This is a genomic window from Enterococcus hermanniensis (assembly GCF_001885945.1).
GTDB lineage: Bacteria > Bacillota > Bacilli > Lactobacillales > Enterococcaceae > Enterococcus_A > Enterococcus_A hermanniensis.
The window spans coordinates 1-42,943 of sequence record NZ_JXKQ01000013.1; the positions used below are offsets into that span (position 1 = coordinate 1).

37 protein-coding genes, 1 tRNA gene, 1 other RNA gene and 1 pseudogene are annotated in these 42,943 nt (G+C 36.7%); 26 read left to right on the forward strand and 14 right to left on the reverse strand.

The features are described from left to right. Positions 1-3: 3 nt before the first annotated feature. Positions 4-371, reverse strand: a transfer-messenger RNA (tmRNA) gene (gene ssrA, locus RV04_RS11325). Positions 372-603: 232 nt separating this feature from the next. Here ssrA and RV04_RS11330 point away from each other — a divergent pair. After that, positions 604-1,326, forward strand: coding sequence for a response regulator transcription factor (locus RV04_RS11330; protein ID WP_071858583.1), 723 nt, complete (start codon positions 604-606; stop codon positions 1,324-1,326). After that, on the forward strand, positions 1,323-2,792 hold the full coding sequence (locus RV04_RS11335; RefSeq protein WP_071858584.1) for a sensor histidine kinase: 1,470 nt from the start codon (positions 1,323-1,325) through the stop codon (positions 2,790-2,792). The genes RV04_RS11330 and RV04_RS11335 overlap by 4 nt, the downstream gene beginning before the upstream one ends. A 31-nt stretch (positions 2,793-2,823) precedes the next feature. Here the strand turns inward: RV04_RS11335 and RV04_RS11340 are convergent, their stop codons facing one another. The 3 genes from RV04_RS11340 to RV04_RS11350 all read right to left on the reverse strand — a co-directional run bounded on the left by RV04_RS11340 (position 2,824) and on the right by RV04_RS11350 (position 7,283). Beyond that, positions 2,824-4,263: an NCS2 family permease gene (locus tag RV04_RS11340; protein ID WP_071858585.1), complete on the reverse strand. Its 1,440-nt coding sequence runs from the start codon at positions 4,261-4,263 to the stop codon at positions 2,824-2,826. Between the two features lie 134 nt (positions 4,264-4,397). Next, positions 4,398-5,054, reverse strand: coding sequence for a hypothetical protein (locus RV04_RS11345; RefSeq protein WP_071858586.1), 657 nt, complete (start codon positions 5,052-5,054; stop codon positions 4,398-4,400). 117 nt (positions 5,055-5,171) lie between these two features. Further along, a complete protein-coding gene (locus RV04_RS11350) occupies positions 5,172-7,283 on the reverse strand; it encodes an LTA synthase family protein (RefSeq protein ID WP_071858587.1) in 2,112 nt (703 codons plus the stop codon). Between the two features lie 174 nt (positions 7,284-7,457). Between RV04_RS11350 and RV04_RS11355 the strand changes: the two genes are divergently transcribed. Beyond that, positions 7,458-8,627 (forward strand): class I SAM-dependent rRNA methyltransferase, encoded by a 1,170-nt coding sequence (locus tag RV04_RS11355; protein WP_379953015.1) that lies wholly within the window; start codon positions 7,458-7,460, stop codon positions 8,625-8,627. Positions 8,628-8,646: 19 nt separating this feature from the next. Continuing rightward, positions 8,647-9,396 (forward strand): type I 3-dehydroquinate dehydratase, encoded by a 750-nt coding sequence (locus RV04_RS11360; protein ID WP_071858589.1) that lies wholly within the window; start codon positions 8,647-8,649, stop codon positions 9,394-9,396. Between the two features lie 46 nt (positions 9,397-9,442). On the opposite strand, the gene RV04_RS11365 is transcribed toward RV04_RS11360, so the two are convergent. Beyond that, a complete protein-coding gene (locus RV04_RS11365) occupies positions 9,443-10,480 on the reverse strand; it encodes a tagatose 1,6-diphosphate aldolase (protein ID WP_071858590.1) in 1,038 nt (345 codons plus the stop codon). Between the two features lie 131 nt (positions 10,481-10,611). On the opposite strand from RV04_RS11365, the gene ybaK reads away from it, so the two are divergent. Beyond that, the gene (gene ybaK / locus RV04_RS11370; protein WP_071858591.1) at positions 10,612-11,097 is read left to right on the forward strand and encodes a Cys-tRNA(Pro) deacylase; all 486 of its coding nucleotides are present in this window, start codon (positions 10,612-10,614) and stop codon (positions 11,095-11,097) included. Here ybaK and RV04_RS11375 read toward each other — a convergent pair. Further along, positions 11,094-12,350 carry a BaiN/RdsA family NAD(P)/FAD-dependent oxidoreductase gene (locus RV04_RS11375; RefSeq protein WP_071858592.1) on the reverse strand — a complete coding sequence of 419 codons (1,257 nt, stop codon included), beginning with the start codon at positions 12,348-12,350 and terminating at the stop codon, positions 11,094-11,096. The two genes, ybaK and RV04_RS11375, sit on opposite strands and share 4 nt — an antisense overlap. Positions 12,351-12,509: 159 nt before the next feature. Here RV04_RS11375 and gdhA point away from each other — a divergent pair, with 159 nt between their 5' ends. The 3 genes from gdhA to RV04_RS11390 all read left to right on the forward strand — a co-directional run bounded on the left by gdhA (position 12,510) and on the right by RV04_RS11390 (position 15,931). Further along, positions 12,510-13,853 carry an NADP-specific glutamate dehydrogenase gene (gdhA, locus tag RV04_RS11380; protein WP_071858593.1) on the forward strand — a complete coding sequence of 448 codons (1,344 nt, stop codon included), beginning with the start codon at positions 12,510-12,512 and terminating at the stop codon, positions 13,851-13,853. Positions 13,854-13,937: 84 nt separating this feature from the next. Beyond that, positions 13,938-15,284 (forward strand): glucose-6-phosphate isomerase, encoded by a 1,347-nt coding sequence (locus RV04_RS11385; protein ID WP_071858594.1) that lies wholly within the window; start codon positions 13,938-13,940, stop codon positions 15,282-15,284. Between the two features lie 428 nt (positions 15,285-15,712). Then, positions 15,713-15,931, forward strand: a complete 219-nt coding sequence (locus tag RV04_RS11390; protein WP_071858595.1) for a hypothetical protein — start codon at positions 15,713-15,715, stop codon at positions 15,929-15,931. A gap of 95 nt (positions 15,932-16,026) precedes the next feature. On the opposite strand, the gene RV04_RS11395 is transcribed toward RV04_RS11390, so the two are convergent. The 4 genes from RV04_RS11395 to RV04_RS11410 all read right to left on the reverse strand — a co-directional run bounded on the left by RV04_RS11395 (position 16,027) and on the right by RV04_RS11410 (position 19,578). Next, positions 16,027-17,595 (reverse strand): glycerophosphodiester phosphodiesterase family protein, encoded by a 1,569-nt coding sequence (locus RV04_RS11395; protein ID WP_071858596.1) that lies wholly within the window; start codon positions 17,593-17,595, stop codon positions 16,027-16,029. Between the two features lie 58 nt (positions 17,596-17,653). Continuing rightward, positions 17,654-18,253, reverse strand: coding sequence for a TVP38/TMEM64 family protein (locus tag RV04_RS11400; protein WP_071858597.1), 600 nt, complete (start codon positions 18,251-18,253; stop codon positions 17,654-17,656). Positions 18,254-18,366: 113 nt separating this feature from the next. Further along, positions 18,367-18,816, reverse strand: coding sequence for a threonine/serine exporter family protein (locus tag RV04_RS11405; protein WP_071858598.1), 450 nt, complete (start codon positions 18,814-18,816; stop codon positions 18,367-18,369). Positions 18,817-18,825: 9 nt separating this feature from the next. Continuing rightward, positions 18,826-19,578 carry a threonine/serine exporter family protein gene (locus RV04_RS11410; protein WP_071858599.1) on the reverse strand — a complete coding sequence of 251 codons (753 nt, stop codon included), beginning with the start codon at positions 19,576-19,578 and terminating at the stop codon, positions 18,826-18,828. Positions 19,579-19,971: 393 nt separating this feature from the next. Between RV04_RS11410 and RV04_RS11415 the strand changes: the two genes are divergently transcribed. The 6 genes and pseudogenes from RV04_RS11415 to RV04_RS13570 all read left to right on the forward strand — a co-directional run bounded on the left by RV04_RS11415 (position 19,972) and on the right by RV04_RS13570 (position 22,980). Then, positions 19,972-20,544 carry a TetR/AcrR family transcriptional regulator gene (locus RV04_RS11415; protein ID WP_071858600.1) on the forward strand — a complete coding sequence of 191 codons (573 nt, stop codon included), beginning with the start codon at positions 19,972-19,974 and terminating at the stop codon, positions 20,542-20,544. Between the two features lie 41 nt (positions 20,545-20,585). Next, positions 20,586-20,673: transfer RNA gene (locus RV04_RS11420), tRNA-Ser, on the forward strand. Between the two features lie 68 nt (positions 20,674-20,741). Beyond that, entirely contained in the window at positions 20,742-21,254 is a 513-nt protein-coding gene (locus RV04_RS11425) for a hypothetical protein (RefSeq protein WP_071858601.1), read from the forward strand. Positions 21,255-21,399: 145 nt separating this feature from the next. Further along, positions 21,400-21,675, forward strand: a complete 276-nt coding sequence (locus RV04_RS11430) for a hypothetical protein (protein WP_071858602.1) — start codon at positions 21,400-21,402, stop codon at positions 21,673-21,675. A gap of 1 nt (position 21,676) precedes the next feature. Next, positions 21,677-21,817: a phage holin gene (locus RV04_RS13690; protein ID WP_084405631.1), complete on the forward strand. Its 141-nt coding sequence runs from the start codon at positions 21,677-21,679 to the stop codon at positions 21,815-21,817. A gap of 117 nt (positions 21,818-21,934) precedes the next feature. Then, positions 21,935-22,980 (forward strand): annotated as a pseudogene (locus RV04_RS13570) (N-acetylmuramoyl-L-alanine amidase). A 14-nt stretch (positions 22,981-22,994) separates the two neighbouring features. Here RV04_RS13570 and RV04_RS11445 read toward each other — a convergent pair. Further along, the gene (locus tag RV04_RS11445) at positions 22,995-24,365 is read right to left on the reverse strand and encodes a DUF6056 family protein (protein ID WP_084405634.1); all 1,371 of its coding nucleotides are present in this window, start codon (positions 24,363-24,365) and stop codon (positions 22,995-22,997) included. Next, on the reverse strand, positions 24,358-25,308 hold the full coding sequence (locus tag RV04_RS11450; protein WP_071858603.1) for a glycosyltransferase family 2 protein: 951 nt from the start codon (positions 25,306-25,308) through the stop codon (positions 24,358-24,360). The genes RV04_RS11445 and RV04_RS11450 overlap by 8 nt, the downstream gene beginning before the upstream one ends. Positions 25,309-25,794: 486 nt before the next feature. On the opposite strand from RV04_RS11450, the gene brnQ reads away from it, so the two are divergent. The 3 genes from brnQ to RV04_RS11465 all read left to right on the forward strand — a co-directional run bounded on the left by brnQ (position 25,795) and on the right by RV04_RS11465 (position 28,534). Beyond that, on the forward strand, positions 25,795-27,147 hold the full coding sequence (gene brnQ, locus RV04_RS11455; protein ID WP_071858604.1) for a branched-chain amino acid transport system II carrier protein: 1,353 nt from the start codon (positions 25,795-25,797) through the stop codon (positions 27,145-27,147). 90 nt (positions 27,148-27,237) lie between these two features. Continuing rightward, positions 27,238-27,663 (forward strand): GNAT family N-acetyltransferase, encoded by a 426-nt coding sequence (locus RV04_RS11460; protein WP_071858605.1) that lies wholly within the window; start codon positions 27,238-27,240, stop codon positions 27,661-27,663. 88 nt (positions 27,664-27,751) lie between these two features. Continuing rightward, positions 27,752-28,534: a hypothetical protein gene (locus RV04_RS11465; RefSeq protein WP_071858606.1), complete on the forward strand. Its 783-nt coding sequence runs from the start codon at positions 27,752-27,754 to the stop codon at positions 28,532-28,534. 42 nt (positions 28,535-28,576) lie between these two features. Here the strand turns inward: RV04_RS11465 and RV04_RS11470 are convergent, their stop codons facing one another. Then, positions 28,577-29,383: a Cof-type HAD-IIB family hydrolase gene (locus RV04_RS11470; protein WP_071858607.1), complete on the reverse strand. Its 807-nt coding sequence runs from the start codon at positions 29,381-29,383 to the stop codon at positions 28,577-28,579. Between the two features lie 263 nt (positions 29,384-29,646). Between RV04_RS11470 and RV04_RS11475 the strand changes: the two genes are divergently transcribed. Beyond that, positions 29,647-30,849, forward strand: coding sequence for a multidrug efflux MFS transporter (locus RV04_RS11475; protein WP_071858608.1), 1,203 nt, complete (start codon positions 29,647-29,649; stop codon positions 30,847-30,849). A 168-nt stretch (positions 30,850-31,017) separates the two neighbouring features. Here the strand turns inward: RV04_RS11475 and RV04_RS11480 are convergent, their stop codons facing one another. After that, entirely contained in the window at positions 31,018-31,197 is a 180-nt protein-coding gene (locus RV04_RS11480; protein ID WP_071858609.1) for a YjzD family protein, read from the reverse strand. A 168-nt stretch (positions 31,198-31,365) separates the two neighbouring features. On the opposite strand from RV04_RS11480, the gene dnaE reads away from it, so the two are divergent. From dnaE to RV04_RS11520, 8 genes are all read left to right on the forward strand, one after another. Then, positions 31,366-34,623 carry a DNA polymerase III subunit alpha gene (dnaE, locus tag RV04_RS11485; protein ID WP_071858610.1) on the forward strand — a complete coding sequence of 1,086 codons (3,258 nt, stop codon included), beginning with the start codon at positions 31,366-31,368 and terminating at the stop codon, positions 34,621-34,623. A 138-nt stretch (positions 34,624-34,761) separates the two neighbouring features. Beyond that, complete coding sequence (gene pfkA / locus RV04_RS11490; RefSeq protein WP_071858611.1) at positions 34,762-35,724, forward strand: 6-phosphofructokinase; 963 nt, start codon at positions 34,762-34,764, stop codon at positions 35,722-35,724. 60 nt (positions 35,725-35,784) lie between these two features. Beyond that, positions 35,785-37,569 (forward strand): pyruvate kinase, encoded by a 1,785-nt coding sequence (gene pyk / locus RV04_RS11495; RefSeq protein ID WP_071858612.1) that lies wholly within the window; start codon positions 35,785-35,787, stop codon positions 37,567-37,569. Between the two features lie 174 nt (positions 37,570-37,743). After that, positions 37,744-38,295, forward strand: a complete 552-nt coding sequence (locus RV04_RS11500) for a YceD family protein (RefSeq protein ID WP_071858613.1) — start codon at positions 37,744-37,746, stop codon at positions 38,293-38,295. A 58-nt stretch (positions 38,296-38,353) separates the two neighbouring features. Next, positions 38,354-38,533 carry a 50S ribosomal protein L32 gene (gene rpmF / locus RV04_RS11505; RefSeq protein WP_071858614.1) on the forward strand — a complete coding sequence of 60 codons (180 nt, stop codon included), beginning with the start codon at positions 38,354-38,356 and terminating at the stop codon, positions 38,531-38,533. Between the two features lie 293 nt (positions 38,534-38,826). After that, positions 38,827-40,248 (forward strand): NADP-dependent phosphogluconate dehydrogenase, encoded by a 1,422-nt coding sequence (gene gndA / locus RV04_RS11510; RefSeq protein ID WP_071858615.1) that lies wholly within the window; start codon positions 38,827-38,829, stop codon positions 40,246-40,248. Between the two features lie 107 nt (positions 40,249-40,355). Then, positions 40,356-41,042, forward strand: a complete 687-nt coding sequence (locus tag RV04_RS11515; RefSeq protein WP_010740068.1) for a response regulator transcription factor — start codon at positions 40,356-40,358, stop codon at positions 41,040-41,042. After that, positions 41,039-42,544: a HAMP domain-containing sensor histidine kinase gene (locus RV04_RS11520; protein WP_071858616.1), complete on the forward strand. Its 1,506-nt coding sequence runs from the start codon at positions 41,039-41,041 to the stop codon at positions 42,542-42,544. Before RV04_RS11515 ends, RV04_RS11520 begins: the two co-directional genes overlap by 4 nt. Positions 42,545-42,943 lie beyond the last annotated feature (399 nt).

Below are 42,943 nucleotides of genomic sequence, written 5' to 3' on the forward strand. Positions count from 1 at the left end.
TTTTAATGGAGCTGGCGGGAGTCGAACCCGCGTCCAAACATATCGACCACCTAAAAATCTACGCTCATAGTCATACTATTTAAGTTTCGCTTTGTTCTCTGCCGCATGACTGGCCGCGAACATTGCTAGTCTGATAAGCTCTTTTTCAACTTGCAGACGGAAAGTTGAAACGTATCCCACTTAGAATAGGACCCTTACTCGAGCACATGGGCGATACCGAGAGGATCTACGCTAACTGTTTTTAGGCAGCTAAAGCGTAAGAGTTATTGTTGTTTTTAGCAGTTATATTTAACTGTAACGTTTTCACGTAGACGTAACCTACGAAGCGCAATTCAAGCTCAAACTATGCCTGTCGAATCCGTAACAGCCCCTTATTTATTATTTTGTTGCAGAGAAAAGTATACCATTTAAAAAAGAAAAAAGCAAAGCTAGACATAGTTACTCGTCCAATAAACATGTAATCGTGAAGATTCTACCAGATTGTACTGCAAAAATTGAAGAAAAAACAAATTGTTAATGAAGATACAGGTAAGGTAATGGTTGATTAAAATAAAATAGAGTATACTTGGAAAAGAGCAGCAAATGATACCAGGGGGTTGAATAATGAATATTTTAATGATTGAAGACAATGAATCTGTTTCAGAAATGATGCAGATGTTTTTCCTGAATGAAGGTTGGGAAGCCGAATTTAAATATGATGGGAAAGAGGGGCTAGAGGCATTTAAAGCCGCTCCAGAAAAATGGGATATGATCACACTTGATCTAAATTTACCAAACATGGATGGCATGGAAGTTGGCCGAGAAATCCGTAAAATTTCTAAAACTGTACCGATTATTATGTTGACGGCTAGAGATTCAGAGAGCGATCAAGTAATCGGTCTAGAAATGGGTGCGGATGATTATGTAACAAAACCCTTTTCACCATTAACGTTGATTGCACGAATCAAGGCCTTGCATCGTCGTAGTGAATTAGCCAGTGATGTGCAACAAGATTCAGAAGATGCGGACGGAACTTTTGATGTTCATACTGATCATTTCAAAATGAACTTGAAAACACGTGAAGCGTATTTAAATGAAAAACCGATCGATGGTTTAACACCAAAAGAATTTGATTTGCTATATACGATGGCTAAAAAACCTCGTCAAGTATTTACGCGGGAGCAATTACTTGAATTGGTGTGGGATTACCAATATTTTGGTGATGAACGTACTGTTGATGCTCATATTAAGAAACTTCGTCAAAAGATTGAAAAAGTCGGACCACAAGTGATTCAAACAGTTTGGGGGGTCGGCTACAAATTTGACGACAATGAGGTTGGTCAATGAAATATCTTTATCAACAATTGTTAGCTTTTGGCGGATTGATTTTGTTGATACTTTTGACATTAGGAATCTCATTTACACAATTCACACGCAAGACTCTTGAAGATAATAATTATAAGAACTTGTTTGATTATGCGGAAGCAATGGAAAAAAATCAAAATGCTTTAAGTGGTAGTCCGCAATTCGAAGGAAGTTCGTATACAGATGTATTTCGTTTTTCAATTTTGGTGACCGAGCGTAGTTTGGACCAGCAGAGTGTTCGGTTTGTATTCATTGATAGCGATAAGCAAGTATCCTATCCTTCAACGGATGATGGACAACAAATCAGCAAACATCTAGTAACGAATAAACAATGGGCCGCATTGAAGGCTGGTCAACGACAAAAAGAAACAAAGGCAAAAAATATCCATGGAGAAGATCAAACAACTTCTTATGCAATGGTACCATTTGTGGCCAACAATGAATTCTATGGCGTTCTTTTAGTCAGTCAACCTGCGACTAATGTAGAAAATAGTGTCAATTCGATTGTAGCAGATTTGTTTAAAGCCTTTATTATTGCTTCGATTCTAGCCATTATCGTAAGCTATTTCTTTGCAACACAGCAGGTAAAACGGATCAATCGGATGCGTTCGGCAACGAAAGAAGTAGCGGCGGGTAATTTTGATGTGATTGTTCCCAACCGTAGTCGTGATGAATTTGATGATTTAGCAGATGATTTTAATCAAATGACGGTGTCATTGAAAGAATCGCAAGAAGAAATTGAGCGGCAAGAAGAGCGACGAAAACAATTCATGGCAAATGCTTCACACGAGATGCGGACGCCGCTAACAACAATTAATGGACTGTTAGAAGGGCTAGAATACAATGCGATCCCAGAAAATCAAAAGGCTAAGGCTATCAAATTGATGCAGAATGAAACGTCTCGCTTGATTCGCTTAGTTAATGAAAACCTGGATTATGAAAAAATCCGAACGAATCAAATCAGTATCATCGTTCAAAAATTTAATGCGACAGAAGCATTAACGACGCTAGTTTCTCAACTACAGGCGAAAGCTAAGGCCTCGAATAATCAATTGATTTTAACAACGGAAGAAGCAGTTGATGTGTATGCGGATTATGATCGCTTTGTTCAAGTCATGGTTAACTTGATTCAAAATGCGATCCAATTTACCCAAAATGGGACGATTTCTATTGGAATCTCGACAATTGATCAAGGGACACAAGTCACTATTTCAGATACAGGGATTGGAATGAGTGAGGAACAAGTCAAAAATATTTGGGATCGTTACTATAAAGTAGATCCTTCGCGTAAAAATACAAAATATGGCGAATCTGGTTTAGGACTTTCAATTGTTCAAGAACTAATTCGACTTCATAAAGGAACCATCAATGTAACGAGTGAACTTGAACAGGGAACAACTTTTACGGTTGTTTTTCCTAACAAACCTGAAAAAATAGAAAAAGCGTAAAACCATTTTGGTTTTACGCTTTTTCGTTTGTTTATAAAATTGCAAGAATAATAAAATTGAGAATAAATAGAAGATCAACGATCCATAAAATTGGTGAGATCTCTTTGGTTTTTCCTTTGATTACTTTGACGATTGTGTAGAAAATAAAGCCAGCAGCAATTCCATAAGAGATACTGTAGCAAAGCCCCATAAAGATACTGGCGAAAAATGTAGGAACAGCTTCTTCTAAATCTAACCAATTGATATCTGCGAATGAAGCCAACATCATCACTCCGACTAAGATAAGTGCTGGAGCAGTTGCTTGAGCAGGGACGATTGAGATCAAAGGTGAAAAGAAGCTACTTAGTGCAAATAAAAGCGCGACAACAACAGAAGTTAAACCAGTACGGCCACCAGCACCAATACCAGCAGCTGATTCAACATAAGTAGTTGTATTTGATGTACCAAAGATCGCTCCAATCGATGTAGCGATAGCATCTGCAAACAAGGCCTTATCCATTTTTGTCTTGAACCCGCGTGAGTCATTATCTAATGCTTTTTCGTCCTCTTTTGAGAAGATCCCCGTGCGACGACCTGTTCCGATAAATGTTCCGATAGTGTCAAAAGTATCTGATAAGCTAAAAGCTAGAATCGTCATTAAAACTTGTGGAAGTTTGGATGAATCAGAAAACAGCGAACCCATTCCTTGGGCACCAAAAGCCGCACCAAAAGTAGTTCCTAATTCATTGATTGAGCTGCCTAATGAATTAGCATGCCAGTCTATCGCGCCCAATTGAACAACACCCATAGGAATACCTAATACTGTTGTAACGAGAATTCCAATTAAGATCGCTCCGCGAACGTTTTTGACGACTAAGATCGTTGTTAAAACCAATCCGATAATAGCTAATAAGATGGGTGCATTATTGAAATTGGCCAAAGCAGGAACGATACCGCTGTTGATCGAAACGCTAGTTGCTTTTCCGCCTTCAACAACACTACTAGTGATAGCTGAAGAGTCAGCGCTGAAAGAAAGTAGCCCTGCGTTTTTGATCCCGACGTAGGCAACGAAGATCCCGATCCCACCGCCAATCGCATGTTGCATGCTTTCTGGAATTGCATGAATAATTAATTTACGAATTTTTGTAACTGTGATTAAGATATTTATGATGCCGCAAATGAAGACCATAGCAAGTGCTTCTTGCCATGAATAACCTAAACCAAAAACAACTGTATAAGTGAAAAAAGCATTTAGTCCCATACCAGGAGCTTGTGCATAAGGGACATTAGCGAATAATCCCATGACTAAGGTTCCGATGACCGAGGCGATGATCGTTGCTAAAAAGACCGCTTGAAAAGGCATCCCTGATGCAGACAAAATCGTTGGATTGACGAACAAAATATAACTCATAGCAAAGAATGTTGTGATTCCTGCCATTACTTCAGTTGAAACAGTTGTGCCTTGTTCTTTTAATTTAAAGAATTTCTCCATTTTTTATAAACGCTCCTTAAGAATAAGTTCATTATATCGGTAAAAACCGAATACTTATTGATTGTATATAATAAATAATCGACTTTCAAGTGCAAAAAGGACAAAAACAAAAATAAAAAGCACATTGTTCGTGTTTAGCGAACTTTGTGCTTTTTGGTTAGTAAATTTATTGCTTTGAATCCCAAGGTCAAAAGTACTAAGTTTAAGAGAATGTATAGAATCGATTTAATAAGTGATTTGAAAAACATATCTAATAACGTTGCAGACGAAAAGTCAAAAGTAAGAGAGGAGCGAGTGGAGTAGACGATTCCATTATTTCCATTACTGATTACAGTCTTAGGGAGGTTGCTGATTTGATCTAGTCCTTTATGATAAAGATTTTGCAATATTGCTTCATAAGTTGGTTCAAAAAGAGCAAACAATAAAATTAAAAAAATCGTAGCCAGTAGTAAACTTAAAAAACATTCTAATCCTGTTTCATAAATCATTCTGTTCGTCGTAAATTCTTGGTTTTTCCAACGTCTGAAACGGAAGACGAAAAAGAGGAGCAGTGATAAAATTAAAAAGATACTGCAAGCAATCAACCCATTTGAAAAATACTGTTGTAATTGATCGATTTCAGCACTTGAAAATAGTTTGATTGGAGTAGAGGTATTCAAATGACCCATCGCTACTTTCAAAACACCCAAGGTAGTCAAAGAAAAAAGTGCGAGCAAACAAATTCCTAAAGAAATTGAGAATCGGACACGGTGCTGTTTGATTGTTGACATAGTAGTTGATAAAAATCCCATAAATTCCACCTCTTATAAACAGTATAAAAGCTTAGTTTGAAAGAAATATGAATTCTATAGGAATAAATATAAGAAAAAAAGCTCTTTTCTCGAATATGAGAAAAGAGCTTTTGATAGTTATTGTTGCGTTTTTTCTTGGTATTGTTTGTACGTTTCAGTCTTGTACAATCCTTGTGTCGTTTTCTTACCATTTTGATCATATAAGCTGGTTGATTTATCTCCCAGTTTATTTTCAGCTTGTTGCAATTTCTTAAGGCCATCTTTGTAATCAAATTGCGTTGCATCAACGGGTTCCAAACCACTTGCAGAATAGAATCTCAGTAAATCACCATTGTTGATATTGTCAGAAGTACTCAATTGCGTGGAGACCGCTTGTTTCCAAGTATCTGCTTGTTTTTGTAGTTCTTCACTTGGATCAGTTACTGGTAGCCCAGTCGAATTATCATATAAGTTGCTACTGTAGTACGTATAATTTGGTGTAACATAGTCACCATCTCGGAATGCAACAACTTGATCGTGATCTTCCGATAATAAATCTTGACCTAATTGGATATACTTACTAGTATCAACACCCAGTAAATGTAAGAGCGTTGGTAAAGCATCGACTTCACCACCATAAGTATGGTTGATGCCACCTTTGTCTTGGCCAGGGATGTGAACCATATAAGGAACACGTTGCATTTGAGCGTTGTCATAATTTGACCACGTATCTTTTGATTTACCTAGCAAAGTAGCAAGTTCAGGATTTCTAGAATTTGAAATTCCATAATGGTCACCGTACATTACGATGATGGAATTGTCATACAAACCAGAAGCTTTTAAGTAATTGAAGAATTCTTCCACCGCTTTATCTAAATAATTAGCAGTAGCAAAGTATCCATTGATTGTTTCATCGCTAGTAGTTGCGCGCGGGAAACCAGCTTCATCATTTTTGAATTCACTATATGGATAGTGGTTTGAAACAGCAATAAATTTTGAATAGAATGGTTGCTGTAAACGTTCTAAATATTGAACAGATTGCTGGAAGAACGGTTTGTCGTGCAACCCATATTGGAATGAATTTTCATCATTGACATCATAATAAGAAGAATCAAAGAAGTAATCATACCCAAGATTTTTATAGGTTTCTGTCCGATTCCAGAAATTTCCAGAGTTTCCGTGGAAGGCAGCACTTGTATACCCGCCCGTTTGTTTCAAGATATCTGGTGCAGCTTGGAACGTGTTTTTGCCACCTAATTGTGAGAACAACGATCCTTGATTCAAACCAAACAATGAATTTTCCATTAACGTTTCTGCATCCGAAGTTTTACCTGCTTTTACTTGATGGAAAAAGTTATCGAATGAAAAGGTACTATTGCTATGGAAGATGCTGTTCAAGAACGGAGTTACTTCGTGTTCCTGCCCATTTTCATCCTTTAATTTGTAGTCGATTACGAATTGTTGCAAGCTTTCTAAATGTATCGTGATCACATTGCGACCTTTTGCAATGCCATAATAATCACTGTTTGGCGCAGCGTAATGCTCTTTGACGTAAGACTCTACTTCTTTTAAGTCGTTGGGACTAGCTTCAGCACGAACCTGATTGGTTTTATACGTTTGGATTCCGTCATAGACAGTAAAAGCATTGACCCCAAGATATTTAATCAAGTAGTCGCGTGAAAAGGTACGAGTCAATAGTTCGGGACGATCTGCTTCTGCTAAAAATAGGTTTCCTGAGAAAACTAAGACAGAAAGAGCTGTCATGGCAAATGCCATCCGAGCACGAACAGGACGTTCTTCTTCTTTAATTCCTTTACGCCATAATAAAATTGGTAAGATCACTAAATCAATCACATATAAAAGATCGTAAGGACGGAATAGACGAATGGCACTTTCACCTAAACCACTAGCAACTTTACCAGCCCCTAAGAAAGTATTGACTGTGATAAAGTCCGTAAATTCTCGGTAGTAAACGACGTTTGAGAAAAGCAGGATACTGGCTAATCCATAAATGACTAGCATCGTTCGATAAGATGCTTTTGTGCGACGTACATACAAAGCAATCGACAGTAAAAACATTGTCGATGCGATCGGGTTGATGAATAGGATGAAATACTGTGTCAGGCTTTCGATGCCCAAATTAAATTCAAAGAGATAAGCAAATATGCTCTTTGCCCACAGTAAGAATGTCAGTAAGGCATAAAAGCCAAGCCGCTTATTCAAAAATCCAGGAGCTTTTAGTTTTTTCAATTGTAACTTCCTTTCTGCCGTAAAAAATACGGATGTTCACTTAATAACAGTTTAACTGGTTAAAGCAACCCCGTCAATTCTTATTAAAAGTTGCTGTTTCTGCCTTAAAGAAAACTTTATAAGCGAAAACTGAGATAATTTTTTGCTATAATAAAAAAGAAAGCAGGGATGAATGTGAAGATAGAATTAAATAACTACGGAGTCAAACGAATAAGGCAAGGAAATCCTTTGATTCAAGTAGAAGACTTAAAGAAAAAAATAGCTATTGTTCCGATGGAATGGGTAACTTTCATTGATAGTAAAAAACAGTATGTAGCGACCGGTTATTTAGGCAAACAAAATAAAGGATTTGGATGGGTGATCGATCAATCGAAACGTGCCATCGATGATGAATTTTTGGTTGAAAAATTTGCTCAAGCTATTCAAAAACGCCAACCTTTTTTTGCTGATGAATCAACGACGGCTTTTCGTCTATTTAATGGGGAAGGCGATGGACTGGGTGGAGTGACTGTAGATTATTATGCAGACTATTTAGTGATTTCATGGTATAACGAAACGATCTATCATTTAAAAGACAGCATCGTCAATAGTTTGCTAGCGGCCTTTCCCAATGCTAAAGGGACAGTCGAAAAAATTCGTTTTAAAAGTGACCAAAAAGAAAGCAAATGGTTGGCTGGAGAAAAGCCGCAAGAACCATTATTGGTGCTAGAAAATGGTGTTTCGTATGCTGTATACTTAGATGAAGGCTATATGACTGGGATCTTCTTAGATCAAAAAGAAGTTCGTGGAAGATTGACTGAGGGATTGGCAGCGGGCCAGTCAGTCTTGAACATGTTTAGCTACACCGGAGCATTTTCTGTAGCTGCAGCATATGGCGGTGCTGTAGAAACAACAAGTGTGGATTTAGCGCAGCGCAGTTTACCAAAAACACAAGAACAATTCCAAGTGAATGGTTTGCCTTTAGATCAGCAAAAAATCGTTGTTATGGATACTTTTGAATACTTCCGTTATGCTAAAAGAAAAGGTTTTAAGTACGACTTGATTATTTTAGATCCACCAAGTTTTGCTCGGAATAAGAAAAAAACGTTCTCTGTTGCAAAAGATTATGGTCGTTTGATCGAAGACAGTGTTGAAATTTTAACCAATGAGGGAATGATCATCGCGTCAACGAATGCCGCCAATCTTCCAGTAAAAAAATTCCAACAATCGATTGAAGCCGCATTAGAAAGTAAACACGTTCGTTATCGTTTAGTTGAAACCTATCGCTTACCGGCAGATTTTCCAGCTAGTGATTTTGAAGAAAGCAATTATTTGAAAGTATTGTTTTATGAGATAAAAAAATAAAGGAAATGAGTGGCTGTATATGATGGATATTCAAGTGAGAGAGACACGCTTCGATGCAGGAAAACCTAAAGTTTGTGTCCCGCTAACGGGCAGAACTTTTGATGAGATCATCGAACAGGCAACCGAAGCAAAAAAATATGCCGAAGTAATCGAATGGCGTGCGGATTATTATGACGATATTTTTGATGATGATAAGTTAAATACTACTTTGTTGGCATTGCGTGATGAAATCAGGAATATTCCTTTGATTTTTAATTTACGGACAAAAGAATCTGGCGGACAGCTCGAGCTTAATTTAAATCAATATCGACACATAAATGAGTTTGCTGTTTCAACTCGAGCAATCGATCTCGCGGATGTCGAAGTATCAGTCATTGACCAGTTATCTGTAACATTTATCAAATGGTTACAAGCTTTGGATGTGCGGGTCATTTTAAGCTATTACAATTTTGATGAAACACCAGAAGATGCCATCATTTTATTCCGATTAAATCTAATCGAACATTTAGGTGCAGATATGGCTAAGATTGTCTTGCATCCAGAAAACGAAGCCGATGTCTTACGGCAAATGGGGATTGTGATGAAGGCTCAGACATTTGTTACATTACCAGTTATCTCAGTTTCTTTAGGAAGAGTCGGGAAGCTCTCACAAGTTTGTGGATCGTTAGATGGTTCGTGTATGGCATACGGCTGCCTAAAGGACAATGTCTACCCGGATGCACAGATTGAAGCTGAAAAATTAAATTTAATTATTAATGAATTAAGATAAAAAAGATGGAACAAAAGTAGTTAAACTTTTGTTCCATCTTTTCTTTTTATTTCATCACATCAATGTCAAATACATCAATATTATCTAGACCGCCATAAATATCGTACCAAGGTTTTGCATATTGATCTAAAATAGTATTTAGTTCTTCAATATTTTCACGACCTTGTGTATCTAACCAGTCAATCAATCCCGCTTTGCCTTGATCGGCATATACTTGAACACCATCTCGCCAAGTAGCACGACCACCAAGAATCCCGCAATAATTAGCACCGTGTTCACCGGCAAATTTTAACTCATCACGGAAAATGTCCGCTGGAACACCGGCACTTAGATAGATAAATGGTCGAGTAGCTTCTTCACTGGCAGCTTTAAAATAAGCAGCGGCTTCTTCTGCTGTATAAACGGCAGGATCATTTGCTTTGTTATAGCCTTCTACATAATTAAATAAGACAGGAACTTCAACTTTTAATACATCGATATGATATTTATCTTTCGTAAACTCTTTGATTGTATCGATGACTTTTTGTGGTTTTATTGCAGCAAATTCTGGAGAATGATCATCTGTGATTTCATTGTCGTATACAATTGGTTCCACAAAAACCGGAATATCTGCAGCTTGTGCTTCGGTTCCTAAGCGTTCTAAGAAAGCATGCTTGATATCCAAAATTTCTTTTGGATCATTAGGATTATAATAGACCAATACTTTTGCTGCATCGGCATCTTTAGCAATCAAACGATCGAGTGATTCATTTGGCAGTAGTTCAGGTAGCCGACCAGGTGTATTAGCATCGTAGCCTGTTTTTTCATAAGATAAAATCAATCCGCAATTTGGATCTTTTGCGGCAATTCCTTTGAAACCATATTGTTCATCTAACAAGATGGCACTTACGCGTTTAGTTAATTCTTGAGAAACTAATTCTTTGAATTCATAGACTTGATCCATTGAAAATCGGTCTTCGCCAACAGCTGTTTGCATCATTTTTTTCATAGAGCCTCTTTGATCGATCGCCAAAGCTGCAATGACCCCGTGGTCATTTGACAATTTTTGCATTTTTTCGAACTTTCCTCTTGAGATTCTTTTCATGATGGTGACTTCCTTTCTTTACTGATTTTAGTGTAGGCTTTTTGATTTAAAAGACCAAGCAAAACGATCATTTGTTTCACAGGCTTTTTTTTGCTAGACTTTAGAAAATAGTAAAGAAGTGAGGGAGCAGCTTGGCAAAGAAAAAAATTCAAAAGACCAATGCGATTCGATTAGTGGAACAAAAAAAGATTCCTTATGTAGAACATGAGTATGCTTGGAGTGAAGAGGATTTAGGTGCCAGACATGTCTCTGAACAAGTAATGATCGAACCGGCACGGATTTTTAAAACATTGGTGGCAGTAGGAAATAAAACGGGACCAATCGTGGCAGTTATTCCTAGTGATCATGAATTAGATTTAAAAAAAATAGCGAAGGCTAGTGGCAATAAAAAGGTAGAGATGCTGCATCTTAGGGACTTAGAAACAACGACTGGCTATATCCGTGGCGGTTGTTCGCCCATCGGCATGAAAAAATTATTCCCAACATTTGTCGATGCCTCTGCTCAAAACTTTGAACGCATCGCTATTTCTGCCGGCAAAAGAGGACTGCAAATGGAAATTGCCCCCGCTGCCATAGTAGAACTGACACGAGGACAATTTGTCGAGCTTACGAATTAAGCAAAAGCGTAGTACGCAGCGTTGGTTCCTGCGACATTTCCGGTACAAAAGGCTGTAGTAATATTATAGCCGCCTGTATAGCCATTGACATCGAGCACTTCCCCGGCAAAAAATAAGCCGGGGATTTTTTTGCTGGACAAATCTTTTGGATTGACTTCTTTTAGTTCGACCCCGCCGCCGGTTACAAATGATTTTTCTAAACCGAAAGTTTTGTTAGCAGTTATCTGCCAGTGTTTGCAGTACTCTACAAAAGTAGCGAATTGTTCTTTGGATGTTTGAGCATATGTTTGATCGCTGATACCGACTTGTTCTAAGAAGAAGAGTAGCAATCGTTCGGGTAACAAGCCACTCAATGCATTTTTTAATTGTTTTGTAGAATCATTTAACTGTTCATTGATGGTTTCCAGTAGTTCATGTTTCGATTGCTCAGGAAAACAATCCAATGTCAAAGTAACTGTCTCTTGTTTTCGTAATAACTGATTAACAAAACTCGAGCAACGTAATGCAGCCGGGCCAGAAACACCGAAGTGAGTAAACAATAGATCCATCTCATGACTAGCGATGATTTTATTTTTTTCATCGACGACAGCTAGAGTCACATCTTGTAAGGAAAGCCCTTGCAGTGTCTTATCCATGACAAAATCATCTGTTAAAAAAATCGGTGACTCAGTAGGATACAACGGTGTTACGTGATGTCCAACACTTTTTGCAAAGCGATAGCCATCTCCTTGCGATCCAGTGGAAGGATAAGTGATTCCTCCGGTAGTGATTACGACACTTTTAGCCGCGTAGTCCCCTTCAGCGGTACGTACGCCTTGGATCGTTGTGCCATCTGTAATAATCTTTTCAATCGGTTCTTTATAATGCACAGCCACATTCAGTGTTTCAAGTTCGGTTTTCAATGTATTAACGATGGTTGCTGATTTATCTGAAACGGGAAAGATACGTCCATGATCTTCTTCTTTTAATGCGACCCCGCGTTCGCTGAAGAAATTCATCACATCCTGATTATCAAATTGTGAAAATGTACTATATAAAAAACGACCATTTCCCGGGATGTGAAAAATCAAATCATCGACCGAGCGATTGTTCGTGACATTACAACGCCCGCCGCCGGTCATCAATAATTTTTTTCCTAAGCGTTTATTTTTTTCGAATAATGCGACTTGAGCGCCATTCATTGCAGCTGTAATAGCGGCCATCATACCAGCAGGCCCGCCACCAACAACGATGACATCAAATTTTTTTGACATAATAATACCCCATTTATAAATAGATTTCTTCTTACATTTTAAATATCTTAAGCGGAATTACGAACAATTAGCTTACAAAGTGCAGTTTAGCATGAATAATTTTTCCCTTCTATTAGAAAATGATGTAAACTATGAGTACAAAATGTGAGGAGGAATTTGATGGAAGTACAAAAATATGTTGAACAGATTCAAAAAGAGCTAGTGACTAAAGATCCTAATCAAGAAGAATTTTTACAAGCGGTGGATGAATTTTTACCAACAATCATTCCTTTTCTAGAAGAGCACCCAGAGTATGTCGAAAAAAATATTTTAGGGATTCTGATCGAACCTGAACGATTATTCCAATTTCGTGTACCTTGGCAAGACGACAGTGGCAATTGGCAAGTAAATCGCGGTTATCGAGTTCAATTCAACTCGGCAATCGGTCCTTATAAAGGTGGATTACGTTTCCACCCCAGCGTGAATTTAAGCATTTTGAAATTTTTAGGTTTTGAACAAATTTTTAAAAATAGTCTGACGGGATTACCGATTGGCGGGGGTAAAGGTGGTTCTGATTTTGATCCTAAAGGAAAATCAGATTCAGAAATCATGCGTTTTTGCCAAAGCTTCATGACAGAACTATCAAAACATATCGGTCCAAATCTAGATGTACCTGCGGGTGATATTGGTGTGGGTGGTCGAGAAATCGGCTTTTTATTTGGTCAATACAAACGGTTGCGTGAATATGACGCTGGTGTTTTAACCGGAAAACCGCTTGGCTTCAATGGAAGCTTAGGCCGGACAGAAGCAACTGGATACGGCACTGTCTATTTCGTTAAACATTTATTAGAAGATCGTAAAGATTCTTTTGAAGGAAAAAAAGTTTTAGTATCTGGCAGCGGAAATGTTGCAATCTATGCAATCGAAAAAGCTCAAGAACTAGGCGCAACAGCGATTACTTGTTCAGATTCAAATGGTTATATCTATGATAAAGAGGGGATTGATTTAGCTTTATTAAAAGATATCAAAGAAGTTCGTCGCGCTCGTTTAACTGAATATGCGAAAGAACGTTCATCTGCAGAATACCATGAAGGTTCTGTATGGGAACTTGAACAAGTAGCTGATATTGCGTTGCCATGTGCAACACAAAATGAGATCGATCAAAATAAAGCAGAAATTTTAGTCAATAATGGCGTAAAAATTGTAGCAGAAGGTGCAAACATGCCGAGTACAAAAGAAGCAATCCATCTTTATCATGAAAAAGGTGTATTGTATGGATCGGGTAAAGCAGCTAATGCTGGCGGTGTAGCTGTATCGGCATTAGAAATGAGCCAAAACTCTCAACGTTTGTCTTGGACGAAAGAAGAAGTCGACGGAAAACTAGACGAGATCATGAAAAATATCTATGAAACTTGTCGTGATACCGCTGAAAAATATGCTGAAAAAGATAATTTTGCAGCCGGCGCAAACATTGCTGGGTTCGAAAAAGTTGCTGCAGCAATGCTTGCTCAAGGATTAGTTTAATTTTTTTTATGTTCTAACTTGAAAAAATTGTAAAAGAAACGTAAAGTATAGGTTGTATGAAGTGACTTTCAAGGAGGAAAAACAATGGCACACATTCATTTCGATTATTCGAAAGTAGCACCATTCGTGAGCGAACATGAAATGGACTACATCAAATCTGAAGTAGCTCTAGCTCACAAAGAATTACACGAAGGAACTGGCGCAGGAAACGACTTCCGCGGATGGATCGACCTACCAGTTGATTATGATAAAGATGAATTTGCTCGCATCAAAAAAACAGCGGAAAAAATTCAATCTGATTCTGAAGTATTAGTAGTTATCGGGATCGGTGGTTCATACCTTGGTGCTCGTGCAGCAATCGAATTCTTACACCAAAGTTTCTTCAATGTATTAGACAAAGAAGATCGTAAAGCACCACAAGTATTCTTTGCAGGAAATTCAATCAGCTCAACATATATTGCTGACTTGATCGAAGCTATCGGTGACCGTGATTTCTCTGTTAATGTAATCTCTAAATCAGGTACAACAACAGAACCAGCAATCGCATTCCGTGTCTTCAAAGAATTATTGATCAATAAATATGGTGAAGAAGAAGCAAACAAACGTATCTATGCCACAACTGACAAAGCTCGTGGAGCAGTTAAAGTTGAAGCAGACGCAGCAGGTTGGGAAACATTCGTGATTCCTGATGATATTGGCGGACGTTTCTCAGTTCTTACAGCAGTTGGTCTATTACCTATCGCAGTTAGTGGAGCTGATATCGATGCCTTGATGAAAGGTGCAGCAGATGCTCGCGAAGCTTATTCAAGCGATAACTTGGATGAAAATGAAGCGTATCAATACGCTGCTCTTCGTAACATTTTATACCGTAAAGGTAAAGTGACTGAAATTTTGGTCAACTATGAACCAGGTATGCAATACTTCAACGAATGGTGGAAACAATTATACGGCGAATCAGAAGGGAAAGACTTGAAAGGGATCTACCCATCAAGTGCAAACTTCTCAACTGACTTACATTCATTTGGTCAATATATCCAAGAAGGTCGTCGCAACATTTTTGAAACTATCGTAAAAGTGGAAAAACCTCGTAAATCAGTTAAAATTCCAGCTCAATCATCTGATTTAGATGGATTAGGCTACTTAGAAGGTAAAGATGTAGACTTCGTAAACTCTAAAGCTTACCAAGGTACATTACTAGCTCATACTGACGGAGGCGTACCTAACTTCGTATTAAACATTCCTACAATGGATGCTTATACTCTAGGATATACAATGTACTTCTTCGAAATCGCTGTGGGTATCTCAGGATACTTACTAGGCGTAAATCCTTTCAACCAACCAGGTGTTGAAGCGTACAAGAAAAATATGTTTGCTTTGCTTGGTAAACCAGGATTTGAAGATTTAGCTAAAGAATTAAACGATCGTTTATAATCGAATAAATTATTGTTAAAAAGCGCTCACTTGAGCGCTTTTTTTTGTTTAATCATTTAATTTTGAAGTTTTAATTCTGGAGTTATTGAGTAAAAAACCTTAAAACTAGCTAAAAGTTAAATTATCAGAATATACTTAGTTTTTTAGTTCACATGACAATTAATCATCGAAAGCTTTATTGAATAAAAATACGCTAAAAATCATGATAGTAAATCTAAAAAAACAATATCGATAGAAAATTGGTTTTTAATAAATTTAATATGAATAAATAATTAAAAATAACAATCGTTTGTTTATTTAACGTTTCTAAATTTTCTGAAAATTTTATAACAAATCCTTGATATTAAAGCAAAAAAACTCGCACAAAACGTTTTCATTTTTTTGTTAATATGTTATTATAAAAACGAAGAAATTAAGGAGGATCTATTATGGATAATATCGAGATTGGACTTACATATGAATGCAAAGCGATTGGAATAGAAAAAGCGGTAACGGGAGTGGTTGAACAGCTCTATAATAATACGGTATTGATCAACGTGGTTGATTGTGAACAAACGGATCGTGCTGCTATTATTGAATTACAAAATCGTTTGCTAGTAAAATATGAGGATATTTCAGCTTGTATTGAAGTAGAATGTACTGCATAAGTAATTTACAAAACTATGTGAAGTATTTCTTTAATTATAGGTATCTACTAAAAAGGTTGAGACAAGAGTAATTTTTTACTTTTGTCTCAACCTTTTTAATTTAGTAATAGAATCGATGCAGTTTTCTTTGAAAGAGTAGAACTTTTTGTATTTAAAGAAGTCAAATCATCGCTGATCAACCCATTGAGATTATACAAGCGAAACGCAGAAGCCGCTCTAGCTGAGTTTACAGGCCAACTATAAATATTTTGTTGTCGATATTTGAGTGCTTGAATGAGGGCGCTCGAGGCAGTACGTGACTCAATAGCGACAAAATCTACTGTATTATGCGGACTGCCTAATAAATCGAAAGGCAAAATATAGCCGACTTGGTGAGTTGGAAATTCTTGCTTGATCTTTTCAGCAGTCTCTAGATCCATGCTTTGAAATTGATGATGAGCAAGTTGAGATCGCAACGGAAGCAATTGTTTTATAATCGTACTTTTAGTTTTAGCAGAGACCTTTAATTCAATCAATAATTTTTGATGAATCGCATTGGCCGTTTTTAAGTAGTCAGAGAATAGAGGAATATCTTCTTGATAGCCGTTTTCCTTTAGTGTTAAATGTTTTAACTCTTCCCAGGTCGTTTCATCAATTCGAACATCTTTGTTGGCTAATTTTTTTAGATTCTCATCATGCATCACTACTAGCTGATTATCAGCTGTTTCTTGAATATCCATTTCAATTAAGTCATGCTGTTTCTTAGCGTGTGTTTTTTTCAATGCTGTCAATGAGTTTTGGAGCGCATTATCAGCTGTAACACCGCGATGAGAAATCGTTAGTGCTTGAGTGTCATTGTATTGATTAAATAAATGATTCGAGTAGAAAGAATAAACTCCTATACACAGCACAGCAGAAAAAATCGTGCCAAAATGCACGAATGTTGTATTAGCTTTGAAAGGAGCACTTTTTCCAATAGAAGATAAATAAAATAAGAACAATAGCTGCAACCCATTTTTTAAAATAAAATAAGCAGTTAAAAACAAAACAGCTAGAGCAGTATCATGGAGTACAGAGGTTCCATGGATAAAAAGCAACTTCAATAAAAACTGACTCAACAAAATAATGGTTGGAAGAAAGAGAAATCCGACTAATTGATGTCCTACTGATTTTTTTGTTTTTTGCCAACTGAGTACAAACCCTTCTTTTAATGTACAACTTGTTTCGATAAAGTACGCGGATAAAATCAAGCGATAAATAAAATAGAGCAATAGAAGATAAATCAGCACAACAACAGGAAGGACTTTCCACCGATAAAGAAAGACAAAGGATAAAAATTTAGCTGGTAAAGGTCGCCAAGCTAAAAATAGCTGATAAAATCGCCAGAAAAAAATAGGTGATAGAAAAATCATAACGAATAAATGTAAGCTGAATGCCTTTAATGAAAAAGAGCAGTGCAGCATTTGGCGCTTAGTCTGTAAATAATTAAAAGTAAGCGCGTATAAACTGATTAAAACAAGCAAACCTAAATAATAAAACCAAGAAAAATGGCCCTGTTTGAAAGCATTTTGATAAAACCAATAAAGCCCTTGATTTAAAAAAGACAAACTAAAAGTAAAAAAAGCAAAAACGACTAATAAAGGTGAATGAAAAAAAGCAAAATAACGAGTTCGTACAGTTGACATGAGACCTCCTATTAATAAATACAATCACTATATTAAAGCCATAAAAAAAGTCCACTAATTAGTGGACGAGTAGGTGAGATAAAAAGCTGCCGCCTTGTAACAAAGCCCAACTATACATAAAAATCGATGCTGGTTTTGCTAAAAAGATGATAGCACTATATTTTTTAAAAGAAATATTTGTTAAACTAGCCATTAAACACAGAGCGTCATCTGGTGCGACTGGTAAAAAGATCGCTAGGGCAAACATTTTTTCAAAACGAGATTGGTCATCCAGCCAATGATTGTACTTTTGATAAACCTTATCACTAACTAGGTGAGTAATCAAGGGCTTCCCATAATGGCGACCTAATAAAAATAAAATCAGCGAACCAATACAGATACCTAAATAATTATAAGCAAAGCCCCAATAAGGTCCAAAGATTAGCACTCCAGCTGCTAAACTAATGCCACCAGGAATGATTGGGATCACGACTTGGATGATTTGAATCAAGATAAAGATCAAAGGACCGGCAATCGGTGAACTACCGACCAGCTGTTGCAATGAATTCACGTCTTTAAAGACACCTAAATGGTAAAAGTAAATAGTTAAACTTATTGAACAGGCGATACCCATCAAAGAAATAATATTTAATAACCTTCTAGATTGCACGACACTCATCGCAGTCAACTCCTTTTCTTACTAAAATGAAGTATAAGGGATAAAAGAAAAAAAGGCATAGGTCTAAAGACGGAATTTTCTATTTTCAAATCAATCTTAAACTATTTTTTAGATTATTTTGGTTGGAAACTTGAACGAGTCCGTTTTAGCGCCCGTTCAATCAAATTGGTAAACATAAAACCTAGAGCAATGGCGCCGGAAGTAATTAAAACCACTACGACTTTTTGCATTGATTCGGTGAATTGTTGGTTCATCATATAGCGCACGGCCATATAAGCAGGACCTCCGGGAACCAAAGGCACAAGACTAGGAACGTTAAAAACAATTACGGGCATTTGCATTTTTCGGGAGAACAATATGCTGATCAGCCCAATCATTAAAGCACCTAAGAAATTAGCTGTACCGATATTTTGATGAAAATGTGTATGTAAGATCCAAAAAGTCATCCATCCAGCAGCACCGGTCAACCCACAAGCTAAAAATGCTCGCCGAGGGATATTGGTGATGACACTAAAGGCGATCGTACTAAACATACTAAATAAAAAATTTACAATGAATGCCATAAGGTCCTCCTAAAAGAAATTGAAAGCCACGATGATGCCTCCACCGATGGCTCCGGCAATAAATAAGGCTTCTGTTCCTCGCGCAACGCCACTGAGTAAGTGACCAGCCATAATATCGCGAAACGCATTTGTGATTGCTAATCCAGGAACAAGGGGCATAATCGAACCGATAATCAAACTGTTTACATCATTGGCAAAGGAATTTGAAACGGCAAGCAATGCTAAAATACCGATGATCAGCGCGGCCATAAAATCATTCAAAAAACTCATCTTTAATTTTTTGCCAAAAAAAGTGTGAACAGAAAATCCAATCATTCCGATGATAAAGGTCGGTATGAAATCAAACCACGTTCCGTTCAAGATAATCATCAATGTACTGCTGACGATGCCCGCAGAAATGATTTTCCATAAATAAGAAAAATCTGGAGTGGCTTGGTCTACTTCAATCAAATATTCATAAAAGTCAGGTAATGAAAGTTCACCATCCGCAAATTGTCTTGATCCCCAATTGACAGCAGTTACTTTTTCTAAATTGATGGATTGTTGAGTTACTTGCGCAACTTGGCTCGTATGCTCTGAAGGAAAGCCGACGACTAAGCCAGTGGCAGTGACATAAGTTTGAATATCGTTTAGTCCCGCATTCAAAGCGATCCGCTTCATAGTATCTTCTACGCGATAAACTTCAGAGCCAGATTCCATCATGATTTTTCCGGCTTTTAAACAAGTATTCAGCACAAGTTGTGAATAATTTTGTTGCTCCATCAAAATACCTCCTTTTTTGTTTCCTTATTCATAGTAGATAAAATAAACAAAATAGACAAGAAAAACAATTACGTTTGTCAGGATTACTTAGAATAAGTATAATAAAGTAACATAGAATTTTCCTCATTGATAAAAATCAATAATTTTAAAGAAACAAAAGTCAGATAAAATTATAACGACTCTATTGTTAAATTGTTTAAATTATGAGAAAGTAAAAAAATAAAATTAAACGAAAATATACAATAAAAGTCGTGAATATTTTGTCAGAATGCATAATTTTTTTAAAAACTGTCTCATTTTTAGATAACATGTCACATAAGGGTTGCAAAACTAATCCTTTTTTGATTAAAATAAAATGACGATAAAAATAATAACATTCTGGGAGGAATAAAAATGAGAAGAAAAGTATATACAAAAGATCAGATTCTAAAAGCTGCGTATGAAGTTGTTGAAAATGAAGGTTTTTCTGGATTTACCGCCCGCAACATCGCTAAGAAAATGGGGATCAGTACCCAACCGATTTATTTAGAATTTAAAAACATGAGCGATCTAAAAAATACCTTGCTAGATGAAATTTGTAATCACTTGTATTATGATATTTTCCCAGAAGTTCGTACCGGCGATTCAATTGTTGATTTAGGCCTGAATTATATTTACTTTGCGAAAGAACAAAGTAATTTATACAATGCTCTATTCGTTCAAGAATATGGTGGCGGGAAAAAAATGCATGATTTCTCTTATAACTATTTCCATCAGTTGATAACCGAGCATCACAAGTACAGTCAATTGCCTGAAAAAAGGATCAATGCGTTACATGTTGGTACTTGGATCGTTGTGACAGGAATTGCTACCTTGATGTCCTCAGGGATCATTGAACCAACACAAGATGAAATCGTGCATTTGATCAATCGTTCAATTAAAGATCTGTTAGAAGAAGAGGACACCTCTGTTTTAGATTCACTATAAAATCTTGACATTTAGATCAAAAAAGGTAAGATAAATGGTGCGGAAGGTTGGCAGAGTGGTAATGCACCGGACTCGAAATCCGGCGAGCCGCAGTAATGTGGTGCACGGGTTCAAGTCCCGTACCTTCCTTTCATATCAAGCCTAGGCGTGGTTTTTACCACGCTATTTTTGTGCCGTTTTTTTGAGTGCTTCATTAATTGAATAACCTTTATATTGATCAATTCAACTTTGGTATTCAGAACCAGCAACTAAACTGGATTGCTAAACAAGCTTTAGGTACTCTAACAAATGATTATCATGTGGCTATGTTTAGTCATGTCCCCTTAGTGGGAGATGCTAATCCGATCGATCCTATTACCAACATTGAGGTACTTAAGTCTATCATTAAAGCATTCTTGAATAAGACGTCAGGAACCTTTACTTTTAATGCTACAGACTTCAATGCTTCAGTTACTGTAAACTACTCAAGCAGAACTCAGAGTAACTTTATTGGACTGTTTGGAGGTCACAGACATAAGAAATATTTATATTTCTCTGATCAATTAGGAGGATATACTTCTACGGTGATGGACTGCGCTTATGTTCGAGTAGCTGAGAATGTGGGTAAAGTTACCGATGATACAGGCTGTATTCCAGAATTTGATACTAAAAATCGAACCGTTAACCGATTAGGTTTTGGTCGAGGGAATGATTTAACTTACACTTACTAGGATGTATTGAATGAAGAAGTTCAAAACCATTGAAGTTTATACGGGTTTACAATAATTTTAGAGGATTTGAACAATCAACTAATAGAAAATTTGCTTATTAGCATGCTGGAAAGCATGTTTTTTTTGACGGGAAGGCGGAATATATGTGTTAAATGTGTGGGTGTTAGTGAAATGGATTGAATGGTTTACGGTTATTGGCGTTGCTGTTGTGACTGTTATACGGCCAATCATGAGTAGTTTTACCAAGATTACTGAAAATCTAACTAAAATGACTCATAGCTTAGATTTATTAAATCGTGATTTACAAGCTAGTAAAGAAGATCGTACTAGCATTCATGATGAGCGATTAGATAAGCACAATGTTCGTTTAATTGAGCACTCAGAACAAATTGAAACTCTTTATAAAGAAAGGAATTTGTAAGATGCAAAATGAAACATTCGACAAGTTAAAATGGATCGCCGTTTTCTTTATTCCAGCTACGGACGTTATGATTAATAGCGTTGGTAAAGGACTAAATTGGTTACTACACCGATACAGCGGTTTTAGTAACCAATGCGATTGAGGTTTATATTAGATCACTATTAGGCGTTTCGAATCGTACGTATAACAAATTAACAACGGTAGATGATAGCTCTCAAACTTGAGGGTTATTTTTTTATAAAAAATTAGGAGGTAATTTATGAAGAAAAAAGTTTTGATTGGAGTTATTGCAGCTCTTTTTTGTTACCAACACAGGCTTTTGCGCACACAGTCAACAACGAATTTAATTTAGGAGCTAATCAAGTAAGCTCTCAACTTGTCAGCCCGAATTATATAGTTGCGTATGATACAGCGAACGCTTCAGCGACAGGTTGAAATGAAGCAACTTACATGTGGAATAACTGGCAGAACGCATATACAGCGTATGTTGTCGGTGATGGGATTGTGTATCAAGTGGGTGAACCAGGTTATGTTCAATATGGTGCAGGATCATACGCTAACGCTAATTCGCCCGTCCAAATTGAACTGCAAGCAACTGCAAGCAACGCCGAACGCTGTTTTGTTTAAGCAAAACTGTATATCGAATTAATTCGTGACAGCGCAAAACGTTTCAACATTCCGCTTACGATGGATAGCCCTGTAAATGGAAAAGGTGTAATCAGTCATCAATATGTCTCAACAAACTGGTGGGGCGATCATACCGACCCGCACGTCTATTTAGCTAGCCAAGGCGTATCCCAAGCACAATTTTCTCATGATGTGAAATACGGTATTGACGGTTCTGAAGCGGACAATCCAACTACTAACCCAATGCCAATTCCATCTAAGCCAGTTGATCCAACAACGGCTGGTTTTGGCTATTCTGTAATGGATAGTGGCAACGATCATGGTCACGTGGATCAATGGGGACGAATTGGAAATACGTTGAAGGCTCGTGGATGTCATGTAGCGAATTACAAATATCAATATGTATTTATTATTGATCGCACAACTGGCAAGGAATTAGCACGTCAAAAAGCACCTGGCGTAGCACGGCCAGATGTGAATGGTGCTTACAATGCAACTGGCAACGTTGGTTATGATGTCGATTTCAACGCTAAACAATTTAGCGGAAAATCAGTCATTGTTATGACACGTACAACAAATGATGCAAAAGGTAATATTAGTGGAGGCCATCAAGACTTCTATGAGGCTCGTTGGCATATCATGATATCAAGTAACAAACAGCCCTCTACTATGCAGTAGGGGCTTATTTTTTATCATTTATTTAATATAGTCAGTATAAAAGTACATATACCTAATAAAGTCATGGAGAATTGAATAAATTCAATTTTTTTAGGCGCTAAAATTTTAATCCATTCTTCGAAAAGAAGCAATATAATAATTGTCGAAACTACAAAAAGTATATAGTAAGTTCGCATACCAGAAGCCCAAATAGTAGGAGAAAATCCCATAATTATCCTTGAAAAGGCTCCCATCAATAGTAAAAGGCATGTAAATATCGCTTTTTTCTTATTGTCAAAGGCTAGGTATATACCTACAAGTAAACAAATAAGAAGCCCAATAATTAGTAAAGTAGCTATCCAAGTACCAGGATAAAGAAATGATAATTTTGTTCCCATTTTAGTAAAAACATTATCAATATTATTTGAGCTCCAAATCATTGCTCTAAAATTACCCGACACATTCAAAAATCCTTGCTTCATAGTATTCCCAAAGTAAATAATTAAATTAAAAAATAGCGGTAACGATGAAACCAACCGTAGATAGTAATTTTGGATTTTAAAGTATACAATAATTGATACTAGAAAAAAAAGAAGTAAAAAGACTATATTTATATCTAAAAAGAATGGTTTCCCAAATGATGAAATTCCTAAATCAATTTTATTAACTAAAGAAAAATTTTCATACTGAGGAAACCAACGACTTACTTCTTGTACACTTCTAACTGAATTGCCAGGAGTAGTAAGAGAAAATACTAGTTCGATAAAGCTAATTAATGATAAGGGCAATACTTTAATATTGTAACAATTATTTAATACCAAATAAAAAGAGAGTAAGGTAGTTAAAACAAAATAGCAGATATTAACTTGTTCTTGATTTGCACCGAAAATTAATAAGGGAATACATAAATAATAAATTTTTATGTCAATTTTTTGTTTATTCAATAATTGGTAAAAAGGGTAAAAAGCAATCAAACTAAAAGTTACGGGCCATTGATAATTTAAAGTTGTTGCGCGCCAACCCGATTCCCCCATTACTGTAAGAGGAATCATACAGTAAATAGAAAATACCATAAGAAAATTTTTGATACTAATTTTTTTAAAAGTATATTTACATAACAATAGAAGTGTTATTAGCATCATAAAAGTATTTGCAAATTTCCATAGCAAAAAGTGTTTTGAAAAAAACATTAAAAAGACCTCGATAATAATTCTTGAACTCCAATTTTTATAGTGATCAATCGAAGCACCGATATACCCCATACTATTAACACGTGTGAGATAATTTATATCATCAGACCTATTTGTAGGCATATAAAGATTAAAAAGTAAAAAAGCAAAACCCACAATACTGATAACTATAATTTTTTCGTGTCTTTTAAAAAAGGATAATTTACTTTTATTCATTTTTCCCTCCGCCAAAAATGTTATTATGTTCTGTTTCTTTCACTATATATATAGGACGTTTTTTTGTTTCTAAAAATATCTTTCCAATATATTTCCCAATAATTCCTAATGCCAGTAGTTGCGCACCACCGATAAAAAGAATAATTGTGACTAGTGATGGCCAGCCTGAAGTAGGATCGCCAAAAATAAGCGCTCTAATAATAATAAAAATCATTGCAATTCCAGAAGCTACACATGAAAAGGCACCGATAAATGAAGCAATATTCAATGGGGCATCAGAAAAATTAACAATTCCGTCAATTGAGTAATTAAAAAGCTTCCAAAATGACCAAGACGTTTCTCCAGCTGATCGTTCACGGTTTTCAAATGAAAGATACTCTGTTTTAAAACCAACCCAACTAAACAAACCCTTTGAAAAACGATTATACTCCGTTAATTCAAGAATTGAATCTACCATCTGGCGAGTCATTAAACGATAATCACGAGCGCCATCAACCATTTCAGTATTGCTAATACGATTGATTAATTGATAGAATTTTTTGGCGAAAAAGCTGCGTATTGGGGGTTCTCCTTTCCGATCAGCACGCCTTGTGCCAACGCAGTCAATATCAGATGTTTCAATCATCTCGATCATTTGTGGCAATAGTTCAGGCGGATCTTGAAGGTCTACATCCATTACTGTGATTAACTCTCCTTTAGAGGATTGGAGTCCAGCATATAAAGCCGCTTCTTTTCCGAAGTTACGTGAAAAAGAAATATAACGAACAAAAGGATGCTTTACAGCTAATTTACGTAGGATATCCAATGTTTTATCCTTTGAACCATCATTAATAAAAATGTACTCGAAGTCATGATTAACTTCCATTTTAACTTTCTCCATTTCCTCAAAATAGATAGGAATAGTTTCTTCTTCGTTAAAACAGGGAATAATTAATGTAATCATAAGACTCTCCTTTCTTTAATAATCCATTATGAAGTATAGCATATTGACGAGTAATAGAATTTATCAAATCAAAAAAATGAATACCTTTTTGAATATCCTTTAAGGTTGCTAGAAGCGTCCATAAGTCATAAGTAGACAAGAAAAAAAACTGAAAGAAAGTGGAAAACGCTTAAAATCGGTCTTTTCTTCTATTCTCGAAATCCGGCGAGCCGCAGTAATGTGGTGCACGGGTTCAAGTCCCGTACCTTCCTTTTATCTTAACTAAAAAAGTTGATGATTTGTTACAAACCATTTGTAGCAGATCATCAACTTTTTTTGTTTTAAATCCTAAATGCTGCAAAAAATGTTGAGAAGGTCTAACAAAACTATTTTTTCAGGATAAATGTGCTTTTATTAATGTCTAAGTTAAAAAAAGTTTTGTCAAAGATTAGATTTTTATGTACAATTAACCAGGAAATCATAAATTTATAGTTAGTAGGGGATTATATGGAAAAAAAGCTTTCATTGAAACAGTACATCTATGTAGGTTCGATGCTCTTTGGATTATTTTTTGGAGCAGGTAACTTAATATTCCCTGTCAATATGGGACAACTTGCAGGTGGACATGTTTTCTTAGCCAACTTAGGTTTTTTAGTTACCGGGATTGGGTTACCATTTTTAGGTGTCGTAGCTATCGGTGTTTCTCAAAGTAAAGGAGTCTTTGACTTAGCGCAAAGAATCAATCGAACGTATGCCTATATTTTCACGATTTTGATTTATTTGGTTATTGGACCATTTTTTGCTTTGCCGCGTTTAGCAACTACTTCTTTTGAAGTTGGAATCGCACCGTTTTTAAATGAAAAGAATCAGCCGTTAGTTTTAGCTATTTTTAGTATTTTATTTTTCTTAGTGGCTTTTTTATTTTCACGTAAACCGACGAAAATTTTAGATTATGTAGGAAAATTTTTAAATCCAATCTTTTTAGTCCTATTAGGGATTGTTCTATTTCTTGGTTTTACTCGTCCGATGGGGACAATCAGTAGTGCAGCCGTACAGCCGGCCTACCAAACACATGCTTTTATCAAAGGGTTTACGGAAGGTTATAATACGTTAGATGCACTGGCTTCTTTAGCTTTTGGGATTATTATCGTTACAACGATCCGTTCGATGGGGATAGAAAAACCAAATCAAATTGCAAAGGATACTATCAAGTCTGGCGCGATCAGTGTCGTATTAATGGGGATCATCTATACGTTACTAGCGTATCTAGGCGTGATGAGTTTAGGCAAATTTGGTATCAGTGACAATGGTGGGATTGCTTTGGCTCAAATTTCTAATTACTATTTAGGAACTGTCGGAAGTGTTTTGTTAGCATTGATCGTTATCTCCGCGTGTTTAAAAACTGCGATCGGTTTAATTACCGCCTTTTCAGAAACATTTGTTGAGTTGTTCCCAAGTCGGAGCTACCAGTTCTTTATTATTATCGCAAGTGTTTTACCTTGTTTGTTTGCAAATGTTGGATTGACTAAAATTATTGAGATCTCATTACCTGTTTTGATGTTTGTTTATCCATTGGCTATGACCTTGATCTTATTAGCGATCTTAAGCCCATTGTTTAAACACCGTAAGATTGTTTATCAAACAACGACCGCCTTTACCTTACTTGCTGCGATTTTTGATGGATTGGCAGCTTGTCCGCAAGGCATTTTAGATATTCCAGTCATTGCTTCGTTGTTAACTTTTGTTGGTAATTATTTACCATTCTTCTCGATCGGAATGGGTTGGATCTTGCCAGCCGTTGTTGGTTTCGTGGTTGGCTTGATTTATTCCCAAGTATCAAAAAAACAAACAGCTGGATAACGCCTAAGTTCAAAAAAGAACCTCATCATGGATGAGGTTCTTTTTGTTATACTTAAAAATAGGAAGTGACTAAGAAACAAGGAGGATATTATGGAGTTAATTGAAAATAATACAATAGCGATGCAAGAATTAATCAAAGAAAAAATCATTGATTATGGAAACAACAGTTTGCCCCCAACGATTGATACATTACCTGAAAGTACTTTTGGGTGCTATCTGTTAGATGAAGAAGACATTTTATTAGGAGGGATCACTGCGCATTGTTTTTGGAACATCATGCACATTGATTTCTTTTGGGTCGATGAGCAATTGAGAGGAAGGGGGCAAGGAAAACGTTTGTTAGACGCAATGGAAACTATTGCTAAAAGGGAAAAATGCAAAGTGATTCATTTAGAAACTTTTTCTTTTGAAGCACCTAAATTTTATGAAAAGAATGGCTTTAAAACTTTTGGCAAAATCACAGATGTACCTGTAGAAACTTGCGATTATTTTTTCTTCAAGAAAGTATTAGATTAATCAGAGCAGCTAGGACAACTACCACGTAAAAGAGGACAAGCTTTGCTATAATAAAGAAACAATAAATCAAGCAAAAGAGGTGAAAGTCATGATCGATTTAACTGTGAAAATCACTCGAAATAAAACGGTGATTTCACTTGAAGATGAGGGCTCAGTGATTCTTTATCAGCAATTAGATAAAATAGATTCAGCCGATAAGAAAGCCCTTTTGATCTATTATAGTGGGCGGAAACCAATGGCGCTCTCCTTTGATAAAGCAATCGATAAACAAAGCTTAAAGATAGCCGATAGTATAGCAGAAGTTCAACTAGGGTGGGAGGTAGAATTAAAGAATCTAGCTCAATTAATGTTGGATGCTTGGATTGAAAAAGGCATCGAGGTGTCACCATTATTTGAAGTACAGAAAGTTGCTAGCAATCAATTTTCTATAGCCCAAAAATATCAAGCAACCTTATTTGAGGTTTTAAAGACTTTTGGTTATGAAAATGAAAAAATAAAAGCTAAACCTACAAAAGCCCAACACCGATGGTCTAAAGCACTTAGTGAAATTCCTTTTTATATTGATTATAAAGGGGCACGAGCAGAAGTTATTTGGCAAAAACGCAATGAACTACGAATTAAATCTGGAGCAATATTAGCTCAAGAAATCCCATTGAACAAAGATGGCTCAGTGGGTTTTAGTGCTCGGCTAACTGAAAAGTTACGTTCGGATCATGGGAATAAAATCAAAGATTATGTGACGGTGGAAGATATCATTTTAAAAAGTGTAAATGAAGTCGGAATCTTTCTTTACTTCGCCGGAACGAATGGGTGGTTAGTATTAAAAGACTCAGAGGGAAAAACGATCGATGCCTATTCGGTTGTAAACTAAAAAAGCTGGGATACAGAATCCTTCATTCTGCGTCTCAGCTTTTTATAAGTCTAGATATTTGGCTAAATAATCGGCCATACCATCTTCAGCATTTGTTTTTTCAGTAATCGCATTGGCTACGGATTTTAATTGATCGGTCCCATTCGCCATGGCCACACCCCAACCGGCAAATTTTAGCATATCGACATCATTGTGTTCATCACCAAAGGCTACGATATCATCTTGTTGAAAGTCAAGTGTGTCAATCACGCGCTTTAGACCGTGTGCTTTTTGGATTCCTTTAGCCACGACTTCTAAGATAGGATTAGGTCCGCCCCAAGTATTGACTTCTACTTCATGTCCGAATTGTTGTTTTAATTCTTCAGAAACACTGCCGACATTTTCAGGTTGGCTACGAAGTAACACGGAAGTTGGATTTGTTCGTAAGGTATTCATAGTCAATAGATTTTCAGCAGTAGCGAAATCGCTAGCGAAAAAGTGTTTGTCAAAGAAGTTCAAGTCATCAATAAAAAAAGTTTCGCGATTTTCAGCTGCGATAAAATCTAATTTTAAATTTTTCTTTTCAGCCATCAAGTCAAAAACGATTTTTCGATTGAAAGAAGTCTCTTGTTCGCCAATCCAGTGTTGTTCCGGCAAGTGGACAAGTGCGCCATTGAAATTGATCATAGGTGTCGTTAATTGTAATTGTTCATAAAAATTCTTGCTCATTCGATAAGGACGACCAGTAGCGATGACAACAGAGTGGCCATCAGCGATCGCGCGTTGCAATATTTTAGCCGTTTTATCGGTAATTTTTGATTCGGGATTTAATGTTGTCCCATCTAAATCAAGTGCAATTAATTTTTTCATAGGATCTCCCTTCTGTGAATAAGGAATCGATTTCGAATAGGATAATCATGCTAAAAAGTGCTCCACAGTAAAAAACATGGATCAAAATCCTCATTTCGATTTGTTTAAGTCTAGCATACTCATCAAAAAACGCAACTGCAGAGCGTTTATAAATAAGAATATTAATGAATATCTAAGCGCTAGCTAGAGGAAGATACGTTTCTTTTTTTTTCGTTCTGTTATAGTATAGAACTAATTAATGGCTAGGAAGTGAAAAATAGAAGATGAAAATCCATTGGCGTAGAAATTTATTTATTTCTTGGATTGGGTGTTTTTTTACCGGGGCAAGTTTTAGTTTGGTAATGCCATTTTTACCTGTGTATATTGAGCAATTGGGAACTGCGAAATCTCAGGTTGATTTGTTTTCAGGATTAGCGATCTCAGTTACGGCATTTGCTGCAGCGATTGTCTCTCCTTTATGGGGGAATCTAGCGGATCGCAAAGGTCGCCGCTTGATGATGGTCCGCGCAGCCGCGGGGATGACAATAACGATGGGTTCATTAGCCTTTGTTCCCAATGTTTATTGGTTGTTGATCATGCGTTTTATGACAGGAGTATTATCAGGATATATTCCTAATGCAACAGCATTGATTGCTTCACAGGCCCCAAAAGAAAAAAGCGGTTGGGCGTTGGGGACGTTAGCTACTGGTGCAGTGGCCGGAAACTTGATTGGACCATTGATCGGTGGGATGTTAGCGCAATGGTTTGGCTTGCGAAATGTCTTTATTATTACAGGTATTATTTTGTTGATTTGTACAGTTTTAACTATTTTTATGGTCAAAGAAGATTTTAAACCGATTGAAAAAGCAGATATTGTTAGTATGAGTGAACTACGTCAGCGAATTGATCATATGCCGATCCTTATTGGATTGTTTATTAGTTCGTTGATTTTACAATTAGGAGCTACCAGCATCAGTCCTATTTTAACTTTATACATTCGAGATTTGAACGGGTCGAGTAGCAATACTTTATTTATCAGCGGCTTGATTGTTTCGGTAGCTGGAGTATCCGCAATCATGTCTTCTCCTGCCTTAGGAAAAATCGGGGATCGGATTGGAAATCATAAAGTCTTACTGGCCGGTTTGATTCTTTCCTTCTTTTGTTTTATCCCCATGGCATTTGTTCGAACACCTTTTCAATTAGGTGTATTGCGTTTCTTCCTCGGCTTTTCGACTGGGGCATTGATGCCATCGATCAATACGTTGATCAGCAAAATCAGTCCACCAGAAGGTGTTAGCCGTATTTTTAGTTATAATCAAATGTTCAATAATTTTGGACAAGTTATCGGGCCAATGCTTGGCTCAACAGTGGCGCATTCAATGGGTTATCCCTCGGTATTTTTGGTGACCAGCCTTTGTGTGCTCGGCAACATCATTTTAAGTTTCTTTAATTTCCGTAAATTACTTGTGACTAAAACAAAGATCTAAGAAAAAAGTGTGTTTTTAGTAACAGCAGTAGGGCATGAAAAAATTTTTCAGCACCTTTTGCTTGCTGATTTAGGTATTAAAAATGCTGGTTAGACGGAAAATTATAAAAGTTTTGCGATTAATTTGAAATATATAAAAAACCAGTTACAATTAAGTAACTGGTTTTATTTATGCTTTTACTTTTTTGGGTGAAACGAAACGCGCAGCAATAATTGCGATCACGCCAACAACGAGTGAAATGATAGTAGACAGTTCAAAATTATAAGATCCACTTTGCAAGGCACCGCCTAGATAGCAAACGACTTGGCCAATTGCGAAAGCCCAAAATAGTGTGACTAGATATTTCATCAAGAGCACCTCTTTTCACAGTAACATTTAGGTTTAGTTTAGCATTTTTTTTGAAAATGTAAAGAAAAGTCTAAGTTCTCTTTACATTAACTGAAAGTAAAATGAATGACAGAACGGAATGCGTATTAAATAAAAAATATTGATAGATAGACGAAGTAGGAGGACCCTATGCAACTACCACAACTTTATACGAAAACTTCCTATTCATTATTAAATAGCACGTTAACAATTAAGGATTATGTAGAAACAGCTAAAGCTCGCGGATATTCAGCAATTGCTATTACAGATAAAAATGTATTATACGGTGCGGTAGAATTTTTCCAGGCGTGTCAAAAAAATCAACTAACAGCGATCATCGGATTAGAATTAGATTTTTATTCAACTGAATCGACTGAAACGGTATTACTTTATGCAAAAAATTTAGCGGGTTATCAAGAACTCATGCGCTTATCGAGTACTCGGATGATGTCAGAAAAACCAAGAAAAATTGGGGATTATCAAATCAACCAAGAAGACTTGATGATTGTTTTACCTGTTGATTCGATAAGCGAATCGCTTGATCTTCTTATAAATGAATTTCAAGAACTGTTCCCCAAAAATTTTTATTTGGGCATCACACCGGCGACGAACCTAAGTGATTTACCAATAGGCTTTTCCAGAGTCGCTTTGCATGAAGTAGCTTACTTAGAAAAATCGCAGGCTTTCTCAATCAGTGTGATGAATCATATTCAAGCTGGAACACAGATTCCACGAGAAGAATTGAGAGCTCAATCCGGAGAAAATTATTTGATTGATATGCAAGCGTTGATCGAACGTTTTGACGATCAGGAAGCTTTAGAAAATGCCGAAAGATTTATTGACAGCTGCTATTTTGAGCTACCATTGCATCAAAAATTATTACCACATTATCCAGTGCCAACCCCACAAGATGCTAAAGATTATTTACAAGAACTTTGTTGGGAAAAATTACCCGAGCGTGTATCTGAAGTCACAGCGTTATATCGTCAACGATTGGAACGGGAATTGGAAATTATCCATCAGATGGGATTCGATGACTATTTTTTGATTGTTTGGGATGTGATGGACTATGTTCACCGCAGTAAAATAGTTTCAGGCGCTGGTCGAGGTTCGGCAGCGGGCTCGTTAGTTGCTTATGTGCTTAATATTACTGATGTAGACCCCATCGCCTATAATTTATTGTTTGAACGTTTTTTAAACCCTGAACGAAATAGTATGCCCGATATTGATTTAGATATTCCCGATAATCGTCGTAATCAAGTTTTACATTATGTGCATGAGAAATATGGACACTTTCATGTTTCTCAAATTGCTACCTTTGGAACAATGGCCGCTAAAATGGTGCTTCGTGATGTCGGTCGAGTCTTTGGCTTGTCTCAAAGTGAAGCCAATCGCTGGTCAAAAGCGATTCCGAATCAGTTAAAGATCACATTGAAAGCAGCTTATGAAAAATCCGACTCATTGAAACAACTAGTGGCTTATGATGAACGGAGCAAATTATTGTTTGAAACAGCTTTAAATTTAGAAGGTCTGCCGCGTCATGTCTCGACTCATGCCGGGGGAATCATAATCAGTGATGTTGACTTGATGACCATTGTCCCACTACAAAATGGTTCAGAAGATATTTTATTGACCCAGTTTACAATGACAGATGTCGAAACAATCGGACTATTAAAGATGGATTTTCTTGGGTTGAGAAATTTGTCAATTATAGATAATACGTTACAAAATATTCATCGTGTATATAAAGAAGAACTGATCTTAAAAGAGATCCCATTAGATGATCCAGAAACATTAGCGTTATTTCAAAGAGGCGAAACGAGTGGGGTCTTTCAATTTGAATCGGCGGGCATCCGAAATGTCCTACGAAAACTTCATCCAACAACAATAGAAGATATCATTGCTGTCAATGCACTTTACCGTCCAGGCCCGATGCAAAATATCGATCACTTTATTGCTCGAAGAAACGGAAAAGAGAAAGTGATTTATCCGGATTCTTCCGTGGAGGCAATCTTAGCACCAACCTACGGTATTATTGTGTATCAAGAACAGATTATGCAAGTAGCGGCTGAGATGGCTGGTTTTAGTTTGGGCCAGGCCGATATTTTACGCCGCGCAGTTAGCAAAAAGAAAAAAGCACTTTTAGATGAAGAAAGAAGACATTTTGTTGAAGGGGCCTTAGCTCGCGGACATAGTAAAAAAAGTGCTGAAGAGGTATACGACTACATCGAGCGCTTTGCTAACTATGGTTTCAATCGATCACATGCAGTAGCGTATACGTTTGTAGCCTATCAATTGGCCTATTTGAAAGTTCACTATCCGGGCGCTTTATACACGGCATTGATGCAATCAGTTCGCAATGACCCTAAAAAACTAAGAGAATATATTGCTGAAGCTAATCGAGCAGGAGTCAAGTTATTGGCTCCGGACATCAATCGAAGTGGCTACAGCTTTACATTAGTAGAAAAAAACGTAATTCGTTTTGGCTTAGATGCAATCAAAGGCATGCGTAGAGACTTTGTCAATGATATTGTTACTGTCCGCAAAGAACAGGGCCTATTTCAGTCTTTGGATCAATTTTTATTACGCATTGAATCACGGTGGCTGAAAAATGAGTATTTAGCACCATTGATTTTGGTAGGCGCCTTTGATGAATTGCATCCGAACCGTCGAGAATTAGCAGATGGTTTGGAAGGTAAGATTCAAAATGTTCAATATAGTGGTGGAAGTATGTCACTGCTAGATGTCATGAGCCTCAAAGAGCGAGGGAGCGCTGATTTTTCATTGGCGGAACGGCTCGATTACGAAGAGCAGTATTTAGGACTTTATGTATCGGGGCATCCGACAGAAAATTATCCTAAATTATTGAAACAAAAAGATCTTCAGGCAATTACCGAATTAGTTGTAGGCAACCAAGCAAAGATTCTCTTCTATTTAAAAGATATTCGCGAGATACGGACGAAAAAAGGCGAACAGATGGCTTTCTTAACGGGAAATGATCAAAGTGGTGAAATTTCTTTAACGATCTTCCCTCAAACATATCGCCGAGTCCGTAATTTATTAACGATAGAACAAGTGTACGTTGTGCAAGGAAAAATCGAGCGCAGTCGGTATGATCAAACAATCCAATTATTAGTAGAAGAAATCCAGTTGGCACAAACGGCAGAAGAAGCAATCAGTGCTCAAACATTGTATTTACGTGTTCAAGCTGAAAAGGATCCATCTACTGCTGAACGTGAAATCGCCGATCGAATCCAATTATCACCTGGAAATGTACCAGTAATTATCTATTATGAAAAAGATCGGCGAAAGATTGTGCTGGATAAAAAGTTTTGGATAGGGGTTAATGACTCCTTAATAGCTGCTTTACGTGACATATTAGGGGAACAAAATGTTGTAATAAGATGATTTCTTGGAACTTTCAAAAACTTTTTTCAAAATCTAAGCTTTTAGCGTGGACATCCCAAGACTTTTGGGATGTTTTTTGGTAGAATGTACCATGAATTAAGCAATGTATGTTTTTGATAATATTTATGAGGTGAGAAAATGAAACGCATTGGAATTTTAACAAGTGGAGGAGACGCTCCAGGAATGAACGCAGCTGTTCGTGCGGTTGTTCGTAAAGCGATCTTTGAAGGCATGGAAGTATATGGTATTAATTATGGTTTTGCCGGACTAGTTGCTGGAGACATCCGTCGTTTAGATGTTGCCGATGTTGGTGATAAAATCCAACGAGGCGGAACTTTCTTATATTCAGCTCGTTACCCAGAATTTGCTACTGAAGAAGGTCAATTAAAAGGGATCGAACAATTAAAAAAATTCGGTATTGAAGGTTTAGTTGTTATCGGTGGCGATGGTTCTTATCATGGTGCATTAGCCTTAACTAAACATGGCTATCCAGCTGTAGGTATCCCAGGAACAATTGATAATGATATTCCAGGAACTGATTTTACTGTAGGTTTTGATACTGCTATCAACACAGTTCTTGAATCTGTTGACCGTATCCGTGATACTGCAACTTCACATGTCCGTACATTTGTTATTGAAGTAATGGGTCGTAATGCTGGCGATATCGCTTTATGGTCTGGTGTTGCTGGTGGGGCTGACGAAATCGTTATTCCTGAACACGACTTTGATATTGAAAAAATCGCGAAAAAAATCCAAGCTGGCCGTGATCGTGGCAAAAAACATTGCCTAATCATTTTAGCTGAAGGTGTTATGGGCGGAAATGAATTCGCTGATAAATTAGCTGAATACGGCGATTTCCATACACGCGTAAGTGTTCTAGGACACGTTGTTCGTGGTGGGTCTCCAAGTGCCCGTGACCGTGTATTAGCAAGTAAATTCGGTTCATATGCCGTTGATTTATTGTTAGACGGTAAAGGCGGATTGTGTATCGGTATGGAAAACAATGAAGTTATTGCTTCAGATATCGTTGAAACGTTAGAAAATAACAAACACAAACCTGATTTATCATTATATGACTTAAACAACCAAATCTCATTTTAATCTCGTTAATAATAGTGAATACTATATATTATAAACAATCAAGAATGGAGCGTTTACGCAATGAAAAAAACTAAGATCGTTAGTACATTAGGACCAGCCAGTAATACTGTTGAAACAATTTCTCAATTAATCGAAGCTGGTGCTAACGTCTTCCGTTTCAACTTCTCTCACGGAGACCATGAAGAACAATCAACTCGTATGCAAATGGTTCGTGAAGCAGTAGAAAAAACTGGTAAAGACGTTGGTATTCTTTTAGATACAAAGGGTGCTGAAATCCGTACTACTGTTCAAAATACTACTGAAGCTGACTACGGTCGTGCTGGATATATCGAATTCAACGTAGGCGACAAAACTCGTATCTCAATGGATCCTGAACATAAAGGAACAAAAGAAAAAATCGCTGTAACTTACCCAGGTCTATTCGATGATGCGCACATCGGCGGACACATCTTATTCGATGATGGTCTTATCGACATGGAAATCGTTGAAAAAGACGATGCTAACCGTGAATTGATCATGTTAGTTAAAAATGCTGGTATGTTAGGTTCTCGTAAAGGTGTTAATGCACCTGGTATCTCAATCAACTTACCTGGTATCACTGAAAAAGATGCTGACGATATCCGTTTTGGTTTAGATAACGACATCAACTTTATCGCTGCAAGTTTTGTACGTAAAGCACAAGACGTTCTAGATATTCGTGAAATCTTAGAAGAAAAGAACATGACTCATGTTCAAATCTTCCCTAAAATCGAATCTCAAGAAGGTATCGATAATATCGATGAAATCATCAAAGTTTCTGATGGTATCATGATTGCTCGTGGTGATATGGGTGTTGAAATCGCTCCTGAACTAGTACCTATGGTTCAAAAACGTATCATCAAAAAATGTAACTTTGCTGGTAAACCAGTTATCACAGCTACTCAAATGTTAGAATCAATGCAAGAAAATCCACGTCCAACACGTGCAGAAGCATCTGACGTTGCCAATGCTGTATTTGATGGCACTGATGCTACAATGCTTTCTGGTGAATCTGCAAATGGTAAATACCCAGTTGAAGCTGTTGGCACAATGGCTCGTATTGATATGGAAGCTGAAGCTGCATTGAACGAATTAGGTTCATTCCAAATCAACGAATTCGACAAAACAAATGTAACTGAAACAATCGGTTTATCTGTAGCTCGTGCTGCTAAAAACTTAGGTGTTAAAACAATCGTTGCTGCTACTGAATCAGGCCACACTGCACGTATGATCTCTAAATACCGTCCAGATGCTGATATCTTAGCTGTAACATTTGACGAACATACAAAACGTAGCTTAATGGTTAACTGGGGCGTATACCCAACAGTTGCTGAAAAACCTTCAACAACTGATGAAATGTTCGACTTAGCTGCTCAAAAAGCTGTAGAATTAGGTTTCGCTAAAGAAGGCGACTTGATCCTAATCACTGCTGGTGTACCAGTTGGTGAACGTGGAACTACAAATGTTATGAAAGTTCAAATGATCGGTTCTAAATTATTAGAAGCTCAAGGAATCGGCGAATCTTCAGTCGTTGCACATGCAGTTGTTGCAAGCTCAGCTGAAGAAGCAATCAAAAAAGCTCAAGATGGTATGGTTCTAGTTGTTCCAACAACTGACAAAGAATATATGCCTGCAATCGAAAAAGCTGCTGCTTTGATCGTTGAAGAAGGTGGATTAACTTCACACGCTGCTGTTGTTGGTATCGCTCAAGATATCCCAGTAATCGTTGGAGCAAAAGACGCAACTTCAACTGTTGTTGATGGCGAATTAGTGACTGTCGACTCTCGTCGTGGCATTGTTTACCGTGGACAAACAACAGCTATCTAAATCATAGACTGTTGCGAAGCGGACCAATTTATTGGTTCGCTTTTTTTATGGGTATTTAAGCTAAATAAAATAGATAAATGCAGACGAGCGTTTTTTATAGGTGTCAAGAAAATTTCATTGACAAAGGTTTTTTACACCTGTATAATAGCGATTGTTGCTTAGAGGTGATGAATAATGAAATGGTCGATTGGCGAATTACGCCGCTATAAAGAAGAAGCATTAAATTTTTCAGAAACGATTGATGTAAATGAAACGTTAACTCGTCGTGATAATGAAGTTTTAGCAGTAGCACCTGTTGCTGTTGAAGGCATCTTGTCCGTTGGGAAAAATGAATACATTTTACATTACCGTTTGAAAACTGTTGTAACTGTTCCTTCAGCACGTTCCTTGGAACCAGTTGATCTACCACTTGATCTATCAGTAGATGAAGTATTCATGACACGGGAGCAATGGTCTTCTCTAGAAGATGAGCGAGACGAAGAGATCCTTGTCATAGACAATGATACGATCGACTTAACAGATTCTATCGAAGATAACATATTATTAGCAATTCCGATGCAAGTGTTTTCTGAAGAAGAACTTCAATCAAAAGACTTACCAAAAGGCAACGATTGGGTAGTTGTGAGTGAAGAAGAATATTTGCAGAAAAAGGAATCTGCTGAAACAATTGATCCTCGTCTTGCAAAATTGTCTGAATTGTTCAATGAATCAGAGGATAACGAGTAAGATTGGAATAAAATGTATCAGTAATGATACTTCATTTTATAAGGAGGTGTAACACCCAATGGCAGTACCAGCTAGAAAAACATCAAAAGCTAAAAAGAACAAACGTCGTACTCACTACAAATTAACCATCAAAGGATTAAACGAATGTCCTAACTGTGGCGAAATGAAGAAGAGCCATCACGTATGTGGCAACTGTGGCTACTACGATGGAAAAGATGTTATGTCTAAAGAAGCATAAGCACTTTTTAATAGAGAAGCTAAAACCTCAAGACTAACCATGGAGTCTTGAGGTTTTTTTCTTAGAAAAAACACAATTCATTTTCCATTCTTACTTTCTTAGGATATAATGAGAAAGGTAAATATATCATGCATTCTAAAGATCTTTTGCATAACAGCGACGGATCAAGAAATTGTTTCTTTGTCTATTTATTGGATGAAGAGATATGCATAATAGAATAGTACATGTAAAGTAGATGAGGTTGCTTTTAGACGAAAAGGCAATCGCTATTTACTTGAAATAGGAGGATTCTTATGTCAAAACAACAATTCGGTGTCGTAGGTATGGCAGTAATGGGGAAAAATCTAGCCCTAAATATTGAAAGCTGTGGATATTCTGTAGCCTTGTATAATAGAACAGGTTCAAAAACAGAAGCAATAGTCGCTGAACATCCTGAACGTAACTTGAAAGCAACTTTTTCAATTGAAGAGTTTGTTCAAGCAATTGAAACACCTCGTCGTATTATGTTGATGGTCCAAGCTGGCCCAGCGACTGATGCAACGATCCAATCATTGTTACCTCATCTAGATAAAGGGGATGTTTTAATCGATGGTGGGAATACATTCTTTAAAGACACGATCCGTCGTAACGAGCAATTAGCTAACTCAGGCATCAACTTTATTGGGACTGGTGTTTCAGGTGGCGAAAAGGGCGCATTAGAAGGTCCTTCAATGATGCCTGGTGGTCAAAAAGAAGCCTATGATCTAGTTGCACCAATTTTTGAACAAATTGCTGCTAAAGCTGAAGATGGCGAACCATGTGTAACTTATATCGGAGCAAATGGAGCGGGACACTATGTGAAAATGGTCCATAACGGTATCGAATATGGAGATATGCAATTAATCGCTGAATCCTATGATTTAATGCATCGTTTATTAGGCCTTTCTGTCGACGAAATGGCTGAAGTATTTGCTGAGTGGAATAAAGGCGAGTTAGATAGTTACCTGATTGAAATCACTGCAGATATTTTAACGCGTAAAGATGATGAAGGAACGGATCATGCGATCGTTGATGTAATCAAAGATGCTGCTGGTAATAAAGGAACAGGTAAATGGACTTCTCAAAGTGCATTAGATTTGGGTGTCCCACTACCATTGATTACTGAATCAGTTTTTGCCCGCTTTATCTCAGCTTATAAAGAAGAACGTGTCGCAGCAAGTAAAGTACTTACAGGGCCAGCGCCTTATAAATATGATGGCGACAAAAAAGAATTAATCGAAAAAATTCGTGAAGCTCTTTATTTCAGTAAAATCATGAGTTATGCTCAAGGATTCTCTGAATTACGTGCTGCTTCAAAAGAATTTGGTTGGTCATTACCATTTGGCGAAATTGCTAAAATTTGGCGAGCTGGTTGTATTATCCGTGCAGGTTTCTTACAAAAGATTACAGATGCATACGAAAAAGATCCAGATTTAGCAAACTTGATGTTAGATAGCTACTTCCAAGAAGTGACAGCTAAGTATCAACAAGCTGTACGTGAAGTAGTAGCAATTGCTGTTCAAGCAGGGGTTCCTGTACCAACATTCTCATCTGCTATTACTTATTATGATTCTTATCGTGCAGAACGTTTACCAGCAAACTTGATTCAAGCACAAAGAGATTACTTCGGTGCACATACGTATGAACGCACGGATAAAGAAGGAACATATCATTACAGCTGGTATGACGAAGAATAAAAATGTTAATTATAATAGGTCTATACAATTAAATGTAGCTTTTTAATGTTTTTAGCCCTATAATAATATAGGTTTAATGAAATTTAACCAGGAAAGGAACTAAAAAAATGAGTAATATTCTGATCATTGAAGATGAGAAAAACTTAGCTCGTTTCGTCGAATTAGAATTGAAACATGAAGGCTATGATACTGAAGTTCATTATAACGGCAGAACCGGACTTGAAGCAGCACTTGAAAGCGATTGGGATGCCATCTTATTAGACTTGATGTTACCTGAATTGAACGGGTTAGAAGTTTGTCGTCGTGTTCGTCAAGTGAAAAATACACCAATTATCATGATGACAGCACGTGATTCTGTGATCGATCGTGTTTCAGGGTTGGATCATGGTGCTGATGATTATATCGTCAAACCATTTGCTATCGAAGAATTATTAGCTCGTTTACGTGCCTTGCTTCGCCGAATTGATATTGAAGGCGATAAAAACGTTGCAAAACAAACAACGATTACTTACCGCGACTTAACGATCGAAAAAGAAAACCGTGTTGTTCGTCGTGGCAATGAAATCATCGAATTAACAAAACGTGAATATGAATTACTATTGACCCTTATGGAAAATGTAAACGTCGTGTTAGCGCGTGATGTTTTACTAAATAAAGTATGGGGTTATGAAACTGAAGTAGAAACAAACGTAGTAGATGTATATATCCGTTACTTGCGTAATAAAATCGATGTGCCTGGCGAAGACAGCTATATTCAAACTGTTCGTGGTACTGGGTACGTTATGCGCTCATGAGAAAATTCATAAAGAAACAAAGAGAACTGAAAGGGCCCTCGCTTACCATTAAGTGGGCCTTTACAAGTTCTTTCTTTATATTCGTAGTATTTACTATCTTTGCAGTTATTACGTATAAGTCTTCAGTGAATTTAATCGTAACGAAAGAAAGAAAAAATGTTGAGCGGACGATTTCTGAGGTGACTTCCCGTTTGTCGAATGCCGATGAAGAATTAACATTAGTGAATACGTATCGAACATTGACTGAGTCTACGGGTCAGGAGAGTGCATTGTATGATCAAAATATGACACTCGAAGGGAATATGATGCGGATTGACGATTTTATTTCAGAATTAGGTCAACGTCCTCTTTCACTAGATATTTACAATTTGGATAAAAAATTGATATTTAAGACCCAAAATGAATATCAACCCTTGATCCAGACGAAACATAAAAGCCCTACGATAGTTACTGTAGATGAGAAAAGTGGTTTTTTATCAGTTGAGCCAATCTATTCTAAAAAAACGAGAGAAAAAATAGGGTATGCTCAAATTTTTTACGAACTATCTGATTTTTATGAAATGCGTAGTAGGTTATTGCTAACATTAATCATTTTAGAAATTGTTTCTCTGTTGTTAAGTAGCTTTTTAGGCTTTATCTTGTCTTCGTACTTTTTGAAACCAGTTAAAGTACTGCGAGATACGATGGAAATCATCCGAAAAGATCCTCAGGCGGAAGTTCATGTACCCGAAATTACAACGAATGACGAGTTATCAGATTTAGCAGTCATTTTTAATGATGTTATCGACCGTATAAGAATGTATATTGAACAGCAAGAACAATTTGTTGAAGATGTTTCGCATGAGTTACGAACTCCTGTAGCAGTCATAGAAGGGCACTTAAACATGTTGAACCGTTGGGGGAAAGATGATCCAGAAATTTTAGACGAATCGATCCAGGCGAGCTTACAAGAGCTTGTCCGAATGAAGAGTTTAGTACAAGAAATGCTGGATTTATCGCGCGCAGAACAGGTAGATGTTTATTATGGTAATGAAACTGCGAAGGCTAAGGAAGTAACCTACCAAGTATTCAATAATTTCAAAATTTTATATCCTGAGTTTACTTTCACTTTGGACGATGACCTCGATAGTGAAAAGACACTAAAAATCTATCGAAATCACTTAGAACAAATTTTGATCATTATTTTAGATAATGCAGTAAAATATTCTACAGATAGAAAAGAAGTTCATATTTCTGTTTCTTCAACGTTGAATAAATTTGAAATTGCGATTCAAGATTTTGGTGAAGGGATACCAGATGAAGATATTGATAAAGTCTTCAACCGATTTTATCGTGTAGATAAGGCACGTGCTCGGACAAAAGGCGGAAATGGTTTAGGTTTATCAATTGCGCATAAACTTTTAGAGAGCTATAAAGGAAATATTTCTGTGGAAAGTGCAGTCGGGAAAGGGACAATCTTCAGAATTTTTATCCCAATGTTAGAAGAGAAAACAGTTGAGTAAATTCTCAACTGTTTTTTTATACGAAAATTAAATTTTTTATCTTGGGAAGGTAGCGTTATTTTTGTTTTAAAATCGAACGTTATTTTAGAGAAACAATTAAACGTTCGAAAAATAAAAAAAGATAAAAAAGATACAAAAAATAGTTGCATTATTGCTTTAAAATTGCTATATTATTATCTGTTCCCAAGAGAAAAAACATCTCGAAAAAAATTAAAAATAATTGTTGACGGATGTTGAAACTTGTGGTATTTTTATAAAGTCGCTTGAACAAAAAGAAAAGCTAACTTGTTTTTTTATAAAAAGTTTTTAAATAAAAGCCCTTGACTTTTAACTAGAGACCTGATATGATATAAAAGTTGCTGAAACAATAAAAAGTGACAAACAATGTAGACCTTTGAA

Excerpts from the sequence above, each read along its gene's own strand:
- RV04_RS11450 (WP_071858603.1), bottom strand. The coding sequence starts at position 25,308 with ATGATTACATTAATTATTCCCTGTTTTAACGAAGAAGAAACTATTCCT.
- RV04_RS11465 (WP_071858606.1), top strand. The coding sequence starts at position 27,752 with ATGATCGATTTAACTGTGAAAATCACTCGAAATAAAACGGTGATTTCA.
- RV04_RS11500 (WP_071858613.1), top strand. The coding sequence starts at position 37,744 with ATGAAATGGTCGATTGGCGAATTACGCCGCTATAAAGAAGAAGCATTA.
- RV04_RS11470 (WP_071858607.1), bottom strand. The coding sequence starts at position 29,383 with ATGAAAAAATTAATTGCACTTGATTTAGATGGGACAACATTAAATCCC.
- rpmF (WP_071858614.1), top strand. The coding sequence starts at position 38,354 with ATGGCAGTACCAGCTAGAAAAACATCAAAAGCTAAAAAGAACAAACGT.
- RV04_RS11515 (WP_010740068.1), top strand. The coding sequence starts at position 40,356 with ATGAGTAATATTCTGATCATTGAAGATGAGAAAAACTTAGCTCGTTTC.
- RV04_RS11335 (WP_071858584.1), top strand. The coding sequence starts at position 1,323 with ATGAAATATCTTTATCAACAATTGTTAGCTTTTGGCGGATTGATTTTG.
- gdhA (WP_071858593.1), top strand. The coding sequence starts at position 12,510 with ATGGAAGTACAAAAATATGTTGAACAGATTCAAAAAGAGCTAGTGACT.
- gndA (WP_071858615.1), top strand. The coding sequence starts at position 38,827 with ATGTCAAAACAACAATTCGGTGTCGTAGGTATGGCAGTAATGGGGAAA.
- RV04_RS11330 (WP_071858583.1), top strand. The coding sequence starts at position 604 with ATGAATATTTTAATGATTGAAGACAATGAATCTGTTTCAGAAATGATG.
- RV04_RS11385 (WP_071858594.1), top strand. The coding sequence starts at position 13,938 with ATGGCACACATTCATTTCGATTATTCGAAAGTAGCACCATTCGTGAGC.
- RV04_RS11445 (WP_084405634.1), bottom strand. The coding sequence starts at position 24,365 with ATGAATAAAAGTAAATTATCCTTTTTTAAAAGACACGAAAAAATTATA.
- RV04_RS11410 (WP_071858599.1), bottom strand. The coding sequence starts at position 19,578 with ATGGAGCAACAAAATTATTCACAACTTGTGCTGAATACTTGTTTAAAA.
- RV04_RS11345 (WP_071858586.1), bottom strand. The coding sequence starts at position 5,054 with ATGGGATTTTTATCAACTACTATGTCAACAATCAAACAGCACCGTGTC.
- RV04_RS11405 (WP_071858598.1), bottom strand. The coding sequence starts at position 18,816 with ATGGCATTCATTGTAAATTTTTTATTTAGTATGTTTAGTACGATCGCC.
- dnaE (WP_071858610.1), top strand. The coding sequence starts at position 31,366 with ATGCAACTACCACAACTTTATACGAAAACTTCCTATTCATTATTAAAT.
- RV04_RS11480 (WP_071858609.1), bottom strand. The coding sequence starts at position 31,197 with ATGAAATATCTAGTCACACTATTTTGGGCTTTCGCAATTGGCCAAGTC.
- RV04_RS11360 (WP_071858589.1), top strand. The coding sequence starts at position 8,647 with ATGATGGATATTCAAGTGAGAGAGACACGCTTCGATGCAGGAAAACCT.
- RV04_RS11340 (WP_071858585.1), bottom strand. The coding sequence starts at position 4,263 with ATGGAGAAATTCTTTAAATTAAAAGAACAAGGCACAACTGTTTCAACT.
- RV04_RS11390 (WP_071858595.1), top strand. The coding sequence starts at position 15,713 with ATGGATAATATCGAGATTGGACTTACATATGAATGCAAAGCGATTGGA.
- RV04_RS11375 (WP_071858592.1), bottom strand. The coding sequence starts at position 12,350 with ATGTCAAAAAAATTTGATGTCATCGTTGTTGGTGGCGGGCCTGCTGGT.
- pfkA (WP_071858611.1), top strand. The coding sequence starts at position 34,762 with ATGAAACGCATTGGAATTTTAACAAGTGGAGGAGACGCTCCAGGAATG.
- RV04_RS11415 (WP_071858600.1), top strand. The coding sequence starts at position 19,972 with ATGAGAAGAAAAGTATATACAAAAGATCAGATTCTAAAAGCTGCGTAT.
- RV04_RS11520 (WP_071858616.1), top strand. The coding sequence starts at position 41,039 with ATGAGAAAATTCATAAAGAAACAAAGAGAACTGAAAGGGCCCTCGCTT.
- RV04_RS11365 (WP_071858590.1), bottom strand. The coding sequence starts at position 10,480 with ATGAAAAGAATCTCAAGAGGAAAGTTCGAAAAAATGCAAAAATTGTCA.
- RV04_RS11460 (WP_071858605.1), top strand. The coding sequence starts at position 27,238 with ATGGAGTTAATTGAAAATAATACAATAGCGATGCAAGAATTAATCAAA.
- pyk (WP_071858612.1), top strand. The coding sequence starts at position 35,785 with ATGAAAAAAACTAAGATCGTTAGTACATTAGGACCAGCCAGTAATACT.
- RV04_RS11395 (WP_071858596.1), bottom strand. The coding sequence starts at position 17,595 with ATGTCAACTGTACGAACTCGTTATTTTGCTTTTTTTCATTCACCTTTA.
- brnQ (WP_071858604.1), top strand. The coding sequence starts at position 25,795 with ATGGAAAAAAAGCTTTCATTGAAACAGTACATCTATGTAGGTTCGATG.
- RV04_RS13690 (WP_084405631.1), top strand. The coding sequence starts at position 21,677 with ATGCAAAATGAAACATTCGACAAGTTAAAATGGATCGCCGTTTTCTTT.
- RV04_RS11400 (WP_071858597.1), bottom strand. The coding sequence starts at position 18,253 with ATGAGTGTCGTGCAATCTAGAAGGTTATTAAATATTATTTCTTTGATG.
- RV04_RS11475 (WP_071858608.1), top strand. The coding sequence starts at position 29,647 with ATGAAAATCCATTGGCGTAGAAATTTATTTATTTCTTGGATTGGGTGT.